Source organism: Plantactinospora sp. B6F1, assembly GCF_040120695.1.
In the GTDB taxonomy this organism is placed as follows: Bacteria; Actinomycetota; Actinomycetes; order Mycobacteriales; family Micromonosporaceae; genus Plantactinospora.
The window spans coordinates 171823-229493 of sequence record NZ_JBEEAC010000008.1 but is presented as its reverse complement, the minus strand read 5'-3'; the positions used below and the strand labels follow the sequence as shown (position 1 = coordinate 229493).

Sequence of the window (57671 nt, the reverse complement as noted above, 5' to 3'; positions counted from 1 at the left end):
CAGGAACTCGGCCGGGAAGAGTTGCGAGTACTGGTGCCACCAGGCCCGCCCGGTGGCGGCGACCCGGAGCCGTTCCAGCTCGGCCGCCTCGTTCGGCTCGATTTCGTAGACCTGCACGAACTGGGCCAGCCGGTCGACCGGAAGCTTGACCCTGCCGGCTTCCGCACCCGACACGTACGCCTGGGTGATGCCGGTGGCCCGACCGGCCGCGACAGCGGTCATGCCCAGCTCCTCTCGGCGCTCGCGCAACCGGATGCCCAGCTCCCACGCCTGCACCGTCGGCGACTCCACCGGGCTCGGTTTCACCCGACGCGACCTCGACGACCCTCCAGACGACCCGGCGCTCATCACGACTCCTCCTGCCGACAAGGATGATGGTCGATACTACGCAGACCATCTTCTGTTTGTCACTCCCTTGATATAAACGCGATCTTCGTCAATGCTGAACGGGGTGACCAGTGACGAAGGAGGAGCGATGTCCAGCACAGGCAGATGGGTCTTCGAGGAGCCGGCGGTCCGGCACGCGTTCACGCTGTCCCAGGTCGTCGGCTCGGGCACCCGCGACGAGCGCTACGACCTGCTCGGTGTCGTCGAGGTCAACGTGGGTCACCGAGGCCCGGAGCCCTTGGCCGAACATCTCCGGACCTGGGCGGTCGCCACGCTGACCGCCGGGGCGTACGGGTTCGGTCGCTACTACGCCTCGCTCGGCCTACTCGACGAGGACGGCGAGCCGGCGCAGGTCGTCGCCGAGGAGGACATCGACTGGTCCGGCAGCACTGTCCTGGTCCCGGCCGGCTGACCGTCACCGTTCTGGGCTGTGCTGCTCGATGGCGCGCTGGATCGCCCGGTAGATCTGCCCGAACCGCAGCGCGTCCGAGCTGCGCAGCAGCATCACCTCCTTACCCCGGTACTGCACCCACAGCTCCTGGACCTTCGCACCGCGCTCGTACGACCGGTCGAGCCAGTAGAGCGGCACCTCCAGGAACGGGAAGAGCGCCAGCGCACCGACGACGCAGACCGCCAGCACGATCGCGGCCAGCTTCCACTCGCCCCGGTCCTGGGCCGAGTACGCCAGCGACAGCACGCAGACCATCACCACCAGCGGCGGAATCGAGAGCAGGAAGATGAGCACTCCTCGCCCGGCGAGCCGTCCCCTGGTCCGGGCGGTGCCCCGGCCTCGGGCGTGCCAGAGGTAGGACACCTCGGCGATCGGCACGCTGTGCCCGTTGACGTGGATGGTCTCGGAGGTTACCCGTACCGTGTCGTCCCGGTAATAGAGCGTCACCGTTCCAGCAAAGCGCGGCGCCCGCTGTCGGCGCCACCGCCGCAGACGGTCGGATTCGGGTCAACCCGAGCGGCAGTCCGAGGATCAGCCCTCGCCGGCGCCGAGGATCAGCCCTTGTTGGCACCCAGCGTCAGCCCGGCGACGAACTGCCGTTGCAACACGAAGAAGACGATCAGTGTCGGCAGCGCGACCAGGATCGACCCGGCGGCCAGCAGGTTGTAGTCGGTGAAGTAGACCGACCGGAGGTTGTTCAGCGCGCTGGTCACCGGCAGTTTGTCGCCGGTGGACATCAGCACCACCGCCCAGAGGAAGTCGTTGTAGATCCAGGCGAACTCCAGGGTGCCGAGCGCGCCGAGCGCCGGCCGGACCAGCGGCAGCACCACCCGCCAGTACTGCCGCCACACCCCGGCCCCGTCGACCGTGGCCGCCTCGATCAGCTCGCGCGGGATGGTGTCCATGTAGTTGCTCAGCACGAAGACGCAGAACCCGGTCTGGAACGCGACGTGGATCGCGATGATCCCCCAGTACGAGTCGTAGACCAGCTCCGACGGCCAGCTCATCCACCAGGGCAGCGGAATCTTGGTGTACATCAGGTAGAGCGGGGTCAGCACCACCTGCTGCGGCAGCAGGTTGCCGGCGGTGAAGAGGATCAGCAGCATCCGGCCGCCGGGCAGCCGGCGCCGCGAGATCAGGAACGCCACGAACGAGGCGAAGAAGAGCGTCAGCAGCACCGCCGGCACGGCCACCAGCAGCGTGTTCAGGAAGTGCTGCGGCAGGTTGCCGCCCTGCCACGCCTGCACGTAGTAGTCGAAGTTCAGTGTCTTCGGCAGCGAGAAGTATCCCTCGGCGGCGGTCTCCGCATACGGCCGCAGCGAGGCGTAGAGCGGCAGCAGCAGCGGCACCAGCCAGCCCAGCGCCATCGCCCAGAGGAAGACCCGGATCACCCACCGCCATGGGCTCACCGGCCGCTTCCGACGCGGGCTGCCCGGCCCCGTCGCCCCGCGCCGCCCGGTGGCCCGCTCCTCGACACCGACCCCGCTGCTCACCTCTCCTCCTCCCGCCGGAAGACCTGCACCAGGTAGACCGCGATGAAGCCGGTGGAGATGAGCAGCAGGATCACCGCGATCGCCGACCCGTACCCGATCCGGCTGGCCTCCCCGACGATGTTGTCGGTGACCAGCACCGAGAGCAGCTCCAGACCATTGCGCCCCCGGTTGATCGCGTAGACGATGTCGAACGCGCGCAGCGCCTCGATGACGGTGATCACCAGCACGATCACGTTGACCGGGCGGAGCGTCGGGAAGACCACCCGGAAGAAGGTCTGTACCTCGTTCGCCCCGTCGATCGACGCCGCCTCCTTCAGCCCGGGGTCGACGGCCTTCAACCCGGCCAGGTAGAGCAGCATCACGTATCCGACGTGCCGCCAGCCGACCAGCAGCAGCACCGACCAGAGGTTGATCGACGGGTCGCCGAGCCAGTCGACCGGGTTGTCGGTCCGGCCCAGGATCGCGTTCGCCGCACCGTAGTCGCGGGAGAAGACGAGCTGGGCGATGAAGCCGACCACCGCCAGCGAGAGCACCACCGGCAGGTAGAACGCGGTCTGGTAGAAGCGGGTGAACCGCATCTCCCGGTCCAGCAGCACCGCCAGGAAGAGCCCGAACGGCGTGGCGACCAGGCCGAGGAAGGCGAGCCAGATCAGGTTGTGTCGGACCGCCGGCCAGAACGGCGGATAGTTGCTGACGATGTTGACGTAGTTCTCCAGCCCGACCGGCCGGATCTCGGTCAGCCCGTCCCACGAGGTGAACGAGAGCCCGATCGAGGCCAGCGTCGGACCCCAGATCAGCACCAGGTCGAGCAGGAGCGGCAGGCCGAGCAGCAGCCCGATCACCGCGATGTCGCGCGGTGTGAACCGGCCGATCCGGCGCCGTCGACGCCGGGCCGTCGACCGGGGTACGTCCGCAGCCCGCCCAGCCTGGTCCGGCGGTGCCGTCGGGGTCGGAGTCACCGGCGACCTGTCCTCAGTCCTCAGGAGGCGAAGATGGTCTTCTTCTGCGACTCGATCCGGCTACACAGCCCGTCGATGTCGTCCGGCTTGTTCAGGAAGCTCTGCAACGACGGGATCATCACCGTCGAGGCGAAGTCCGGCCGGGTGTCCCGGTCGAGGAACTGGGAGATCTGCTTCGCACCGCCGACCAACTCCACCGCCTTCTTCTGCAGTGCGCTGTAGCCGCTGGTGTCGGCGCCGTTGTGCGTGGCGACGTTGTTCGGGTCGGACTTCAGGTAGGTGTTCTGCGCCTCGGCGCTGGCCAGGTAGCGGAGCAGGTCCTTCGCCCCGTCGAGGTTCTTCACCTTGCTGGAGATCATGAAGCCGTCGATCGGCGCCTCGACCGCGTCCTGCCCGTGCGCCTCGACGATCTGCGGGAACGGGAAGAAGTCCAGGTCGTCCGCGATCTCACCCTGGAACTGCTGGCCGACGAACATGCCCAGCAGGTACATCCCGGTCTGCTTCTGGCCCAGCGACTGCGCCGCCTCCTGCCAGGTCCGCCCGTTCGCCCCCGGCTGGCAGAACGGCAGCAGCTCCCGCCAGAGCGTGAAGACCTGCTTGACCCGGCTGTCCTCCCAGGACTCCTTGCCGGCCATCAGGCTGACGTGGAAGTCGTACCCGTTGGTGCGCATGTTGATGTAGTCGAAGGTGCCCATCGCGGGCCAGCCGTCCTTGTCGGCCATGGCGATCGGAACGATCCCGTCCGAGCGCATCTTCCCGGCCAGCGCCTTGAGGTCGTCCCAGGTCTTCGGGATCTGGTAGCCCTTCTCCTGGAAGAGGCTCTTCCGGTAGAACATCGCCCACGGGTAGTAGTAGAACGGCACGAAGTACTGCTTGCCGTCGGTACCGGTGGAAGCCTGCTTCATCGCGGCCGAGAAGTCGCCGCCGATCGACTGCCAGATGTCGGAGATGTCGGTGGCCAGCCCCTGGGCGGCGAAGTACTGCATCCGGAACCCGGAGAACCAACTGAAGACGTCGTCCGGCGTCGCCTGGAGGTAGCGGGTGATGTTCTCCTGGAAGGTGTTGTGGTCGACGGTGTTGATCTTCACGTCGAGCCCGGAGTTGGCGAGCACCTCGGCGAGCGCCTTCTTCGGCACCTCGTCGGAGTAGTTGGAGCCGAAGGTCACCGTCCCGCCGCTGCCGCCCTCGGTCGGCTTCTCACAGCCGGCCAGCCCCACGGGCAGGGCCAGCGCACCGGCCGCATACGCGGCACCGCCGAGCAGGCGGCGCCGGTCGAGCGTGTGGCGCGCGGAGCGGGAGGCCGCAGGCGGAATGGCCGGGCCGGACGGGAAAGTCGCCATCGTGTCTCCTCGCGCCGCTGCGGGTGGGATCGACGCCGCTTCACAGCGGCCTATCGAAGCACGAAACCTGCTCGCAACAGTAGGAGGGCAGGCGGAAGAGGGTCAAGAACTTAGATCAATTGGTACTGGATCGACCGGGACGCGTCCGCGCTCGCCACCAGCGAGCTGGCAGCGCCGGCTGGCGGCGGCTATTTGCCGAGGACGTCGTCGACGGTGGTGGCGTTGCCGGCTCGGCGTAGCCAGGTGTCGAGTTGGGTCAGGTCGGTGCAGGAGAGGATCTGCTCGCGGGCCTCGGCGGGTACGGTCACGCCGCGCCCTTCGAGCACGGTCAGAATCGCCCGGGCCTCACCTCGCGCCTCGCCCTGCTCTTCGTGTCGGGCGGCGAGTTCTCGCAGTAGTTCGCTGCGGTATTCGTAGCCGGCGGTGGTGGTCATGAAGGCCTCCCAACGGGTCCGGGCTGTTGCGGGCAGTCCGGCCAGTACTACGTCATAGTACAAGATCGCGGTCTTCGGATTGACTGAGCGAAGTGCTGCCATCAGGGCGGGGAAGGTGGCTTCGACCTGGGGGTCGTGGCCGTGGCAGATGGCGGAGAGGACGGCGAGTGCGGGGTTGGTTCGGGCCAGGTCGACATCCACGACCAGTGGTACGTCGCTGGGTGTGAAGATCAACGGTCGTAGTGACAGGCTCAGTCCGTCGAACTCGAACAGGCTGCGGTAGCGGCGGGCGGTTCGTGGGTTGGGGCAGTAGACCAGTAGGGCGGCGTCGACGTTCAGTTCGGCTTCGAGTTGGGCGACGTAGAGCTTCCAGGTGCGTCGTTTGGTGGCGTCCCAGCGGCGTTGGATTTCGAGTACGACGGCGAGGAGTGGCTGGTCGGTGGGGTCGCAGTAGAGCAGCATGCCGTCTGCGTGGTAGGTGCGGGGGACCAGGACTCGTACGTCGGTGGGGTATGGGCGGGCGTGGTGGTAGTCGGGGACCTTGACGTTGAACACGTGCGTGAGTAGCCAGGCGACCAGGCTCGGGTCGAGTTTTGCCAGGGCGACCGGGGACTCGTGTTCTGCACTGGGCATGCGGGCACGTTACGAGACGGGTACGACACCCGACGTGACGGTTCACGGCTAGTCGGCGCTTTCGCCGGTCAGCGCGTTCCCGTCGGTCAGCGGTTGCGGGTGGGGGTCGCGGCCTGCTCGACGGCGCGTTCCAACGCCCGGTAGACCTGGCCGAACCGCAGGGCGTCGGCGGTGCTCAGCAACCGGACCGGCACCCCACGGCACTGCGCCCAGATCTCCAGGCGGTGCGCGCCGCGCGCGTAGCTGCGGTCCACATGTTCGAGCAGGTAGTCGGCGATCGGGGCGGCGGCCAGCCCGACCAGCACCGAGACGCCGACGATCGCGATGGTGGCGGTCGGCGAGGTGTGCAGGCGTACCGCGATCAGGATGCCGAGCGCGGCGGCGACCAGCGGGCCGGCGAGCCCGGCCAGCAGCGCGCCCCGGTTGGCGAGGGTTCCCCAGGAACGGGCGCCCCGGACGTGCCAGACCCGGGCGATCTCGACCAGTGGATATGCCCGACCGTCGACCCGGATCGCCTCCGAGGTGATCCGTATCGTGCGGTCGTCGTAGTAAGTGGTCATCGCCGTTCCGTACGTGGTCATCGTCGTTCCGCTCGGCCGATTCCGACGTGCTCAGCGTATCGCCCGAACGGTACCCCGCAGGGGCCGCGCCGAATCCACACCGACCTGCCGGGGGTGGCCGAACGCCCGTTAGGGTGAGCCTCGCGACTGCGACGTGGAGGTGGGCTGTGGGCGACTTGGTCCGGGTGGACACCAACGAGGGCATCGGCACGATCCGGCTGGACCGGCCGCCGATGAACGCGCTGAACACCCAGGTTCAGGAGGAGTTGCGCGCCGCCGCCAGTGCGGTCTCCGCCGATCCGGACGTCCGCGCGGTCATCGTGTACGGCGGGGAGAAGGTCTTCGCGGCCGGCGCCGACATCAAGGAGATGGCCGACATGTCGTACGTCGACATGGCGCAGCGAGCCACCGATCTCTCCAGTGCGCTGGGTGCGCTCGCCCGGATCCCGAAGCCGGTGGTCGCGGCGATCACCGGGTACGCGCTCGGCGGCGGCTGCGAACTGGCGCTGGCCTGTGACTGGCGGGTGGTCGCCGAGGACGCGAAGCTCGGCCAGCCGGAGATCAAGCTCGGCATCATCCCCGGCGCGGGCGGCACCCAGCGGCTGGCCCGGCTGGTCGGCCCGGCCCGGGCCAAGGACCTGATCATGTCCGGCCGGATGGTCGACGCCGCCGAGGCGCTCCGGATCGGCCTCGCCGACCGGGTGGCTCCGGCCGACCGGGTCTACGCCGAGGCGGTGGCGCTGGTCCGGCCGTACCTGACCGGCCCGGCGCAGGCGCTGCGGGCGGCGAAGCAGGCCGTGGACGGCGGGCTGGAGATGGATCTCGCCTCCGGGCTGGCCTGGGAGAGCCAGCTCTTCGCCGCGCTCTTCGCCACCGACGACCGCCGGGAGGGGATGGCCGCCTTCGTCGAGAAGCGCCGCCCCGACTTCACCGGTCGATGATCGCCGTCCGGGACAGGTGAGTGTTGTTCATGTGCTTTCCGACCGGCCGGTAACCTCGCAGGAACCCCGCCGAGGAGCACGAACCCCGGTGGGCGAGCGGCGGGTACGGCGGACGAGCACGAACCACGGCGGACGAGCGGCGGGAGCGGCGATGACGGAACGGATCGAAGGACACGGCGGCGACCTGGCCCTGGCGGCCCTGCGGGCGTACGGCGTGCGGGAGATGTTCACCCTCTCCGGCGGCCACGTCTTCCCGCTCTACGACGCGGCGCACCGCACCGACTTTCCAATCTACGACGTCCGGCACGAGCAGTCGGCCGTCTTCGCCGCCGAGGCGGTGGCCAAGTTGCAGCGCCGGCCGGGACTGGCCGTACTCACCGCCGGTCCCGGGGTCACCAACGGGATCTCCGGGCTGACCAGTGCCTTCTTCAACGCCTCCCCGGTGCTGGTGCTCGGCGGACGCGCCCCGGCCTTCCGCTGGGGCTCGGGCAGTCTCCAGGAGATCGACCACGTACCGCTGGTCGCCCCGGTCACCAAGCACGCGGCCACGGTCCTGTCGACCGACGACGTACCCGGTGCGGTCGCCGGGGCGCTCGACACGGCGCTGACCCCGCACCGGGGCCCGGTCTTCCTCGACCTGCCGCTTGAGGTGATCTTCTCCACCGGTGACGCGGAACCGCCGACCGGACCGGCGATCGCACCCGTCGAGCCGGACCCGGACGAGGTGGACCGGGCGGTCCGGCTGATCGCCGGGGCCGAACGTCCGGTGATCATCGCGGGCTCCCACGTCTACGCCGGGGACGCCGTCGAGGCGCTGCGGGCCGCCGCCGAGGCGCTCCGGGTCCCCGTCTTCACCAACGGGATGGGGCGGGGCGCCCTGCCGCCCGGTCATCCGCTCGGCTTCGCCAAGGCCCGCCGGGCCGCGCTCGCCGGCGCCGACCTGGTCGTGGTGGTCGGTACCCCGCTCGACTTCCGGCTCGGCTTCGGTGACTTCGGCGACGCCCGGGTGGTGCACGTCGTGGACGCGCCGAGCCAGCGGGCCCGGCACGTCGAGCCGGCGGTGAGCCCCGCTGGCGACCTGCGGCTGACCCTGACAGCCTTCGCCGAGTACTCCGGTGACCGCACCGAGCACGAGTCGTGGATCGACGGGCTGCGTACCGCCGAGGAGGCCGCCCGGGCCAGGGACGCGGCGGCGATGGCGGCCGAGACCGACCCGATCAAACCGGCCCGGGTCTACGGCGAGCTGCGCCGGGTGCTCGCCCCCGACGCGGTCACCATCGGCGACGGCGGCGACTTCGTCTCGTACGCCGGGCGCTACCTGGAGCCGGCCCAGCCCGGCACCTGGCTCGACCCCGGCCCGTACGGCTGCCTCGGCACCGGCATGGGCTACGCGATGGGGGCCCGGGTGAGCTACCCGGACCGGCAGATCTGCGTGCTGATGGGCGACGGCGCGGCCGGCTTCTCGCTGATGGACGTCGAGTCGCTGGTCCGGCAGAAGCTGCCGGTGGTGATCGTGGTCGGCAACAACGGCATCTGGGGCCTGGAGAAGCACCCGATGCGTGGCATGTACGGCTACGACGTCGCCGCCGACCTCCAGCCCGAGCTGCGCTACGACCAGGTGGTGAGCGCACTCGGCGGTGCCGGCGAGACGGTCGCGAAGGCGGCCGACCTGGGCCCGGCGCTGGAGCGGGCGTTCGACGCCGGGGTGCCCTACCTGGTCAACGTGCTGACCGACCCGGCCGACGCCTACCCGCGCTCGTCCAACCTCGCCTGACCCTGACCCTGACCCCGACCCCGACCCGGCCGACGCCTACCCGCGCTCGTCCAACCTCATCCGACCCCGACCCCGACCCCGACCGACCCGGCCTGGCCCGGCCCGAACTGACCCGGCCCGGCCCGGCGGTCAGCGGGACCGGTCGGCGGGGTCGGTCCACCACTCGGCCGGGCCGATCGGGGGTTCCCGGAGCCCGGGCTCGTCCGCCGTGTCGACGCGGTCGGCCCGGTCGGGCAGCTCGAGTTGGTGGGTTGGGTCGGGTTGGGGCGCCCGGTCGGGTTGCTGCGCCCGGTCGGGTTGCTGTGCCGGGTCGAGTTGCTGTGCCGGGTCGGGCGGTCCGGCGGTACCGGTGTCGGCGACCACCGTCAGGTCGGTGACCCGGAGCGGCGGCTCCCGGTCGGCAGCGGCCGAGGCGCCGGCCCACCAGGCCCGCCCGGCGTCCGGGCCGGACCGGTCGGGACGGTGGGCGGCGAGCAGCGGCAGCAGCAGTACGCCGAGTACGAATGGTGCGGCCATGTAGCGGGCGGCCTGTGCGTTGTTGACGGCCAGTACCGAGAGCTGGTTGCCGAGGCTCAGCGTGGCCAGCGCCAGCAGTGCCCGGTCCCGCCGGCGCCAGGCCAGCAGCCCGACCGTCAGGTACGCCAGGTACGCCCAGGTCGCGCCGCGCCAGAGCAGCCACTCGGGCTTGCCGACCCGACTGGAGAGCACGTCGGCCACGTCGCTGACCTGCTCGGCCAGCGGCCGGCTGTACGCTACGGCCAGCACCTCGGCCCGCTGGAACCTCGAATCCCGCTCCAGGTAGACCGGCAGTGCCCAGGCGGTCGGATTGGCTCGTAGCCCGCCGGCCGGGGTGGGGCGCCAGGCGATCGAGCTCCGGCAGATCCGGGCGGCAAGCACAGTCTCCGGCGAACGGCGTACCAGCCGCCACCAGGCGGACAGCAGTTCGTCGTGGTGCGCCGCCGCGGCCCGACGGTCGAAGTCGGGGTGATAGACGGTGGAGTCGACGGTGTAGCAGTCCGCCGACTGGCGCCAGTGCGCCAACGGTGCCACCTGGGTCAGCAGGGCAAGATCGGCGGCGGGGAAGTCGGCGGGGCGCTCGGCGTACCCGATCGCGAGGTCGGCGAGAAAGGCCTCGTAGGCCACGATGGACTCGCTGTCCCGTATTCCGAGGGCGGGCAGCAGGGTCCAGTTGGTCAGCAGCCCGACCGTGGTGGCCAGCACCCCGGCCAGCAGGACCCGGAGAGCCACCCCGCGCAGCAGCAGGGCCAGCAGCACCGCGACGATCGACGCCACCACGAAGCCGTTCTGCCGGAACAGGCAGCTCAGGGTCAGTTCGGCGGCGAGGATGCCGGGCAGGGCCCACGACATCCGCCGGGCGTTCCCGGTCGGACGTCCGGCCGTGCGCGGCGCGGGTGCGGCGTGCCGGACGACGGCACCGAAGTCCGCCCGGCCGGACCAGCCGGCCTCCGGACCGCGACCGGGCGTCCGCGTCCGCGCACCGGTGACCTCCGGCCTGCGGGTGGCGAGCATCCGGGCCACCGTGCCGAGCAGGAAGACGTGGCAGACGACGAAGGGCACGTCCTTCCAGACGCAGACCGTGAAGGTGCCGACCGGGGGCAGCGCGACCACCACCAGCGCCGCCGTGCCCCAGGCCCAGGCCGGCCCCCCGATCCGGCGCAGACCGGTGACCGCGTACGCCAGGCCGGCCGCCAGGGCGGTGGTCTGCACCAGGGTCAGCGCGCCGATCCCGCCGGTGAGCCGCACCGACAACCAGACGAGTGCGGTGTAGCTGACCGGGTGGTGGGTGTTCCAGTTGCTGGTGGTGGCCTGCCAGACGTGGTCGAGCGAGTCCGGGCTGAACAGGCCGGGATAGCGGGCGGCCCACCAGAACAGCAGTACCGCCTGGGCCAGTCCGAAGGTCAGCCCGCCGAGCCTGGCCGGCGAGCCCTCGACCCACCCCGGCCGGTCCGGCCGGCGGTCGTCGGGTTCCGGCGAGCCGTCCGCTGGCCATGCCGGCCCGGTCACCACCCCGTGTGTCATGCCTGTCGTCCTTCGCCCCGGGCGCGGCCGCGCCGAACAGCGGTGCGAGGGGTGGTGGCACCGGTCTGGGCCATGCTACGGCCGCTGTCGGCCGCAGGTCCCCGGAACGGCGGACTCCGCACCATCCGGTGGCGGTCCCGCGGGTCAGTCGGTCGCCGGCAGTCGGTCGCCGGCTACCGGTCAGACGTCCGGCTTGTCTTTCAGACGTCCGGCTTGTCCTCTTCCCGGGGCGGCTGGCTGTTGCGGCGGCGCAGATCCTCCTCCCGGCGCCGGAGGTCCTGCTCCCAGCGGTCGAGCAGTTCGCGGTCCTGCTTCGACCGCTTCTCGTCCAGAGAACGGAGGAACTCCGGATCGTCGTCGGGGGCCAGCGAGGGCTGGCGGTCCCGACGACCCGCCGGGCGGTTGCCGGTGGCCGACCGTTCCGGGCTGACCGGACGGCCGGCGACGAACCAGGCGATCGAGCCGACCAGCGGGAAGAAGAGGATTATCAGGACCCAGGCGAACCGGGGAAGCGCACGAATCTCGTCGTCCTCGGCCGACAGGCAGCTGATCAGAGCGAAGACGGCCAGGATGAGCTGTCCGATGGCGAGGAGCGCGTAGAGGCGGACCATCTGGCCATGATGACGTACCCGATCGCCTCAGCGCACCGACGTCAGGACCAGCAGCAGGCCGAGTGCGGCGAAACCGACGGTGACCAGGGCGATCACCGGTAGCGCGGGCCCGGGTGGGTCGCCGCGGCCGGCGGAGCGCGGAAAGGCCACCACCAGTACGCCGAGCCAGCCCAGCCCGGCCAGGGCGGTGACCAGCACCCCGATCGTCCCGTTCATCAGGGCCAGCCGGGCGGTGAGCACCGCCACCACCCCGACCGTCAGTACGCTGCGCCGCCAGGCCAGCCTGGTCCGCTCGCCGGACAGCCCGGCGTCCCGCTCCGGCGGCGGCGGATGCGCCGGCCCGGCCCGTCGCGGGCTCACTGGTCTCCGGCGGCCTGGATCAGCACCGCCACCACGAGGAGTACCGCGCCGAGCCCGATCAGCAGGGCGAGTACGGCGGGAAACCGCGAGGCGGGAAGCTCCTCGCCGAGCCGGATGGCCCGCTCGGTACGCGCCCAGTGGTCGACCGCCCGCACCGCCACCACGCCGCCGAGCAGCAGCAGTGCCACGGCGAGCGCCTCCCGCAGGTGCGGTACCGGCAGCGGCGGGAGGAACTGCGCGATGGCGAGCCCGCCGGCGACCAGCGCCAGGCCGGTGCGGAGCCAGGCCAGGAAGGTGCGCTCGTTGGCGAGCGAGAAGCGGTAGTCCGGCGTCTCGCCGACCTGCCGCAACTCGCGCGGGTCGAACCACCGCCGGACCGACTGGTACACGTTCGAAGATTATCGGGTGGACATCGCCCGTAACCTGGGCGGGTGAGCGACATCGACGCCGATTTGCTGCGCACGGCCTACGACAACCAGTTGCGGGCCCGCCCGCCCGAGCCGGTCCCGCCGGGTGTGACGGTCGACCGGGACGGCCCGCTGCTGCGGATCCAGGGGCTGGACCGGGGCGGCTTTCTGACCTACCGCGACCTGGCCGGACTGACCGGGGACGCGCTGGACGAGTTGATCGTACGGCAGCGGGACCTCTTCGCCGGGCTCGGCCAGCCGGTGGAGTGGAAGTTGCACGGTCACGACCTGCCGGCCGATCTGCCGGACCGGCTGGTGGCCGCCGGTTTCGTGCCGGAGGAGCGGGAGACCGTGCTGATCGGCCCGGTCGCGTCGCTGGCGGCGACGCTGCCGGTGCCGCCGGCGGGGGTACGCCTGCGCGAGGTGACCGCCCGGGCGGACCTGGACCGGATCGCGGAGCTGAAGGCGCGGGTCTGGGGCGGTGACGACGACGGGCGTTGGCTGGCCGACGGGCTGGAGCGGGAGTTGGCCGCCGGTGCGGAGCTGGACCAGCCGCCGCTGACCATCGTGGTGGCCGAGACCGACGACGAGCTGGTCAGCGCCGCCTGGGTCCGGTTCGTCTCCGGCACCCGGTTCGCCACCCTGTGGGGCGGGGCGACGCTGCCGCACTGGCGCCGTCGGGGCATCTACCGGTCGCTGCTGGCCCACCGGGCCCGGCTGGCCGACGCCCGGGGTTTCAGTCTGTTGCAGGTGGACGCCTCGGAGGAGAGCCGGCCGATTCTTCAGCGGCTCGGCTTCGTCCCGGTCACCACCACCACGCCGTACGTCTACACTCCGAACCCGTGACGCGACCGTTGACCGAGGAGGAGCGGGCCACCCTGAAGGGGGCCGCTTTCGGCGCGGTCTTCCTGGTGTCGAGCGCCGAACCGGGCGCGTTCGCGATGCTCAGGGAGAGCCTGGCCGCCTCGGACGCCTTCGCCGGCACCACCGGGCTGGTCCGGGAGCTGCTCACCACCGGTGCGCTGCCCCGGTTGCCGGCCGGGTCGCCGGACGAGGTGTCGGCGGCGGTGCTGCCCGCGCTGCGCCGCTCGGTGGAGATCCTCCGGTCGAGGGACCCCGACGAGGTGGCCAGCTACCGCTCGGCGGTGCTGCGGGCCGCCGAGGAGGTGGCCCGGGCGCACGACGGGATCAGCCCGAACGAGACGGCGGTGCTGGCCAGCGTGCGGGAGGCGTTGGACGCGGCCGGCTGATCCGGGTGCCGGGCCGCGGCCGGCTGATCCGGTGCCGGGGACGGTGAGCCGGGTCACCCCGGGGTTCCCCGACCCCTATGCTACTTGCGGGTAACATTGCCCGTTAGGAACGCCACACCCTCTCGGGCTCCGAGTGGCCGGTCGTCGGTTGACCGATCGTTAAGGAGACGGGAGGCTGCTCCCGAGCAACCCGGCCGGATCGCCACGATCGAGATCGCCACGATCGGCGGGGATCGCCATACACAGGAGGGTCGTCGAAGCGCGATGAACATCGTCGTACTCGTCAAGCAGGTGCCCGACTCGGGCGCGGACCGCAACCTGCGCAGTGACGACAACACCGTCGACCGGGGGTCGGCAAACAACGTCATCAACGAGATGGACGAGTACGCCATCGAGGAGGCGTTGCGGATCAAGGAGGCGCACGGCGGCGAGGTGACCGTGCTGACCATGGGCCCGGAGAAGGCCGGCGAGTCGATCCGCAAGGCGCTGTCGATGGGCCCGGACAAGGCCGTGCACGTGCTCGACGACGCCCTGCACGGCTCCTGCGCGGTGGCCACCTCCAAGGTGCTCGCCACCGCCCTCGGCCAGCTCGGTGCCGACCTGGTGCTCTGCGGCGCCGAGTCGACCGACGGCCGGGTGCAGGTCATGCCGCACATGCTGGCCGAGCGGCTCGGCATCGCCGCGCTGACCGGCGCCCGCAAGCTGACCGTCGAGGGCGGCAACCTCACGGTGGAACGGCAGACCGAGGAGGGCTACGAGGTGGTCGCCGCCGCGACCCCGGCCGTGGTCTCGGTCTGGGACACCATCAACGAGCCGCGCTACCCCTCCTTCAAGGGCATCATGGCGGCCAAGAAGAAGCCGGTGCAGACGCTCTCCCTGGCCGACCTGGGCATCGCCGCCGACGAGGTCGGCTTCGCCGGCGCCACCAGCACGGTGCTCGAACACAGCCGCCGCCCGGAGCGCTCCGGCGGCGAGCGGGTCACCGACGACGGCACCGGCGGTACGAAGCTGGTCGAGTACCTCGCCACCGAGAAGTTCGTCTGAGCGCGACCGGGAATCAGGAGGAGAAGTCATGACCGAGGTTCTCGTCGTCGTCGAGGCGACTCGCGAGTTCGGCGTCAAGAAGGTGACCCTCGAACTGCTCACCCTCGCCCGCGAGCTGGGTACGCCGGCCGCGGTGGTGCTCGGCGGTCCCGGCGCCGCGGCCGCGCTCGGCGACCGGCTGGGCGAGTACGGCGCGGAGAAGATCTACGCGGCCGAGCACGAGGAGATCGACGGCTACCTGGTGGCGCCGAAGGCGACCGTGCTGGCCGAGCTGGTCCGCCGGGTACAGCCGGCCGCCGTGCTGCTCGCCTCCAGTCAGGAGGGCAAGGAGATCGCCGCCCGGCTGGCGGTCAAACTGGACAACGGCGTACTCACCGACGTGGTCGGGCTGGCCGCCGACGGCACCGCCACCCAGGTCGTCTTCGCCGGCTCGACCATCGTCACCTCGAAGGTGACCCGGGGCCTGCCGCTGGTGACCCTGCGGCCGAACTCGGTCACCCCGAGCCCGGCCGCCGCCACGCCCACCGTCGAGCAGCTCGACGTCGCGCTCGGCGAGGTCGACAGGCTGGCCCGGGTGGTCGACCGGGTGGCCGAGCAGAAGGGCAGCCGGCCGGAGCTGACCGAGGCGTCGGTGGTGGTCTCCGGCGGGCGCGGCGTCGGCAACGCCGACAACTTCAAGCTGGTCGAGGAGCTGGCCGACCTGCTCGGCGGCGCGGTGGGCGCGTCCCGGGCGGCGGTCGACTCCGGCTTCTATCCTCACCAGTTCCAGGTGGGACAGACCGGTAAGACCGTCTCACCGCAGCTCTACGTGGCGCTCGGCATCTCCGGCGCGATCCAGCACCGGGCCGGCATGCAGACCTCGAAGACGATCGTCGCGGTGAACAAGGACGCCGAGGCGCCGATCTTCGAGCTGGCCGACTTCGGTGTGGTCGGTGACCTGCTCAAGGTCGTACCGCAGGCCGCCGAGGAGATCCGCCGACGGCGGTAACCGCCGGGGCGCGGGCGGGTGGTCGAGCCGGCGGGCCAGGTTCTGGCACTAGGCTGGATGCTGATGACTTACCTTGATCACGCGGCCACGACTCCGATGCTCGACGAGGCGTTGGAGGCGTACGTCGCGACCGCCCGCGAGGTCGGCAACCCGTCGTCACTGCACGCCGCCGGACGGTGGGCCAGGCGCCGGGTGGAGGAGTCCCGCGAGCGGGTCGCCGCCGCCCTCGGCGCCCGGCCGTCCGAGGTGGTCTTCACCGGGGGCGGGACCGAGAGCGACAACCTCGCGGTCAAGGGCATCTTCTGGGCGCGCCGGGCCGCCGGCCCCGGCCGTACCCGGGTGGTGGCCAGCGCGGTCGAGCACCACGCGGTGCTGGACTCGATCGAGTGGCTGGCCGCCCGCGACGGGGCGACCGCGAGCTGGCTGCCGGTCGACCAGGCGGGCCGGCTCGACCCGGACCGGCTGGCGGCCGAACTCGACGCGCACGCCGACGAGGTGGCCCTGGTCACCGCCATGTGGGCGAACAACGAGGTGGGCACGGTCCAGCCGGTCGCCGCGCTGGCCGAGGTGGCCGCCGCGTACGGCATCCCGTTCCACACCGACGCGGTGCAGGCGGTCGGCCAGGTACCCGTCGACTTCGCGGCCAGCGGGGTCGCCGCGCTGACCTTCAGCGGGCACAAGCTCGGCGGGCCGGTCGGAGTCGGCGCGCTGCTGCTCGGCCGGGACGTCGCCTGCACACCGGTGCTGCACGGCGGCGGGCAGGAGCGGGACGTCCGGTCCGGCACCCTGGACGCGGCCGGGATCGTCGCGTTCGCCGTCGCGGTCGAGGTCGCGGTCAAGACCCAGCAGGAGTACGCGGCCCGGGTCGCCGCGCTCCGCGACGACCTGGTGGCCCGGGTCCGGCAGGCGGTGCCGGAGGCGCTCTACAACGGCGATCCGGCCGACCGGCTGCCCGGCAACGCGCACTTCTCCTTCCCCGGATGCGAGGGAGACGCCCTGCTGATGCTCCTCGACGCGCAGGGGATCGCCTGCTCGACCGGGTCGGCCTGCTCGGCCGGGGTGGCCCAGCCCTCGCACGTGCTGCTGGCGATGGGTGCCGACGACGACCGGGCCCGGTCGTCCCTGCGCTTCTCCCTCGGGCACACCTCGACCGCCGCCGACGTTGACGCGCTGGTCGCCGCGCTGCCCGGAGTGGTCGAGCGGGCCCGCCGGGCGGGCGCGGTGAAGTCCGCCCGGAGCTGAGGCGCCGCGGGCCGGTTACGCTCGTCGGGTGAAGGGGATGGACCGGTGAGGGTACTGGCAGCGATGTCCGGCGGGGTCGACTCGGCGGTCGCCGCCGCGCGGGCGGTGGAGGCCGGACACGACGTCACCGGCGTACACCTGGCGCTGGCGCGCAATCCGCAGACCTACCGGACCGGCGCCCGGGGCTGTTGCACCCTGGAGGACTCCCGGGACGCCCGGCGGGCGGCGGACGTGCTCGGCATCCCGTTCTACGTGTGGGATCTGGCCGACCGGTTCCACGAAGACGTGGTGCAGACCTTCGTCGCGGAGTACGCGGCGGGGCGTACCCCGAACCCCTGCCTGCGGTGCAACGAGAAGATCAAGTTTGCCGCCGTCCTGGACCGGGCGGTGGCGCTCGGCTTCGACGCGGTGGTCACCGGGCACCACGCCCGGCTCGGTCCGGACGGGCTGCTCCGGCGCAGCGTCGACCTCGACAAGGACCAGTCGTACGTGCTGGCGGTGCTGACCCGGCAGCAGCTCGACCGGTCGATCTTCCCGCTCGGCGACTCGACCAAGGCACAGGTACGCGCCGAGGCGGCCCGCCGTGGCCTGGCGGTCGCCGACAAGCCCGACTCGCACGACATCTGCTTCATCGCCGACGGCGACACCCGGCGGTTCCTCGCCGACCGGCTGGGCGAGGCACCCGGAGAGATCGTCGACGCCCGGACCGGTGCGGTGGTCGGCGCGCACAGCGGTGCCTACGCCTACACGGTGGGGCAGCGCAAGGGGCTGGCGCTCGGCGTACCGGCCCCGGACGGAAAGCCCCGGTACGTGCTCTCGATCACCCCGAAGACCAACACCGTGACGGTGGGCCCGGCCGAGGCGCTGGAGGTGTCCACGGTGGCCGCCGAGCGCCCGGTCTGGACCGGTGGGCCGGCGCCGGCCGGTGCCCTCGACTGCGAGGTGCAGTTGCGGGCGCACGGCCAGGTGGTGCCGGCGACGGTCCGGCTGGACGGCACGGCGCTGCACGCCGAACTGCGCGAGCCGGTGCGGGGGGTGGCGGCCGGACAGGCGATCGTGGCGTACCGGCCCGACCCGGGCGGTGATGTCGTGCTCGGCTCCGCCACCATCAGCGCCGCCGGCTGAGCCGGCGCCGGGGAGTAACCTGCCGAGGTGACCGATCGACAGGGGCAGTCCGAGCAACCGGTGGAACCGACGGCGGCGACCGGGGCGGCGTGGCCGTGGCCGGCCGGTGCGGCGTCCGGCATCGGTTCGATGCCCGGCACCGACATCGCCGAGGCCCAGCGGGTCGTGCTCGGCGAGCTGGCCCTGCCGCACCTGCCCGAGCTGCCCGCCCGGGGACCCGGCGCCGACCTGGTGGGCCGCAGCGGCGGGCTGCTGGTGGACCTGCCGGTCGAGCTGTACGCCGCCCGGTGGCGGATCGCCGGCCGTCCGGGCCGGGACCTGCGCCGCGCCCTCGACCTGCTGGAACGTGATCTGGACCAGATGACGGAGCAGGCCGGCGAGTTCACCGGGACCTTCAAGGTCCAGGCGGCCGGCCCGCTCACCCTGGCCGCCAACGTCGAGCGGCCGGCCGGCGGCTGGCTGCTCCGCGACCCGGGCGCGGTCCGGGAGCTGACCGAGTCGCTCGCCGAGGGGCTGCGCGCGCACGTGGCGCAGGTCCGCCGCCGGCTGCCCCGGGCCACGGTGCTGCTGCAACTGGACGAGCCGGCGCTGCCCGCCGTACTGGCCGGGCGGATTCCGACCGAGAGCGGGTTGGGGACGTACCGGCCGGTCGAGCCGGCGACGGCGACCGGGCTGCTCCGTACGGTGGTGTCGGCGGTCGACGCGCCGGTGGTGCTGCACTGCTGTGCCCGGGACGTACCGCTGGACCTGGTCCGGGCCACCGGTGCGGTCGCGGTCGCGCTCGACCTGGCCCTGGTGGACCGGCTCGACCCGGTCGGCGAGGCGATCGACGCCGGGCTCGGCCTCTTCGCCGGGGCGGCACCGACGCTGCCGCCGCAGGGCGGGCGCGGGCCGTCGTCGGCCGGGGTCGCCGATCGGGTACGCCAGCTCTGGGACCGGCTCGGCTTTCCCCGCGCCCGGCTCGCCGAGCAGGTGGTGGTGACCCCTGCCTGCGGGCTGGCCGGCGCCACCCACGAGTACGCCCGGGCCGTCCTCACCGCCTGCCGGGACGCCGGCCGCCGACTCGCCGAGGACTAGGTTTTCCTGTCCCACCCCTGGGGCAGGATGTCCGCATGATAGGTCGACTCCGTACCGTCGTTATCGACTGTCCCGACCCCCGTGCCCTGGCCGGCTTCTATGCCGAGCTGCTCGGGCTGCCCGTCGACGACCGAAGCGCCGAGGACGGCTGGGTCGTGCTCGGCGGTGACCCCGGACAACATCCCCGGCTTGCCTTCCAGAAGGCGGTCAACCTGCGGGAGCCGCGCTGGCCCGACCCGAGCCGCCCCCAGCAGTTCCACCTGGACGTCACCGTCGACGACGTCGAGGCGGCGGAGGCGAAGGTGCTGGCGCTCGGCGCCACCCGGCTGACCGGCTCTGGCCAGGGCTGGCGGGTCTACGCCGACCCGGTCGGCCACCCGTTCTGCCTCTGCTGGGACGACTGACCCGACCGCCCGGACCGGCGGGGTGGCGATGCCGGGCCCGCCCCGGGAGGATGGCGGCCATGCATGATCCACTCGCCGTCCCACCCCCCTTGCCGGGCGCGGTATCCCCGTCCGCGTCGCCGGCTGCCGCCGCCCGCGCCTCCGGTTCGCTGTTCGGGTTGGCCTACGGTGACGCGCTCGGCGCACCGACCGAGTTCCTGCCGGTCGACGAGATCCAGCGGCGATACGGCCCGGCCGGCCCGCGTGAGTTGGTCGGGCGGCCGGCCCTGGTCACCGACGACACCCAGCTGGGGCTGGCGGTCGGCTGGGCGCTGCACGACGCCGGCCCGGCGGTCACGCCCGAGGTGCTGGAGCCGCTGCTGCGGCAGCGGTTCGTGGCCTGGGCGCACAGTCCGGAGAACAACCGCGCCCCGGGGATGACCTGCCTGCGCGCCTGCGGCGGGTTGGCCGACGGGCTGTCATGGCAGGCGGCGACGGTCGCCGGCTCGAAGGGGTGCGGCGCGAACATGCGGGTCACCCCGGTCGGCCTGGTCCCGGGCTACGACCTGGAGACGCTGGCCGGAGCCGCCCAGTTGCAGGCCGGGCTGACCCATGGCCACCCGACCGGGCTCGCCGCGAGCGAGCTGACCGCGTACGCGGTCCGGGTGCTGCGGGACGGCGCCGCACTGGCCGAGCTGCCCGGCCTGCTGCGTGACCGGGCCGAGCGGCAGCGCACCGTCTACCGGGCGGACTGGCTCGGCGACCTGTGGCAGCGGCCCGGCGTCGACGACCCGGTCACCTTCATCGCCCGGGGCTGGAACGAGTGTCTCGGCGTGCTCGACGCGCTGGACGCGGCGTTGGCCGGGCCGGACGACGGCACCGACGCCTGCGCGGCCACCGGTGCGGGCTGGATCGCCGAGGAGGCACTGGCCACCGCCCTGTTCTGCGCGATCCGACACTCCGACGACCCGGTGTCGGCGCTGGCCCGCGGCGCCACCACCTCCGGCGACTCTGACTCGATCGCCTGCCTGGCCGGCGCGTTCGTCGGCGCGGCGTACGGGATGGCGGCCTGGCCGGCCGGCTGGCCCGACCGGATCGAGTACGCCGACCAGCTCCACACCCTCGGCGCCGCCTGGAACTGACCCCCGCCCGCCCCACCGGTCAGGAGGGGGCTCTTCTACCACCGGCAGCGATAACGGGGGCCCTTCCTTGCACAGCGGTTAGGTTTGCGGGGAGGTCGAGGAGGTCGAGGTGTCCGAGGAAGCGATCCCGCGGGGTGTCGGTCCCGAGCAGGAGGCGGCGGCCGGCGAGGAGCCGACCGCCGAGGCACGGGACCGGCACGCCGAGCTGAGCACCGAGATCACCGACCACCAGTACCGGTACTACGTGCTCGACGCGCCGATCGTCTCCGACGCCGAGTTCGACGCCCTGCTGCGCGAGCTGGAGGCGCTGGAGGAGCGCTATCCGGCGCTGCGTACCCCGGAGTCGCCCACCCAGCGGGTCGGCGGTACCTTCTCGACGCTCTTCACCCCCGTGCCGCACATCGAGCGGATGATGTCGCTGGACAACGCCTTCACCCCGGAGCAGCTCACGGGGTGGGTGGAGCGGATCGAGCGGGACGCGGGCGGTCCGGTGGACTTCCTGTGCGAGCTGAAGGTCGACGGGCTGGCGATCAACCTCGTCTACGAGCGGGGCCGGCTGGTCCGGGCGGCCACCCGGGGCGACACCCGGATCGGCGAGGACGTCACCGCCAACGTACGCACCCTGAAGGAGGTGCCGGAGCGGCTCGCCGACGGCGTCCGGGAGATTCCCGAGCTGCTGGAGGTGCGGGGCGAGATCTACTTTCCGGTGGCCGCCTTCGCCGACCTGAACGCGGGGCTGGTCGAGCAGGGGAAGCCGCCGTTCGCCAACCCGCGCAACGCGGCGGCGGGCAGCCTGCGGCAGAAGGACCCACGGATCACGGCGAGCCGGCCGCTGCGACTGGTCGTCCACGGGCTGGGGGCGCGGCAGGGATTCATCCCGGCCGCCCAGTCCGAGGCGTACGCGGCACTGCGCGGTTGGGGGCTGCCGACGAGCGACCGATGGCGGGTGGTGGCGGACCTGGCGGGCATCCGGGACTACATCGAGTACTACGCCGCGCACCGGCACGACGTCGAGCACGAGATCGACGGGGTGGTGGTGAAGGTCGACCCGGTCGCCATCCAGGGCCGGCTCGGCTCGACCAGCCGGGCGCCGCGCTGGGCGATCGCCTTCAAGTACCCGCCGGAGGAGGTCACCACCGAGTTGCTCGACATCGAGGTGAACGTCGGCCGGACCGGTCGGGTGACCCCGTTCGCGGAGCTGCGGCCGGTGAAGGTGGCCGGCTCGACGGTGGCCCGGGCGACCCTGCACAACGCGCACGAGGTGGACCGCAAGGGCGTGCTGATCGGCGACACGGTGGTGATCCGCAAGGCCGGTGACGTGATCCCGGAGGTGCTGGGGCCGATCGTGGAGCTGCGGCCGGAGGGCGCCCGGAAGTTCGTGATGCCGACCCGCTGCCCGGCCTGCGGTACCGCGCTGGCACCCTCCCGGGAGGGCGACGTCGACATCCGCTGCCCGAACGCCCGGACCTGCCCCGCCCAGCTGCGGGAGCGGATCTTCTATCTGGCCAGCCGGGAGGCGCTGGACATCGAGGTGCTCGGCTTCAAGGCGGTCGGTGCGCTGCTCGACACAGGAGTGATCACCGACGAGGGTGACCTCTTCGGTCTGGACGAGGAGCGGCTGGCCCGGGTGCCGTTCTTCGTCCGCAAGGACGGCACACTGGGCCGGAACGCGCAGAAGCTGCTGGCGAGTCTCGCCGCCGCGAAGGACCGGCCGTTGGCCCGGGTGCTGGTGGCGCTCTCGATCCGGCATGTCGGGCCGACCGCGGCCGAGGCGCTGGCCCGGGAGTTCGGTTCGATCGCCGCGATCAGGGCGGCCGGTGAGCCGGAACTGTCGGCGGTGGACGGTGTCGGGCCGACGATCGCGGTCAGCCTGCGGGAGTGGTTCGAGGTGGACTGGCACCGCGAGGTGCTGCGGAAGTGGGCCGAGGCGGGCGTACGGATGGCCGAGGAGCGGATCGAGCAGGGTCCGCGCCCGTTGGAGGGGTTGACCGTGGTGGTGACCGGGACACTGTCGACGTACACCCGGGACCGGGCGGCCGAGGAGGTGCGGACCCGGGGTGGCAAGGTCAGCGGGTCCGTCTCGAAGAAGACCGACTTCGTGGTGGTCGGCGACAACCCTGGGTCCAAGGCGGAGAAGGCCGCCGCCCTCAAGGTGCCTATGCTCGACGAGGCCGGCTTCGCGGCGCTGCTCGCGGAGGGGCCGGAGGCCGCGGGTAGGCTCGTAGTCAGTGACGATTAGTGATGGGTCAGTCAGCACTCCGTGACGGAACCGTCTGGGCAAGATGCGTCGTATTTCAAGTTAGTCACGACTAGGCCCGATTCGCGTCTGTCGTCTCCCGTACGGTGCGGGTCAGGGCGTTTCATGGGAGGCACGTCGCGCGGCACCCGCCGCGCCCAGACCGAGAGGCTCGGGAGGTCACATGGAGGCCGCCGTGCTGCGGAACTCCGTTCCTCCAGATCGGACGGCGCCGTTCTTCGGCTTCGTCTGGGCTGTCGTCGGCCTGGCCGTCGGGGTCTCCGCCGGGTCGCTGCTCGCCCTGCCCGGCGAGCTGTCCGGGCTGCCGCTGGCGTTCTGGCTGATGGCGGCCCTCGCGGTCACCTTCGACGCCCGCCCGTTCAGCCCGTACGCGGAACGGCGGAGCATGTCCGTCTTCCCGTCCATCTGCTTCACCTTCGCCATCGCCCTGGAGTGGGGACCGGGCCCGGCCATCGCGGTGCAGGCCGCCGCCGTCCTGGTCTCCGGCTGGCGGATGCGGTACGCGCTCTGGCGCACGATCTTCAACATCGCCCAGTACGCCTGCGCACTCGCCGCCGCCGACGCGGTCGTCCGGCTCGCACCCGGCGACGGGTACGCGGTGACCGGCCGGCTCCGCCCACTCGACGTACTCGTCGCGATCGGCGCGGCGGGCGCCTGGCTGACCGTCAACCACGGCCTGGTCGCCAGCGCCGTCCGGCTGCGCTTCGGCGGTCGGTGGTGGATCCGGTTCCGACAGGGGCTCGGCTTCGAGCTGCTCGCCACCGGGTCGCTGCTGCTGCTCGCCCCGGTGCTGGTCGCCGCCGCCCGGACCAGCCCGGCGCTGGTACCGATGATGGTGCTGCCGCTCTACGCCGTCTCCCGGATGGCCCGGCTCTCCGCCGAACGGGAACAGCTCGCCCGGCAGGACCCGCTGACCGGGCTGGCCAACCGCGAGGCGCTGCTCGCCGAGGTGACCGAGCAGGTGGCGGCGCACGCCGAGCTGCACGGCAGGCAGGCGCCCGGCGGGCAGCTCGCGCTGCTCCTGCTCGACCTGGACCGCTTCAAGCACGTCAACGACGCGCTCGGACACGCCGTCGGGGACCGGCTGCTGGTCGAGGTCGCGGCCCGGCTGACCGCCGTCGTACGCCCACCGGACGTGATCGCCCGGCTCGGCGGGGACGAGTTCGCCATCCTGGCCACCCGGCTCGACGGGGTCGCCGACGCCCGGCGGGTCGCCGACCGGGTGGTCGGGGAGCTGACCGAACCGGTACCGCTGGACGGGCTGCCGCTGGACGTCGACGGCTCGATCGGGATCGCGCTCTACCCCGAGCACGGCGCAGACTTCGCCACCCTGATGCGCCATGCCGACGTGGCGATGTACGAGGCCAAGCACCGTGGCGACCCGGTCGCGGTCTACGCCGCCGAGTCCGACCACAACTCGGCGGAACGGCTGAGCCTCCTGGCCGACCTGCGCCGGGTGCTGGAGACCGGGGCCGACGACGCGGGTGAGATCACCCTCTACTACCAGCCGCAGATCGCGATCGCCACCGGTGAGGTGGTCGGGGTGGAGGCGCTGCTGCGCTGGCGGCACCCCCGGCGCGGCATGGTCGACCCGGAGGAGCTGATCCGGGTCGCCGAGCAGAGCGCGGTGATGCGGCTGCTGACCCGCCGGGTCGTCGACGACGTGGTGGAGCAGCTCGCGAAGTGGTCCGCCGCCGGGTTGGAGCTGCGGGCCTCGGTCAACGTCAGCGTCCGCGACCTGCACACCGGGGAGATCGCCGACCAGCTCGCGGAGCGGCTCGCCCGGTACGGCGTACCGCCGTCCCGGATCCAGTTGGAGATGACCGAGGGAGCGCTGATGGCCGACCCCCGCCGGGTGCTGGCCACCATCTCCCGGCTGGACCGGATCGGGGTGGCGATCTCGCTCGACGACTTCGGCACCGGCTACTCGTCGATGCAGCACCTGCGGCGGCTGCCGCTGGCCGAGGTGAAGGTCGACCGGTCGTTCGTACTCGGGATGGTGGCCGACGCCGACGACGCGGCGATCGTCCGGTCGGTGATCGAACTGGCCGGTGCCCTGGGGCTGCGGGTCGTCGCCGAGGGTGTCGAGGACGAGCGCACCTGGCGGCTGCTGCACGAGGCCGGCTGCGAGGCGGCGCAGGGCTGGTTCTTCGCCCGACCGATGCCGGCGGAGGACCTGGTCACCTGGCTCGCCCGGTACCGGCCGATCACCCCCGCCGCCCGGACCGGTGCCGGCGAGGCCGACCCGCCCGGCGCGGGGCGGACCGGCACCGGCGGCCGTGCCCGACGCGACGCTGCCCACCCCGGACGTGACGGTGGCCATCCCGGACGCGATCGTGGCCACCCCGGACGGGACGTTGGCCGGGCCGGACAGCACGGCGGCCCGGCCAGGGCCGAGGCGGCGGCCCGGCTGCATCCGAGCGTGGAGTGAACGCCGCACCCCGGACCGTCAGGGGAGCCGGGGGAGCCGGGGACGGCGGCGCTCGGTGGGACAAATAGACTCGCTGAGGTCGCGGCGCGCCTGCCACGCTGCACCGGGAAATTCGACGGCCTGCGCCGGGAAGCCGACGGCCTGTGCCGGGAAGGTCGACGGCGGAAGCCGCGTAGACGTCAAGGCACGAAGGGGGCACCGATGTCCGCCATCTCCCGCGAGGAGGTCGCGCACCTGGCGCGACTGTCGCGGCTCGCCGTAACCGAGGAGGAGCTGGACACCTTCGCCGGCCAGCTCGACGTGATCCTCCAGGCCGTCGCGCGGGTCGGCGAGGTGGCCGCCGCCGACATCCCGCCCACCTCGCACTCGGTGCCGTTGACCAACGTGCTGCGCGACGACGTGGTGGTGCCCGGGCTGACCCGGGTGGAGGCGCTCTCCGGGGCACCGGACAGCGAGGAGGACCGGTTCCGGGTGCCGCGCATCCTGGACGAGGACGAGCCACCCAGCCCGCGCGGTGAGGGCCCGGCGGAAGGGAAGGCGTGACCAGCATGGCTGACGTGACCAGGATGACCGCGACGGAGATCGCGTCCCTCATCGCCAGCGGCGAGGCGTCCGCGGTCGAGGTGACCCGGGCGCACCTGGACCGGATCGCCGAGGTCGACGACCGGGTGCATGCCTTCCTGCACGTCGACACCGACGGTGCGCTGGAGGCGGCCCGCGCGGTCGACGCGAAGCGGGCCGCCGGGGAGCGGCTCGGCCCGCTGGCCGGGGTGCCGGTGGCGGTCAAGGACGTCCTCACCGCCAAGGGCGTACCGACCACCGTCGGGTCGAAGATCCTGGAGGGCTGGCGCCCGCCGTACGACTCGACGATCGTGCAGCGGCTGCGCGCCGCCGGCACGGTGATGCTGGGCAAGACCAACATGGACGAGTTCGCGATGGGCTCGTCGACGGAATACTCGGCGTACGGGCCGACGGGCAATCCGTGGGACCTGGGCCGGATCCCGGGCGGCTCCGGCGGGGGCAGCTCGGCGGCACTGGCCGCGTACGAGGCGCCGCTGGCGATCGGCTCCGACACCGGTGGCTCGATCCGGCAGCCGGGCGCGGTGACCGGCACCGTCGGGGCGAAACCGACCTACGGCGGCACCTCCCGGTACGGCCTGGTCGCCTTCTCGTCGTCACTGGACACCCCCGGCCCGTGCGCCCGAACGGTGCTGGACGCGGCGCTGCTGCACGAGGCGATCGGCGGGCACGACCCCCGCGACTCCACCTCGATCCCGGCACCGGTGCCGGAGGTGGTCGCCGCCGCCCGGGTCGGTGCCTCCGGCGACCTGACCGGGGTGAAGCTGGGCCTGGTCAGCGAGTTCTCCGGCGAGGGAGCCGAGCCGGGCGTGACGGCCGCGTTCCGGGACGCCGTCGACGCGTTGACCAAGCTCGGTGCCGAGGTCGTCGAGGTCTCCTGCCCGCACTTCCAGTACGCGCTGCCGGCCTACTACCTCATCGCGCCGAGCGAGTGCTCCTCCAACCTGGCCCGCTTCGACGGGGTGCGGTTCGGGCTGCGGGTCGGCGACGACGGCAACCGCAGCCTGGAGGAGGTCATGTCGCTGACCCGGGACGCCGGCTTCGGCCCCGAGGTCAAGCGGCGGATCATGCTCGGCACGTACGCGCTCTCGTCCGGTTACTACGACGCCTACTACGGGCAGGCGCAGAAGGTGCGTACCCTGATCACCCGCGACTTCGCCGCCGCGTTCGAGCAGGCCGACGTGCTGATATCACCGACGACGCCGTTCGTGGCGTTCCCGTTCGGCTCGCGGACGGCGGACCCCTACCAGATGTACCTGGCGGACCTCTTCACCATCCCGACCAACCTCTACGGCGGGCCCGGCATCTCGGTGCCGTGCGGGCTCTCCGAGGGGCTGCCGGTCGGGTTGCAGATCATGGCCCCGACGATGGCGGACGACCGGATGTACCGGGTCGGCGCCGCGCTGGAGTCGGTGATCGGCACCCTCACCCCGCCGGAGCTCTAAGTTGAGAGCATGCTGACGAGGATCGAGATCGACGGGTTCAAGTCCTTTCGCGAATTCGCACTGGACGTGCCGCCATTTCTCGTGATTATCGGCCGGAACGCCGCAGGAAAGTCGAATCTCTTCGACGCGATCCAGTTCCTCAGCCGCCTGGCCGGGGAACCGGTGCTGGACGCCGCACAGGCCATGCGTGGTGACCTCGTCGACCTATTCCACCGACACATCGACGGCAACCAGGTCGGCCGGATGTCGTTCGCGGTCGAGGTGCTGCTGGACCGGTCCGTTACCGACGCATTCGGCGACACGGCGGAGGTCAATCACTCCCGGCTGCGATACGAGTTGACAATCGACCTGAGGTCGACCACCCACAGCGGAAGCAGACGGCCCTACGTCGTCAGTGAAGCCGCTCGGCGCATCCGGCAGTCCGGCGATGGGTGGCTCAAGTCCCAGCCCGCCCAGCGAAAGCGACTGGCGGTCTATAGCGGCGGCGCGGAAGACCTCCTGGAGACCGAACTCGACGAGCAGGGCCGCCCGTTGTTCAGCATCCGACAGCAGGGGGTTCAGGGCCGGAAGCGCAAACTGCCCGCGACGGCGGCGACCGCCACCGTGCTCTCGAGCCTCACGACGGCGACCGATTTTCCACTGCTGTACGCGTTGAAACGAGAGTTGCAGTCCTGGCGCCTGCTGCACCTCGACCCGAGTGCGCTGCGGACTCCCGACTCGTACGACGACCCGGACGTGCTGTCGGCGAACGGGGCGCACCTGGCGAACACCCTTCGCCGGTTGGCGGACGAGACGGGCACCGAGGACCGGCCGGACGGCGCGTTGAACGACCTGTCGGCCGACCTCGCGGCGGTGATCCCCGGAGTGATCGGAGTGCACCTGCGCGAGGACGAGGCTCGCCGGCAGCGGCAGGTCGAGGTCCTGACCCGGGAGGAGGCGCCGTTCTCCGCCCGGGTGGCATCCGACGGTACGCTACGCGCGATGGCTCTGCTCGCCGCCCTCTACGATCCACGTGGCGCGGGACTGATCTGCTTCGAGGAGCCGGAGAACGGCATCTTTCCGCAGCGACTGGCGCAGTTTGTGAAATATCTGCGCAGCCTGGTCGCCCGGGCGCTCGACGCCAAGCTGGAAGCCAGCGACGCGGCATTGACGCAGTTGCTGCTCAGTAGCCATTCGCCGGCCATCCTGCGTGCGCTGGAACCCGTCGAATCGGGGCTGCGTGGTGATGCAATCTTCATGGACGTGGTCACCCGGATCCAGCGTGGTGAGCCCCGTAGCCGGGTGACCCGGCACCGGGCGATCAGTGGAGGGCGGCAACTCGAGATCGACGACGTACTCGTCGGCAAGGTGGTCAGTCCGTCCGAAATCGCCGAGTTCGAGGTCCAGGCGGAGTTGAACGGCTGATGCGCTATCTCGCGTCCGCGTTGATCTCGGAGGGGTGACCGACGACCAGTTCCTTCCGCGGCTGCTCGGACGGGCGCTGACGGAACTCTGCTGGACGGAGTTCGCCGACCCGGTCGAGGTAGCGGACGTGCAACCGCTACGTGATCGCAAGGGCCCCTGCGCACTGCCAGACGTCATCAAGTTGGTCCAGCGCAACGCAGCCAGCTTCTCGATCATCTTTTTTCACCACGACCAGGGCGCCAGTGCCGACCGGGTAGAAGAGGAGTGGCTGCGCCCGCTTCGGCAGATCTGGGGAGATCGGCCGGAACACCTGGTCGCCGTCGTACCGGTGCGGGAGACGGAGGCGTGGCTGCTCGCGGACGGGGACGGGCTTCGTCGCGCGCTTGGGGTGCGCTGGACTGACACGGCGATGGGGCTGCCGGCGCATCCAAAGGACGTGGAGCGGATAGCGGATCCGAAGCGGGTGCTGAACGAGGTACTGGCTCGGGTGAGGCGCTCGATCGGCGACCATTACGGTCAGTTGGGTGAACTCGTCTCGCTGGATCGGCTGAGCACGGTGCCCGCGTATCGACGCTGGTGGACCGACACCCGGGACACCCTCACCAGGATCGGCTATCGCCGCCTCTGACGAGCAGGGGCTGGCCGGGCTCCGAGACCCGGACGACGGCCCTCGGTTCGGCGCACGGGACCCGGCGAGTCGAGGGCTGACCGCCCCCGGCAACTGGCTCAAGGCCGTGAGCAGGCGAATCAGCCGTCGAACCGGGTCGCATTGGTAACGAAGGCCGTCCAGGCGTGCGGGGTGAAGGTGAGGACCGGGCCGGACGGATCCTTACTGTCCCGTACGGCGAACGTGCCGGGCAGGGCTGCGACCTCGACGCACTGCCCTCCGTTGTTGTCGCTTCGGCTGGACTTGCGCCATACCAGGCCGGTGAGCCGAGGGGTGCTCATGGTGGACCTCGTCAGGTGTCGGGCCGCTCCAACTCGTCTGCCAGCCGCTGGACGAGCCGGCGTGACTCGACCGGCCCCAGAGCGGCGGCAATGAGCCGGTCCCACAGTCGAGTGTAGGCCCGCACGGCGTCCCGTCGATCCAGGTATTCGGCGTCGATGAAGTCCTCCACGTAGATCACGTCGGAGGTCGCCTCGTCACCGAAGCGCAGGATCGTGAAGCCAAACGACGCCGTTTCGTACGTCTGGGCGGAGAACGGGAAGACCTGGACCCGGACGTTACGACGGCGGGACATCTTCGCCACGTGCAGCAGTTGTTCCCGCATCGTCTCGGCATCGCCGATGTTCCGGCGGAGCGCGGACTCGCTCAGGATGACGTGTAGTTCCGGGGCGTCCGGCTGGTCGAGGATCGCCTGTCTGGTCCGCCTCACCGCCACCTGGTCGTCGATGTCGTCGGCTTCCAGCCGTGGCTGGGCGGTGGCGTGCAGGCCACGGATGTACGCCTCGGTCTGGAGGATGCCCGGGATGACCTCCGCCTGGTACCAGCGGATATGCGAGGCGTCGCCCTCCAGGTCGAGATACGCCCGGAACCAGTCCGGCACGACGTTGCGATAGCTGCTCCACCGCCCGCGCTGCCGTCCGGCCCGGGCCAGCTCCCGCATTGACGCGGCCTCTTCCTCGGGTACGCCGTAGAGCTGGATCAGCAGGTTGAGGTCGGTGAGGCGGAGGCCGGACTGCCCGAGTTCGAGCCGGCTCACCTTGCTGGAGGCGGCGTCGATCACTACCGCAGCCTCGTCCTGGGTCTTACCGGCAGCCTCGCGAGCCCGCCGCAACGCGTTGCCGAGCCGCCGTCGCTGGATCGTCGGATTGACCATTGTCTGAGTATGAGGGCTTGCTGCCGGCGAACACCTCCGCCGCGCCACCCTTCCCATACTGGGGGACTATCTGTACCACGGGTTTAGGATCCTAATTCAATGATCTGAGTTAGCCTCGGTGGGCCGGCGGGCCGTGACACAGCAGGCAGCACGTTCCGATCGGTCGCGCGAACTGGTTGACCGAGGAGGATCAGGGATGACCGAACACGATCCGGTGGGCCCGGACTGGATTTGCGCCACCTGCGCTGCCGACTGGCCCTGCCCCAGCCGCCGCCGCGAGCTGCGGGCGGAGTTCGGACCGCTGCGCGGCTCGCTCGGGGCGTACCTCGGGAACGTGCTGGCGGTCGCGGCCGAGGATCTGCGACACGTACCCGCCGGATGGCTGCACAACCGGTTCGTCGCCTGGCACCGGCCGGATGAGCCGGTGCCGTACACCTCGGTCGACATCCTGCTCCGCTCTGCCGAGCTGGCCGACGCACACTCGCCCGACCAGGCCGGCCGCTGCCCGGTCTGCGGCGACCCGGAGCTGTGCTGGGTACGCCTCCACCCCGGCGGACCCGGTTTCCTGATCCCGCTGCCCTGATGAGCCGGCCCAGACCCGGCGAGGTGCTGCGGATCGGCGCGGCGGCGAGCGTGCAGTTCGCCGGTGACCGGGCGCTGCTGCTGCGGGTGGTGTCGGTCTGTGACCGGCCGACCTACTATGGCTGGATCTGGCTCACCGGCTACGTGCTCGATCGGCATGGCGAGGCCGTCGAGCGCCGCGAGGTCTACGTCCGGATCGCCGGACTGCACCGGGTGCCGCCGGTCGGGCGGGCGGGCGGCGCAGCTCGCCGGTAGCCACACCTGGCCGGGTGGTTGCCTTGGGCCGGTGACACCGCCGTGATCTATTAGGTTCCTTGTCATGACGGGCGATTCAGGCGATGGGGTCACGGTGGACCCGACAGCGCTGGACCTCTCCCAAGACCAGCCATGCGAGGGGGGTTGATGGGTGAGTCCGATGATGCCCCGGAGTTCGTCCCTGGACGCCTGGCGTACGGCCTTCGCTGCTGAGGCCCGGCGGCGGGGGATGCCCCGTGCGGAGATCCGCGCGGCCCTGGCCGAGGTCGACACCTACTGCTCCGGTCCGGGCACGGACCCGACCGAGGCGTTCGGCGAGCCGGCCGAGTACGCGGCGGCACTCGCGCACGGGCTCGACTCGGCGGGACCGGACCCGGGCGGGCGGCGGTCACCCTGGCCGGGCGGCCTCGTCGCCGCCGCCAGTCTGGTCGGGGTGATGGCGCTGCTCGCCGGGGTGGAGGCGGTGACCGGGCACGGTACCGCCGAGGTCACCTTCGGCCAGCTCGTCTCGGCGCTCGCCGGTATGGCCGGGATCGTCCTCGTCGTCGCGCTGCTGTTCCGGCCCGGCCGGGCGTATCGGCGTGCGCCGGACTGGCGGTTCGGTCTGGTCGGCGCGGTCGCGATCGCCCTGACGGCGGTACCGGTGCTGCTCTGGCCCCAGGTGGCTCTCCGGCTGCCCGGCTGGCTTCCGCTCGGCGCCGGCGTGCTGCTGCTGGTGGCGGCCTGGTGGCCGCTCGTCTCCGGCCGGCTCCTCCCCGACCGGGCCGTCGGCCCGTCCCCGGAGGCGCCCGGTTGGCGTACCCGGGCCGTCCGCTGGGGTCTGCCGGTGGGGCTGCTCTGCGTGCTGGCCGTCGCCGTCCTGCTCCACGGTGCCGGCACCTCCTGAGTGCTCGGGCGGACATCTGTGGTCGACCGGTGGGCGGGGACACCGGCCGCCCCGGCCCCTCCGATCGGGGCGCTGCCGAGGCACGACCAGTACTCCGTCCGGTGTACGTGCTGCTCCAGCCGGGCAGCTGCGGGTGTCTGCCACGGGCCGACCCGCCGCCGGCCCCTCCTGCCTAGTGCGGTGTCCACCTTGTCCTGAAGGATGCGGATGAGGTGGTCGATGCGCCACTGCCGCAGTCGTAGGTTGTGCCGCCGACCCGCTGCCAGGTGCAGGACCCCTACCTCGGGAACATGCTGGCGGTCGCCCGACCGGTCTGGTCGCTGCCCGGTCTGCGGCGACCCGGAGTTGTGCTGCGTGCGCCTCGACCCCGAGGGGCCCGGTTTCCTGATCCCGCTGCCGTGAGCAGCCGACCGTGTCCAGTCGTGTCCAGCCAGGTCCAGGATCCCGGGCGGTACGGCCAGGCATCGATGACCCTCTTGTTCAGTAGTCGCGCCGGAGGGGGTCCGGCGCAGGTGTCTACCGAGGAGGGACCAGTCCATGAGAGTCCTAGCACAGCGGGCCACCTGGGTAACATCGGTGGCGATTGCGCTGGTGACGGCAGCGGTACCCGCGCTGGCCCTGCACCAGCCGGCGGGCGCCGCCCCGGCACCGGGCCTGGACCCGGGCGTCACCGCGGCGGCGTGGGCGGCCGGCCGGGCCGCGTACGGGTCGGGTGTCACCGAGCACCAGGCGATCGTGGCGTACTGGACGCCGGAGCGGATGCGGGCGGCGCAGCCGGTCGAGGAGTCGCCGGCCTACCGGCAGGCGGTCGAGCGCTACATCGACAGCGGACAGGCCGCCCGCCAGGCGGCACCCGAGCGGGGCCCTCGGCTGACCATCCCACCGGCCGCCGGTGAGCTGGGTACGCCGAACAGCGGTCCGGTGCCGGCCGCGCTGAACCCGAATCTCGCCTCCAACCACCCGACCGCGCGCACCAGCGGCAAGGTCTTCTTCACCCTGCCCACGGGCAACTTCGTCTGCTCCGGAACGGTGATCAACTCCGAGGGTCAGGACACGGTCTGGACCGCCGGACACTGCACCCACCCCGGCGGTCCGGGCGGTGCGGTCGCCACCAACTGGGCCTTCGTGCCCGCGTACGACGACGATCTCGCCAATCCCCGGCCGTTCGGCACCTGGACCGCGTCCCGGCTGTTCCCGGCGCCGGGCTGGACCGCCAGCTCCAACTTCGCCGAGGACATGGCGGTGGCGATCATGAACACGCTCAACGGCCAGCACATCGTCGCCCAGTTCGGCGGGCAGGGCCTGACCATCAACCAGGGCCTGAACGTGCCGATCAACGCCTTCGGCTACCCGCAGGAGGCACCCTTCGACGGCGGTAACCTGATGCGCTGCTCCGGCAACTCGCAGCCGGAGTCCCCGGGCGCCACCCAGACCATCCGGATCCCCTGCGACATGACCCGGGGCTCCAGCGGCGGCGGCTGGCTGCTCAACTGGGACGGCAACTGGGGCTGGCTGTACGGCGTCAACAGCCGGATCGACCGGATCGTCAACCCGACCATCATGATCTCGCCGTACTTCGACAACACCGCGCTGAACCTCTACAACCAGACCAGAAACCTCTGATCCTCCGACAGGTCGCCACCATCCAGGCGCTGTCCGGGGCGGGCCGCCCGCCCCGGACAGCGCCGCCGCGCTGCGCCGGGGCCCTTCCTGACAAGGCCCGGCACGCCTCGGCCGGCGGACCGGGGCTTTACCCGGCGAGGTCCGGGCGGCGGCGACGCTCGTACCAGTGCATCAGGGCGATTGCCGGCACCAGCGTTCCGATCGGCGTGAGCGTGAGCAGGAGCCACTGTCCCATCCCGAGCGGGAGCGGTGGGACGGACTGGTGTGCGGTGCCGACGTAGTCGGTGAAGCCGTGGCCGGCCACGAGGTAGAGAAAGACGACGGGCAGCGCGAACGCCACGGTTCGGCGGCGGACCGCTCCGGCCAGTCGGAAGAGCACGATCAGCAACAGGATCAGCGCGGTCAGGTACAGCGCCGCCACGGGTGGGTTGACGAACAGGTACGGACTGTTGAACACGGCCAGTCCCGCGGAGGTCCGGTAGCCCGTTCCTCCATTGGCGAGCGTGACGACTTCGACCTGGAGCGCTCGGATCACTCCGATGCCGCTGACCAGCAGACCGGCGAGCAACAGTAGACCGGTCTTCCACCGGCCCAGCAGGTTGCGCACCGGCTGGTGTCGTACCGCGAGGGTCAGCCCGGCCGAGGCGAGGAGGGCGAGGCTGAGCGGCCCTATGCCGTACACGAGGTCGGTGGGGAGCCGGTGGTAGTTGTCGGCCAGCCGTACGGTCTCGGCCAGGGTGGCCAGCCAGGCGATCGTGGCGGCGCCGGTCCGCCAGCCGGCGATCGCGGCGATCACCACGGGCAGCCAGGCGAGGTCGCGGAGCACCTGCGCCGGCGGCCGGTCGAACACGTCGTCCAGGAACAGCGCCCAGCCGGTGCCGTACGCGATGGTCTGTAGTCCGAGGCTGGCGAGCAGGACGGCGGCGATGATGCCGATCACCGCTCCCGAACTGCGCCACCGGTCGTCGATGACGGCGCCGCACATCGCCCGGAGTCGGATCCGGGCAGCCGCCGTCAGCAGGTCGGCCGCCTCCGTCAGGGTCGGTCGGCGCTGGCCGGGCCGGGACCGGTCCAGCAGGACCCCGAGCATCTCCTCGTGGTACTGCCGGCGGTGTCGTGCCGGAAACGCGGTGAGCAACAGCCGGTAGCGCCGTTCCAGAACGTCGCTCACGATGCGCCCCCGAGGCGGAGCCGTCGCAGACCCCGGTCGGCGGCGTCGGCGGTCTGGCGCAGCCGCTCGCTCTCGGCGGCTAGCTCCCGGGCACCCAGCCCGGTGAGCCGGTAGTAGCGCCGCAGCCGGGACTGGACCACCTCCTCACGGTCGAGTTCGATCAGACCCGCCGTACGCAGGCGGTCGAGCAGGGCGTAGAGCGAGCCGGTGCGGAGCCGTAGTCGTCCACCGGAGACCTGTTCCACCTCGTTGATCAGGCCGTAACCGTGTTGTGGCCCGCCGGCGAGGATGGTGAGGACCAGCAGCGCGGGTTCACTCAGCGGAATGGACGCCATCACGGCAGGATATATTCCGGATACCGATATATCAACGAGCCGGACTGTCGGCCCGGTCGACCGGTACCGCCAGCCGGCCGACCGGCAGGTAGAGGCGGTAGCCGGCAACCTCCACCGCGCCGGCCAGCACCGTCGGGCCGTCGGGTAGCCCACGAAGGTAACCGGCGAACGCGGCATCCTCCGGGTTGTCCACCGGAAAGGCATAGGCCGGTTCTGGCGCGGCCTCGATCCGGGCCCGTGCCCCCGGCGTCTTGTCGGCGCCGCGCCGCAGTTGTGCCGTGACGCTGCCGCAGCCGATCCGCCGCTCGGTGGCGAACATCAACCGCTGACACGTCCAGTAGTCCGTGTAGAGGTGGTCGATGCCACGCCGGTCGAGCTCGGCGACCAGGGCCCGCTCGGCGTCGGCCGCCCGTCGGTGTCCATCCACCGTGGGCAGCACGGCCAGGCCGGCCGCCCCGGCCATGGCCACCAGGATCCCGATCCCGGCACGGGCCGGCCAGGCAGACCGGGCCGACCCGGTCCGCCGGGCGAGCGACCAGAGTGGCCAGAGTACGGCGGGAAGCGAGATCACCAGGCAGCACAGGTATCGGACGCTCTCGGTCGGGGTCGCACCGGCCGGCGAGCTGGCCGCGTAGAGCCCCACCGTCAGCAGTCCCGGCGCGGCGAGCGCGAGTCGCCCTGCCTGACGCGGCCGACGGCCGGCCAGCAGCGTGGCGCCGATCAGCGACCCGACGATGGCCGGTCCGAGAAGCTGCGCCAGGGGCGAACAGGCATTCGGCCCGCAGAGCCCCATCCGCATCGGCACACCGACCATCACCCCACCGTGCAGTCGGGCCAGTGTGCTCGGCGATTCTCCTGAGGGCGCCTGCCCGAAGGCCATCCGCAGGTACGCGAGGGTCGAGTTGTCCGCCAGAGGGCTGGTCAGGTCGTGCAGCAGTTGCGGTGCCATCCCGACCAGGAAGCCCGCGCCGACCAGGAGACCGGCCCGGCCGAGCAGTTCGCGCCGGCTACCGGCCACCAGCAGCGCCACCGCGCCGAGCAGATACGGTGCGGCGAGCCAGTCCGTCCAGGCCACCAGCCCGGCGACCAGCCCCCAGCCGGCGAACCCGACGAGCCGGCGGCGGCCCGCGCCTCCCGCCCCGGTGTGTCGGAGGTCGTGGTGCTGCACCGGGGTGGCCAGGCGCAACGCTCCCCAGAGCAGGGCGACGCAGCCCGGCACGATCCAAGCGAAGCCGTTGGCGATCAGTTGGTCCTTGACGACCCGGTCCGATCCTCCGGCGAGCAGGCCGGTGACCAGAACGCCGAACCATGGTGTGTAGAGCTGCGCCGTGAGCCGGTATAGCAGCACCGCGAAGAGCACGAAGGCGACCGTGGTCGATAGCCGTAGCGCCGGTACCGACGGACCCGTGAGCCACACCGTCGGGGCGGCCAACCACGCCTCGATCGCACCCATGTAGTGCTGCCCGTAGAGGAAGGCGGGCGCCGCATCTCCGGCCGCGATGTCGGTCGCCATCAGGCCGATCAGCGCCTCGTCGCTGTTGGTACGCGGGACTTCCCGCACGGTGAGCCAGGTCCGCCAGGCCAACCCGGCGGTGATGAGAAGTCCGACGATGCTGGCTGGTCCCAGGCGTGTTCCCGATAGTCGCACGGAGCACAAGGTATATAATCGCAGCCGTTATATCCAGCTGACTCTTATATCCAACCGGTGACGCAACGCGTGCGGCACGTTCGGTACTCCGGTCGATGTACGTCGTACTCCAGCCGCGCAGTCGCAGCTGCCGGCCGAGGGCTGACGCGCTGCCGGAGCATCCCGCCTACCGTCGAACGCGTCGACCTCACGCAGTGTGAGGCAGGCTCGCCGGAGGAGGAGGCCAGGATGTCAACGACGGTCCCGCGAGTACCGGACCCGGTCGGGTCGGCGGTCGGGCAGGCACGAGAGGTGTCGGCGCGCGCGGAGGTCCCGGCCGGTGGTCCGGACGTCCGGCGCCGGAGCACCTGGAACAACCTGTCCCTGATCACCCTGACCCTGCTCGGGGTGCCGGTCGGCACCGCCGTCGCCGGGGCGCCGATCACCTACGACGGCACCCTGCCGTTGACCGCCTGGCTCGCCCTGTTCCTGCTGCTGCGCCGTCGCTGGCCGGTGCTGGTACTGCTGGTCAGCCTGGCCGCGATCACTGCGTTCCGGGGCGCCGGGCTGACCGAGGCCGGCTGGGTCTGGCCGGCCTCGGCGATCTTCTTCCTGCTGGCGGCCGACGACACGCCCCGACGGCACGGCCTGCTGTGGGCGGTCGGTGCCGGGCTGTTCCAACTGGCGTTCGCGGTCAACTGGCAGTGGACGGTCGAGGGCCAGGACGCGCAGCGGGCGATCGGCGAGGTCGGTGGGGAGGCGCTCGGCCTGGCCCTGACCATCGCGGTCGCGGTCGCGTTCCGAAACTGGCTGCGCTGGCGTGCCGAACTCGCCGCCGGGCTGGCCCACGCCGAGCAGGAGCGGCGGCTGAAGGCGGACCGCCGGGCTGCGGAGGAGCGGTTGCAGATCGCCCGCGAGCTGCACGACGTGGTGGCGCACACGCTGACCGTGGTGGGCGTGCAGTTGCGGGTGGCGGACGAGGCGCTGGACGACTCCACCGACGAGGCGCGGGCCGCGCTGCGTACCGCCCAGGAGGTCCGGGCCAGGGCGGTGGGAGACCTGCGGTCGTTGATCGACGTGCTGCGTGCCCCGGACGACCGGCCGGACGCGGAGAGCGTCCCGGCCCCGCAGGCCGACCTGGACGGCCTGGCCGAACTCACCGCCCGCACCCGGGCCAGCGGCCTGGAGGTGGCGCTCGACGTCACCGGCGACCCCGGCGCTGTCGCCGCGCCGGTCGCGCTGGCCTGCTACCGGGTGATCCAGGAGGCCCTGACCAACACGGTGCAGCACGCGGGCGCGCGGCGGGCGACGGTGCGGTTGGCGATCACTCCTGATGCGGTCCGGGTGGAGGTGGTCGACGACGGCGCCGGCCCCGGGCCGGTGGCGGTGCCGGGGCACGGTATCAACGGAATGCGGGAACGGGTGGCGGCCCTGGGCGGCACCTTCACCGCCGGAGCGGCCGACGGCGGCGGCTACGCGGTACGGGCCACGATCCCTGTGGCAGGCTTCCGGCCGTGACGATCCGCGTGCTGCTCGCCGACGACCAGGCCCTGGTGCGGGCCGGGTTCCGCAGCCTGCTGCGCCGGGGGCGGGAGATCGAGGTCGTGGGCGAGGCGGCCAGCGGTGACGAGGCGGTCCGGCAGGCCCGTGCGCTGCGCCCGGACGTGGTGCTGATGGACATCCGGATGCCGGGCCTGGACGGGCTCACCGCCACCGAACGGATCGTGACCGACCCGGCGATGTCCGGCTGCCGGGTCATCATCCTGACCACCTTCGAGACCGACGAGTACGTCTTCGCCGCCCTCCGGGCCGGCGCCAGCGGGTTCCTCACCAAGGAGATCGAGCCGGCCCAGCTCCGCCAGGCGGTCGGGATCGTCGCCGCCGGCGAGGCGCTGCTCTCGCCGAGCGTGACCCGTCGGGTGATCGAGCAGTTCGCGCACCGGCCGGTGGCGGCCACCGACACCGAGGCACGGCTGGCGGTGCTCACCGAGCGGGAACGCGAGGTGCTCCGGCTGGTCGCCACCGGGCTGTCCAACGAGCAGATCGCCGGGCGCCTCTTCATCAGCCCGCTGACCGCGAAGACGCACATCACCCGGGCGATCGGCAAGCTCGGCGTCCGGGACCGGGTGCAGTTGGTGATCGTGGCGTACGAGACCGGCCTGGTCCGCCCCGGCACGCCGGCCGACCCGGCGCCCTGATCCCCACTCCGGCACCGGCGGCTGGACTTCCTCTGCCGGCACCGGCGGCTGGACTTCCTCTGCCGGCACCGGCCGTCAAACCCGGACGAGCCCGGGTCGGGGCAACGATTAGGCTTGCAGGGTTCTGTCCGGATGCCGCCGGGGGGCCGGCTGCCGCCCGAGAGCTGGAGTCTAGATGAGCACGACCGTCCTGCCCTCGTACGACGACGTCGTCGAGCGCTACGCCCCGGTGATCGGCCTGGAGACCCACGTCGAGCTGGGCACGAAGACCAAGATGTTCTGCGGCTGCCCAACCGACTTCGGCGGCGAGCCGAACACCCGGGTCTGCCCGGTCTGCCTCGGGCTGCCCGGCTCGCTGCCGGTGGCCAACCGGGCCGCGATCGAGGCGACGATCCGGATCGGCCTCGCGCTGAACTGCTCGATCGCGCCGTGGAGCCGGTTCGCCCGGAAGAACTACTTCTACCCGGACATGCCGAAGAACTACCAGATCAGCCAGTACGACGAGCCGCTCTGCGTGGACGGCTGGCTCGACGTGGAGATCGTCGGCGAGGCTGGCCAGCCCGAGCTGTTCCGGATCGGCATCGAGAGGGTGCACCTGGAGGAGGACACCGGCAAGACCCTGCACGTCGGCGGCGCCACCGGGCGGATCCACGGCGCGACCGAGTCGCTGGTCGACTACAACCGGGCCGGCATCCCGCTGGTCGAGATCGTCACCAAGCCGATTCCGGGCACCGGCGCGAAGGCCCCGATCGTGGCCCGGGCGTACGTCACCGAGCTGCGGGACGTGATCCGCTCGCTCGACGTCTCGGACGTCCGGATGGAGGAGGGCTCGCTGCGCTGCGACGTGAACACGTCGCTGTCGCCGGCCGGGTCGGCCCAGTGGGGCACCCGGACCGAGACCAAGAACGTCAACTCGCTGCGTTCGGTCGAGCGGGCGGTCCGCTCGGAGATGTTGCGCCAGGCGGCCGTGCTCGACTCCGGCGGCCGGATCGTGCAGGAGACCCGGCACTTCCACGAGGACACCGGCGACACCACGTCGGGCCGGTCCAAGGAGACCGCCACCGACTACCGCTACTTCCCGGAGCCCGACCTGGTGCCGCTGGCCCCGGACCCGGCCTGGGTCGCCGAGCTGAAGGCGGCGCTGCCGGAGCTGCCCCGGGTGCACCGGCGGCGGTTGCAGCAGGAGTGGGGGCTCAACGACCACGACATGCAGTCGGTGCTGAACGCCGGTGCGGTCGAGCTGATCGAGCAGACGGTGGCCGCCGGCACCACCCCGGCCGGCGCCCGGAAGTGGTGGCTCGGCGAGCTGTCCCGGCGGGCCAACGAGGCCGGTGTCGAGCTGGCCGCCGTGGGCGCCACCCCGGTCCAGGTGGCGGAGCTGCAGAAGCTGGTCGACGCGGGCAAGCTCAACGACAAGCTGGCCCGCACCGTGCTGGAGGGTGTGGTGGCCGGCGAGGGCTCGCCGAGCGAGATCATGGCCGCGCGGGGGCTGGAGGTGGTCTCCGACACCGGGGCGCTGACCGTCGCCGTGGACGAGGCGATCGCCGCCAATCCGGACATCGCGGCCAAGGTGCGGGACGGCAAGGTGGCCGCGGCCGGTGCCCTGGTCGGGGCGGTCATGAAGAGCACCCGGGGAGCGGACGCCAAGACCGTCCGTTCGCTGATCCTGTCCCGGCTCGGCGTCGAGGGCTGAGACACATCCCGGCGCTGGCGGGGTCAGCCGGTGGGGGTCGGGTCCGGTGGTGGGGCGCCGGCCGGCGGGACCGGGGTGGGCGTTGTCGGGGTCGGGGTGGCCGGGGTTGGCGGCTCCGGCTCCTCGACCACGTGCCGTTCCAGGTTGACCTGGGCCTCGCCGGTGCCGCCGAGCAGGATGTCGTCGTACGCCTGGAGCGCCTGCTGCTGGTCGAAGTAGAGCACGGACATCGCCAGCGGAGTCGGCTCGTCACCCTCCAGTCCGCGCAGCCCCGCCCCGCCGGTGGAGCCCTGCACCTGGAGTTGGGTCGGCATCGCGCCCGGCACCCGGGGCAGTTCGCGTACCTCCCGGTGGTGGGTGTGCCCGGCGAGCACCAGCGGTACGACGCCGGAGAGCGCGCCGGCCGACGCCGGATCGTGCACCAGGGCGATGTCGACCGGCTTGCCGGAGACCCGGATCGTCGAGGCGAGCTTCTGCCCGGCCCCGGCCACCTGGTCGACGGTCTCCTGCAGACTGCCGGACCCGGCCGGCGAGGTCTCCTTGTCCGGGGTGAACCGGGGGTCCCCGATGCCCGCGATGGTCAACCCGGCGATGTCGACGATGGAGTTGTCCAGCACGACCGCGTTCGGCTGCCGTTCGACGGCGGCGGCGGTGGCCGGCGAGTCGTGGTTGCCACGGATGAAGACGTACGGGACCTTCAGCAGGCCGATGGAGCCGACGAACGACGCCTCCGGCTCGCTGCCCCAGTCGGTCATGTCTCCGGTGTCGATCACCACGTCGATCTTGAACTGTTCCACGACGGTCCGGACCACCTGCCAGGCGGTCGGATTCAGGTGCAGGTCGGAGACGTGCAGCACCCGTACGGTGCCCTGCTCCTGCTCGAAGACCGGCAGGGTGGAGACCGTGGTGTAGAGCTGGCTGACGTTGCCGACCATCCGCTGGAGCTGGTCGGCGTACCGACTGTAGTCGTTGGCGATCCGCCGGGCGTCGCCGACGATCGCCGGGGCGTTGACCAGCAACCCCTCGTACCGGGGCTCCTCGATCGAGTCGGGCCGGAAGGTCAGCGCGGCGATGCCCAGGCTGCCGCCGGTGATCACCAGCGCCAGTCCACCGGCCCAGGCCACCCGGCGGGTACGCCGGAAGACCAGCGCCGCCAGGATCATGCTGGCCAGTACGGAGACCGCGATGGTGCGTACGCCGACCCGGATCACCCCGTTGGTCACGTCACTGACCGCGGTCTGGCTGGCCCGGCTGATGCTGGCCGGGTCGTCGATCAGCGCCTCGGTGCGGCCCTGGTCGAGGGAGCCGAGCCGGACCGAGAGGTGCGCCGGACCGGCATGACTGCTGAGCTGAAGCGCGCCGAGCGGCGGAATGGTGACCGTGGTGCCGCCGTCGAGCGAGGGTGTGATCGCCATTTCCGCCCGGAACGGCCCGATGTCGGTCTGCATCCGCCCGGCGAGCAGGGCGCCGAGCACGATCCCGAGCACGGTGACGCCGATGATCGACAGTGCGGTTCCGGCCCGACGGCTCGGTTTCGAGGTCAGGACGGCGCGACCGCCCCGTACCGCGGCACGGGCGGCGGGGCCGACCCGGCGGGCGAAGGTCTCCGGGAGCAGCACACGCCGAGCCGCCGGGGGCGATGCGCCCCCGGCGGCTCGGGTGTCATTCCTCCGCCTGTCCATGCTCCATCATCACCTGCCCAAAGCGACATCTTCACAACCCGCCGCAGCTCCGGGGCCATTTCCACCCCGGGTAGGAGCCGGCCTCCCGGCCCCTGCCGGCCCGGCTCCCGCTCGCGCCGGGCAGGTCAGCTCTTTCCGGCCGCACCGCCGGAGAAGACCAGCCGGATGATCCGGTCGTCGTCCGGGGCGGGATTCCGCTTGCCGTCGTGGTTGGAGGTCGAGATCCACAATGAGCCGTCCGGCGCGGCTACCGCGGCCCGGAGCCGACCGTACTCGCCGACCAGCAGCGGGCGGGGCTGGCCCAGCACCGTGCCGTTCGCGGTGAGTTCCACCAGCCAGAGCCGCTCGCCCCGCAGGCAGGCCGCGACGAAGACCCGGTCGATCATCGCCGCGCCGGAGCAGGACGCCTCGGCGGTGGTCCAGGTGACCAGCGGATCGACGTACTTCTCGGCGTCCGCCCCGCCGCCGCGCCCCTCGACCTCGGGCCAGCCGTAGTTCTTGCCCGGCAGGATCAGGTTGATCTCGTCCCACTGGTTCTGGCCGAACTCGGTGGCGTACAGCCGCTTGTTGCCGTCCCAGGCGATGCCCTGCACGTTGCGGTGCCCGTAGGACCAGACCAGGGAGTTCGGGAACGGGTTGCCCGGCGCCGGCTTGCCGGCCGGTGTCATCCGGAGGATCTTGCCGCCGAGGCTCTTGAGGTCCTGGGAGAGCCCGCGCTCCGAGGCGTCCCCGGTGGTGGCGTAGAGGAAGCCGTCGGGGCCGAAGCCGAGCCGTCCGCCGTTGTGGATGCCCGAGAGCGGGATGCCGGTGACGATCGGTGTCGGCCGGGCGCCCAGGGTGAGCTTGGCGATCCGGTTGTCCTCGGACGTCGAGTAGTAGATGAAGACCGTCTTGTCCCGCTGGTAGTCGGGGGAGACGGCGATGCCGAGCAGCCCGCCCTCGCCGGCCGCGTCGACCTCGGCGACGGTCTGCACGGTGCTGACCTTGAGGCCCTTCGTGTCCGACTCCGGGCCGACCTTGAGAATCTTGGCGGTGTCCCGCTCGGTCACCAGCGCGCCGCCGTCGGGCAGGAACGCGATCCCCCACGGGACCCGCAGCCCGGTCGCCAGGACGGTGGCCGCCGCCTGCTGCCCGGCCCCGCCCTGCGTCGGCGAGACCGACGGGGTGGGGAACCTCGGCGGTTCGCCGGCCGGATCCGGTTCCGGCTCGCCGAAGGCACAGCCGCCGGTGGCCAGGACGGCCGCCGCGCAGAGCGCGACCGCCGCGCGTCGACGGCTGGGTCTGGGGTACGGACGAGCGCTCACCCGGACCAGGGTAGTCCGAACCCGCGCCGCACAGTCGGGCCGCTCGATCATTTCATCGATCTTCCGCCGGTATTCCATCGATCGTCCGCCGGGCGTGCCCGGTCGGGGCGGCGGAAGAACCCGCCGGGCCAGGGGTGAGCGTCCGGTTCCGCCCGCCGAGGGCTATCGTCGGCGTCCGTGAAGGTGTGGATCCCCCATCCCGAGGGCCTGGACCTGCTCGGCGAGATCCCCGACGGGGTCACCGTGGAGGTGGCGCCGGCGCCGGACGAGCTTCCCTCGGACCCGGCCGGAGTCCGGTTCTGGGTGCCGCCGTTCCTCGCCCAGGCCGCCGCGGTGCCGCTCGCGGCCAAGCTGCCCGACCTGCGGGTGGTGCAGCTGCTCTCGGCGGGGGCGGACATCTGGGCCGGCCGGCTGGCCGGGCACGTCACCCTCTGCGACGCACGCGGTGTGCATGATTCGTCCACTGCGGAGTGGGTCGTCGCGGCGATCCTGTCGTACCTGCGCTCGTTCCCGTTCTTCGCGCGCGCCCAGGCCCGGCACGAGTGGTCGAACGACCAGGTCACCCCCACCGACGAGCTGGCCGGCAAGCGGGTGCTCGTCGTCGGCGCGGGTTCGATCGGGGCGGCGACCCGGGCCCGGCTGGCGCCGTTCGAGGTCGACCTGACCATGGTCGCCCGGACCGCCCGCCCCGCCGAGCGGGTGTACGGCGTCGACGACCTGCCGGCGCTGCTGCCCGAGGCGGACGTGGTGGTGCTGCTGGTGCCGCTGACCGAGGCCACCCGGGGCATGGTCGATGCCGGCTTCCTCGCCGCCATGCCGGACGGTGCGCTGCTGGTCAACGCCGCCCGTGGACCGGTGGTCCAGACCGACGCCCTGGTCGCCGAGCTGACGACCGGCCGGCTCGCGGCGGCACTGGACGTCACCGAGCCCGAGCCGCTGCCGGCCGGACATCCACTCTGGGACCTGCCCAACGTGCTGCTCACTCCGCACGTCGGTGGAGCGGTCCGCGGGCTGCTGCCGCGCGCCTACCGGCTGGCCGGCGCGCAGCTGCGCCGGTTCGTGGCCGGAACTCCGCTGCTCAACGTGGTGGTCGACGGGTACTGACCCGGGAGGCTCGACGGGTACGACCCGGGCGGGTCGACGGGTACTGACCCGGGTGCTCAGTCACCGGCCGGGTCGGGTCGCTCCGGGGTGGGGCGGGACTCGGGGGCGGGGCGGGACCTGCCGAGCGGCTGACCGCTGGCGGCGACCAGGCCGGGCAGGTCGGCGGCCCGGACCGCCGGCAGTGCCGCCGTACGGCCGTCCCGGAGTCGTGCCACCGCCTGGCCACGCGGGTCGGACGCCAGCTCCACGATCTCCGACCAGGCGATCCGGCGCTCGCCCAGTAGGGCCCGGATCCGTACCCCGGCCCGGTCGGCGTCGGTGCCGGCCCGCCAGGCCCACACGCCGACCGCCAGCGGAACCAGCAGCAGCGGCAGGAGATACCAGCGGGCGGTGGCCAACGGAAGGGTACCGAGAAACGCGATGAGGGCGGCCACCCAGATCGCCTGGCTGTGCCGGAAGCGGAGCGTGCCGGTCTTTCCCACCTGGTGATTTTCGCACCCCGACCCGGCCGGCCGGCCGTGGGCCTCGGCCGGCCGGACCGGGTGGGTGCGGTCGGGTCGCCCGAATCGCTCCCCGAATCGCTCCCCGGGCCGGCCGGGGTGGAGCGGACTTGACCGACTGGGGGAAGATTCTTCGAGTACACCGGAGTGAACTTCGAGCAAGCGGAGTGAACCTTTTCAACCCGGCGGCGCGGCACATGCGCCCCGGCATCCGCCTACGGCCACGAGCGCGCACCGGCGGGGGTTTGGAAAGATTCAACACGTAACCGCGCCCCCTGTCGATCGTTGGGGGTTGATAGGACTGGTTTCGGCCCTTCGGCCGGACCGACCTGACCTGCACCACGTCCGTGCCCCCTCTGCGAAGGCTTCCCGCCATGTTCGTGGCGCACATCGCGGACGGCCGAGCCCGCCGGCTGGTCGTCCGGACCACCGAAACCGGTGCCCCGCTACTCGCCGCAGGCGTCCTGCTCGCCGCCCACGCCGGCGCGCTGCCGCCGTACGCCACGATCGCGGCTGCGGTCGGCGCGGCCGCCGCCGTGGCCGCCGCCCGGCTGGTCCGGCTGGCCATCCGACTGCACCGGAACGAGACCGGCTTCGGCCCGTGTCGGGGCGCCGGCTTCCTCGGCCTCGGCCTGGTCGCCAGCGCGCTCTCCGCGCTCGTCCTCCTCCTGGCGCCGGCCGGGGCCCGCTCGATGGTGGCGCTCGGCGGCCTGGCGCTGGCGTTCGTCCTCTACCTGTTCGGCATGGTGATGCTGCCCGGCGCCGCCAGCACGGTGCCGGTACGGCTGCGCCGTGCATTCGACGGGCTGAGTCTCGGCATCAGTCTCGCCTTCTCGGCCTGGGTGATCCCGCCGGACAGCCTGCCGCCGCTCGCCATGGTCGCCGCGTTCTTCGCGGTCGTCGGCCTGCCGGTGGTCACCATCACCACCCTGCGGGCGTACGAGTTCCGCCGCTCCGCCGCGCTCTGCGGCACCGGCGCCGGACTGGCGATCTTCGGGCACTCGCTGATCGCGGCGCTGATCGCCTACGGCGCACCGGCGCGGGCGCTGCCGCTGGTCGCCATCTCGCTGGTCGCCGGCCCGGCGTTGATCGCCGCCGGTGCTCGTCGGGCCCATCCGCCGGCGCAGCCGCCGACCGTGCCGACCGAGCCGCAGACCACCCTGACCGCCTACCCGCTGCTGACCATTCCGGCGATCCTGGCGACGCTCTCCGCGCTCTGGCACCTGGCCACCGCCGGACACTTCGACACCACCTCGATCCTGCTGGGTCTGGCCGTGATCCCGACCCTGGTGGTCCGGGAGGTGTTGGTGATGCTGGACATCCGCCGGTACGCCAGGCGGCTGGTGGAGCAGGAGGCGCACTTCCGGTCGCTGGTCTCCGGCGCCAACGACCTGACCATGATCGTCGGCGAGGATCTGCTCATCCGCTGGCAGTCGCCGACCGCGGCCCGGCTTTTCGGGCTCTCCGACGCGGATGTGCGGGGCCGGGCGTTCCCCAACCTGATGCATCCGGACGACGCCGCCGACGTCACCCGGGTGCTCACCGACGTGCTCACCGGGCGGGACGTGCCGACCGGGCGCCCGCAACTGGTCACCGCCCGGCTGCTGGACGGACACGGTGCCTGGCGGGACACCGAGTCCACCATCAGCGACCAGCGGGCCGTGCCCGAGGTGGCCGCGCTGGTGGTGCACGTCCGGGACGTCAGCGAACGCCGGCGGCTGGAGCGCAGGCTCAACGAGCTGGCCTTCACCGACGAGCTGACCGGGCTGGCGAACCGCCGCGAACTGATGCGGACGATCGTCACCCAGCGGGCGATGCCGGGGCACACCGGCGCGCTGCTGGTGATCGACCTGCACGGCACGTCCGGGATCAACGACGTGCACGGGCGGCAGATGGGCGACGCCGTACTCGCCGAGGCGGGCCGGCGGCTCAGGACCGGGGTCGGGGCCGCCGACCTGGTGGCCCGGCTGGGCGGGGACGAGTTCGCGGTGGTGACCGTGGACCGGCCGGTGCTGGCGTACGCGATGGCGACCCGGCTGCTGACCGGGCTCACCGAGCCGTACCAGATGCCCGGCGCGGTACTGCAGCTCGGCGCCAGCATCGGGCTGGCCGACCTCTCCGGTGGGGACGGTGTCGACGACGTACTCCGTCGGGCCGATCTGGCCCGGCTGCGGGCCCGGCAGCTCGGCCGCAACCGCGTCGAGTGGTACGACGACGAGTTGGAGGAGCAGTTCACCCGGCGGCTCGACCTGGAGCGCGAGCTGCCGGGTGCGCTGCGGCGGGGCGAGTTGGACCTGGTCTACCAGCCGGTGCTCGACCTCGACGACCGGGAGCCGGTGGGGACCGAGGCGCTGCTGCGCTGGCGGAGCCCCGCGCTCGGTACGGTGCTGCCGGCCGAACTGCTGCCGGTGGCCGAGGACCTGATGCTGGTCGAGGAGTTGGGCCGCTGGGTGCTGGACAACGCCTGCCGGCAGTTGGCCGCCTGGTCGGACCGGCCCCGGCGGCTCTGGATGTCGGTCAACATCTCGGCCGGTGAACTGGTCGCACCCGACTTCGTCCACTGGGTGGGCACCTCGCTGGCCGAGCACCGGATCGAGCCGGACCGGCTGGTGCTGGAGCTGGCGGAGCCGCGGGGCGGGGTCGACGTGCCGGCGGTGGTGACCCAGCTCGCCGGATTGCGGGCGCTGGGCGTACGGACCGCGTTGGACGACTTCGGCAGCGGGCAGGCGTCACTGGCCCAACTCCGCCGGCTGCCGGTCGATTTCCTCAAGGTCGATCGGACGCTGGTGACCGAGGGCGGCAACCGGGAGGGCGAGAGCAAGCCCTTCATCGACGTACTGGTCAGCCTCGGTCGACGCTTCGGCTTGGAGATCATCGCCGAGGGCCTGGAGTCGCCGGGGCAGGTGGAGCAGGCCCGCAAGGCGGGCTGCAGGCTCGGCCAGGGGTATGCCCTGTCCCGACCCGCTCCGGCCGAGCGGGTCGAAGCGTACCTGGAGGAGTTTCCCAGCCCGTCCCGCTGACGGCCGGTCAGCCGGCCGCGTAGCCCGGCATAGGATACGTCGCCAGCAGCTCCCGCACCTCACCGGCGATCCGGTCGAGGGTCGCCTCGTCGTCCTTGAGCGAGGCCGTGACCGCTTCGTCCATCCAGGCCGCGACCTGCGGCATCTGCTCCTCGGTCAGGCCCCGGGTGGTCAGCGCCGGGGTGCCGAGCCGGATGCCGGAGGGGTCGAACGGCTTGCGCGGGTCGTACGGCACCGTGTTGTAGTTGAGTTCGATGCCGGCCCGGTCCAGCGCCTGCGCGGCCGGCTTGCCGGCGATGCCCTTGCTGCTCAGGTCGGCCAGGATCAGGTGGTTGTCGGTGCCGCCGGAGGAGAGCGTGAAGCCCCGTTCGGTCAGCGCCGCGGCGAGCGCCTTGGCGTTGGCGACGACCTGGTGGGCGTACCGGCGGAACTCCTCGGTGCCGGCCTCCCGGAGCGCGACCGCGATGCCGGCGGTGGTGTGGTTGTGCGGACCGCCCTGCAGACCGGGGAAGACCGCCTTGTCGATCGCGGTGGCGTGCGCGGCGGTCGTCATGATCATGGCGCCGCGCGGGCCGCGCAGGGTCTTGTGCGTGGTGGTGGTGATCACGTCGGCGTGCCCGACCGGCGACGGGTGCGCCCCACCGGCGACCAGGCCGGCGATGTGCGCGATGTCGGCCACCAGCACGGCGCCGACCTCGCGGGCGATCTCGGCGAAGCCGGCGAAGTCGATGGTGCGCGGCACGGCGGTGCCGCCGCAGAAGATCAGCTTGGGGCGTTCCCGGCGGGCCAGGTCACGTACCTCGTCGAGATCGATCCGGCCCGTTTCCGCCGAGACGCCGTAGCGGACCGGGTTGAACCACTTTCCGGTGGCCGAGACCGACCAGCCGTGCGTGAGGTGGCCGCCCATCGGCAGCGCCATCCCGAGCACGGTGTCACCGGGGGAGAGGAACGCCAGGTAGACGGCGAGGTTCGCCGGGGAGCCGGAGTACGGCTGGACGTTGGCGTGGTCGACTCCGAAGAGTTCCCGGGCCCGGGTCACCGCGAGCGTCTCGATCGGGTCGATGAACTGCTGGCCCTCGTAGTAGCGGCGGCCGGGATAGCCCTCCGAGTATTTGTTGGTCAGCACCGTGCTGCTGGCCTCGAGGACGGCGGTCGAGACGTAGTTCTCGGAGGCGATCATCCGCAGCTTGTCGTGCTGCCGGGTGGCCTCGGACTCGATCAGCGTCGCCAGCTCCGGGTCGCTGGCGGTCAGGCTGGGAATCGGTGGTACGTGCACGATCTCGTCCTCCTGGCTGGGCTCCGCCTCGCCGCCGATGGTATCGGCTGCCGGTCGGACGGCCGCAGCCGACGCCCCGCGCCGGGCGGCGCCGTGCTGCCGGCGGTCGCGGTCAGGGTTGCCGGCGGTCGCGGTCAGGGTTGCCGGGGCGGTGCCGTGCTGCCGCGCGGGATCAGGTGGGCGGTCTCGTCCTGGAAGTCGCCGAGCGGCTGGCCGGCGATGGCGGCGAGGAGCCGACCGGCGGCGTGTGCGCCGTACGCCGGGATGTCCCGGTGCAGCGCGGTCAGCGACGGGTGGACGAGCTGGCAGAGCGGGGAGTCGTCCCAGGCGACGATGGAGACGTCGGTCGGGACGGCCAGCCCCATCTCCTGGGCCACCGAGAGCCCGGCGATCGCCATCACGTCGTTGTCGTACACGATCGCGGTCGGTCGGTCGGCGGAGCTGAGCAGGCGCCGGGTAGCCCGGGCGCCCTCCTCGCCGCTGTAGTCGGAGGAGACGGTGACGGTCCGGTCGAGGCCGAGCCGACGGCAGACGGTACCGAACGCCTCGGTGCGGATCTCGGTGTGCAGCAGCCCGGGCAGTCCGCCGACCCGGGCGATCTGGCGGTGGCCGAGCGCGACCAGGTATTCGAGCACCTCGGTCAGGGCCACCGCCTCGTCCGACCAGACGTGGTCGAGCCCGCCGCTGTGCCCCGGCCCGCCGATCACCACCGCCGGCAGGCGCAGTTCCTCCAGCACCGGCACCCGGCGGTCGTCCACCCGCAGGTCGCAGACGAGCACGCCGTCCACCCGCCGCTCGCCCCACCAGCGCCGGTAGACCGCGATTTCTGCCTCCGGGCTCGCCACCACCTGGAGGGTAAGCGCGTACGACCGGGCGGAGAGTTCCGCCTCGACGCCGCTGATCAGCTCCATGAAGAACGGTTCGATGCCGAGGATCCGGGCGGGTCGGCACAGCGCCAGCCCGACCGCGTTGGCGGTGGCTCCGGAGAGCGCCCGGGCGGCGCTGTTCGGGTTGAAGCCGATCTCCCGGGCGATGGCGAGAATGCGTTGCCGGGTGGCGTCCGAGACACCGGGTTGGCCGTTCAGCGCGTAGGAGACGGCGCCCTTGGAGACCCCGGCCCGGCGGGCCACATCCGCGATTGTCGGCCGCTTCACCCGGCGCTCCTTCGTCTGCGACGACCCGACCCGGGGTCGGCAGTTGCGTCTGCACGACCCGAACCCGGGTCGGCAGTTTCATCCGCGCCGACCCTAACCCGGGTCGGCGCGGAACTTTCCCGGTTAAGCATAGCGATGCGGTTATCGTGCCGACAGGGCCAGCCGGCCGGTTCGGGCCACGGAGAGCCTCCGGAAGTTTCGAGATAGAGGAAGGCTGGTTCGGGCGTGATCTGGACCACTCGGCCATCGACTACAGGCCGTCCGTGGTCGGATCGCGGACCGTTGACAGGGTGAAGGGGCGCCCGTACGGTGACTTTACTTATCCGGTTCAGTCGACATTCGTCGATGCCTTGAGCGTACTTCCCCGAGGTGCCCGTGACGTCCTGGCAGAGCCTGCACGACGGTTGGTCGCTGACCGCGACCGGCAACCCGGAGCTGCCGGAGCCGGTCGCCTCCACCCCGGTTCCGGCCACCGTGCCCGGCTGCGTGCACACCGACCTGCTCGCCGCCGGACTGATCCCGGATCCCTATCTGGACGAGCACGAGCGCACGCTGGGCTGGATCGGCCGCACCGACTGGTGCTACCAGACCACCTTCCGGTGGGACGGCGGCGAGGACGACGACCGGGTGGACCTGGTCTGCGCCGGCCTCGACACGGTAGCGACGGTGACCCTGAACGACGTGGAACTGGGCCGCACCGCCAACATGCACCGGAGCTACTCCTTCGACGTCCGGTCGGCGCTGCGGGTCGGCGACAACGTGCTGCGGGTGCGGTTCGACTCGGCGTACCGGTATGCCGAGGCGGAGCGACGACGGCTCGGCGCCCGACCGAACGCGTACCCGACGCCGTTCAACTTCATCCGCAAGATGGCCTGCAACTTCGGCTGGGACTGGGGGCCGGAGCTGGTCACCGCCGGGATCTGGCAGGAGATCGGGCTGCGCACCTGGCGGACCGCGCGGTTGGCCGAGGTACGCCCCCGGGTCACCGTCGCCGGCACCGACGGCCGGGTCGAGCTACGCGTCGAGGTCGACCGCGCCGACGCCGCCGAGGCCGCCAACCTCGCTGCCGCCAACGCCGCCAACGCCGCCAACGCCGCCAACGCCGCCGAGACCGTCGACGTCGTCGACGGCGGCGAGGCCAACGCACCGCTCACCGTCCGGGCCACCGTGGCCGGCGAGGTCGTCGAGGCGGTGCTCGAGCCCGGGCAGCGCGGCGTCGACCTGACCGTCACCGTCGCCGACCCGGAGCTGTGGTGGCCCCGGGGGTACGGCGACCAGCCGCGTTACCCGCTCGCCGTCACCCTGCACACGGGCGACCGCGAACTGGACGGCTGGCAGCGGAGGATCGGCTTCCGCTCGGTACGCCTCGACACCGCCGCCGACGAGCACGGCTCGGCGTTCACCGTCGTCGTCAACGACCTGCCGGTCTTCGCCCGCGGCGTCAACTGGATCCCGGACGACTGCTTCCCGCACCGGGTGACCCGGCAGCGCTACGCGCGACGGCTCCGGCAGGCGTGCGACGGAGGCGTCAACTTCCTGCGGGTCTGGGGCGGCGGCCGGTACGAGTCCGAGGACTTCTACGATCTCGCCGACGAACTGGGCCTGCTGGTCGGTCAGGACTTCCTCTTCGCCTGCGCCGCCTACCCGGAGGAGGAGCCGTTCCGCACCGAGGTCCGGGCCGAGGCGGCCGAGCAGGTCGTCCGGCTGGCCAGCCATCCGAGCCTGGTGCTCTGGTTCGGCAACAACGAGAACATCTGGGGCTGGCACGACTGGGGCTGGCAGGCGGAGCTGGCCGACCGGAGCTGGGGCGCCGGCTACTACTTCGCGCTGCTCCCCAACCTGCTCGCCGAGCTGGACCCGACCCGGCCGTACTGGCCGGGCAGTCCGTGGTCGGGGCGGCCGGAGATCCACCCGAACGACCCGGCGCACGGCAGCATGCACATCTGGACGGTCTGGAACCAGCTCGACTACGCGCACTACCGGGACTACCTGCCCCGGTTCGTCGCCGAGTTCGGCTGGCAGGGCCCGGCCAGCTTCGCCACCCTGCGCCGGGCGATCTCCGATCCGCGCGGGCTGGCCGAGGACTCGCTCGCGATGGCGCACCGGCAGAAGGCCGGGGACGGCCGGCGCAAGCTGGCCCGAGGGCTGGTCGCCCACCTGCCGGCGCCGCGCGACTTCGACGACTGGCACTACCTGACCCAGCTCAACCAGGCCCGGGCGATCAGCGTCGGGGTGGAGCACCTGCGGTCGTACCGGCCGGTCTGCATGGGCAGCGTGGTGTGGCAGCTCAACGACTGCTGGCCGGTCACCTCCTGGGCCGCCGTCGACGGCGACGGCCGCCGCAAACCCCTCTGGTACGCGCTACGCCGCGCCTACGCCGACCGGCTGCTCACCGTCCAGCCGAGACAGGGCGGGCTGGCCCTGGTCGCGGTCAACGACGGCGGTGCCCCGTGGACCGGTCGGGTGGACGTGACCCGGCTGACCCTGGCCGGCGAGCCGCGAGCCAAGGCGTCGGTCGAGCTGGCGGTGCCGCCGTACTCGGAACACACCTGGCCGCTGCCGGCGGACCTCGCCACCCCGGACGACCGACGCGCCGAGCTGCTGGTCGCCAATCCCGACGGCGGGGACGACGAGCGGGCCTTCTGGTTCTTCGCCGAGGACCGTGAGCTGGCCTACCCACCGGCCGGTTACGACGCGACGGTCGAGCCGTCGCCGGACGGCGTGCGGGTCCGGGTGACCGCCCGGACGATCCTGCGCGACCTGGTGCTCGCCCCGGACCGGCTCGACCCGTCCGCAGAGGTCGACGAGGCGCTGGTCACGCTCCTGCCGGGGGAGTCGACCACCTTCACCGTCCGGTCCACGGCAGCACTGGACCCGGCGGCGCTCACCACCCCTCCGGTGCTCCGCTGCGTCAACGACATGCTTCGGGTGTAAGGGCCCCTTCTTATCGCTTTCTGGTGTAGAAGGGGCCCTTCCTGACACCCCGTCCGCGCACGGGTGGGTAAGTCGGCCGGCCGGGGCTGGGTGGATCACCCGTGATTCCATAGGGGATATGGACAGTGGCGTAGCGGCGACGGCGTACCTGGTGAACGAATCGCGGGCCCGGCTCCCGGACCTGGCCGGGGATCCGACGGCCATGCACTGGATTCCCGAGCCGGAGCGCCCGACCGTACGCGGGCTGTGGGACGAGTACGCCGAGGCGGTGTACCCGTACGACGACCTCGTCGTCTCGCTGCGCGGCCGGTTGATCCGGGACACCCTGGCCCGGCGGCTGGAGCGGGACCCGGCCACGGTGCTGGTGGTGTGCGGGGCCGGCTTCTCGGCGTACCCGTGGCTGCTGCCGGTCAGCGCCGCGCTGGAGGTGGACCTGCCGGAGATGGTGGCGGCGAAGCGCCGACGGGCCGGTGAACTGACCGCCGCGGGGCTGCTCGACGAGCGCGACGTGACCCACCTCGGGGTGGATCTCGACGATCCCGACGCCCGCCGGGACCTCCTGACCTACGCCCGGGACTGGGCGGCCGGGCGGCCGGTCGCGTACGTCGCCGAGGGTCTGGTCTTCTACCTCTCGGAGCGGTCCGCCCGGGAGGTCATCGGGTTGGGGCGGGCCCTGGGTGCCGGACTCGACCTGGTCAGCTACTGGCCGGCCGACACAGCGGACAATGCGGTGCTGGCGGCGCAACGCGCCTGGTTCCGGACCCGGAACGTCCCGGACGACGCCAGCTATCTGACCATGGGCGAGATCTCCGGGATCCTCGGCCGGCCGGTGACCAACCACAGCCCGGAGGACGTGCAGCGTCGGTACCTCGGCGAGGTGCGGGTGCCGGAGGCGAAGCTGGTGCCCGAGCATGTGGCGGTGGCCGGGGCGTGACCGACGTGCTGCACGTGCAGACCCGGGCGTACCCGCTGCACTACGCCTCGCTGAACCTGTCGCTGACCTCGTTCGTGGTGCCGGAGCGGGGCGAGGTGCGCCTCGTACCCGGCACCCTCGGTTCGCTCGCCTACAATCCCGACCGGACTGTCGAGGTCGACCTGACCGACCTGATCCGGCCGGCGGTGACGCTGCCCGGGATCACGATCGTCCGCTGTCACGCCCGGGCACTCGCCGCCGGCGCCGTCCTGGTGAGCTACCTGCTGCGGCATGCGCGGGACCTGAGCGACCTCGACGCGCAGGGCTTGGCCGACCTGGACGCCGAGGTGAACGGGGCGCTGCGCAAGGCGGACGCGCCGATCCTGGCGGAGGTGCTGGCCGCCGCCGTCGAGGCCGGGCTCTTCGAGCGGCTGGTGCTACCGCCGGATCTCAACGAGACGCGGGACTGGACGTCGATCGACCCCCGCTCGGTCCGGTACAACTGTCACTTCGTCCTGCCCCGTCCAGGGTGGAGTCCCGACTCGCGGGTGCCGGATCTGGTCATGGGGCCCCGGTGCCGGATCCTGCTTCCGTACACCTATGCCTGGGACGCCGACGCGTCCGGGGACGATCTCGGCGCCCTGCTGACCATGTTGGAGCCGGCCGACATCGCGGTCGCCCAGCAGTCCATCCTGGTCGACGCGATCGTCGGCGGCCGGCGCATCCTGGGCGGGTTGGCCCGGGCCACCACCCCGCTCGGGCTGGAGGGCGTGACGTTCCGGCGTTTCCTGGACGCGGTCTGGACCGACTACTACCAGCTCGACGCGTACCGGGTCGAGTCCGGTCAGGGGCATCGGGCCACCTATCTCGCCGCTCGGGACATCATCGGGCTGGACGGGACCCACGAGCGGGCGGAGCGGCTGCTCAACCACGTCGGGGCCTCGCTGCTGTCGGAGTCGTCGGTGCGGTCCGCGCAGCTGGACGGCCGGCTCAACCGGGTTGCGGCGGCGCTCGCCGTCGTCGCGTCCGCGTCGTTCCTGGTCGACCTCGCGGGCTTCCTCATCCCGGAGGCGGGCCTCGGGATGCGGGTCGCGACGGCCACCGGGGTGATCCTGCTCGGTGCCGGCGTGCTGGGCGCGACGATCCTCTCGGTACGGCAGCGCCGTGGTGGGTCACCGCTGGCCGTACGGCAGGGTCGTGGGCGGCGGCACTGAGGCAGCCCGGCACCCGCGTCGTGGACCACCTCCGCGTCAGGTGAAAGGAGGGGCCCTTCCTATCGCCTTCTGGATAGGAAGGGCCCCCTGCTAACCGCCCAACCTCCTCAGCGGTTGTTGGCGCAGTAGCCCACGCTGAAGGTGCTGGCGCCCGGCTTGAGGGTCCGATTCCAGGCATCGCCACGGATCCGGTAGGTGCCGTCGTCCTGGAGCTGCCGTGCGAAGTTCCAGGCCGTGTAGATCTGGCCGCCGAGCTCGACGTAGCCGTACCAGTCGACGGGCTTGTCGGTCCTGTTCGTGGCGACGACGGTCGCGCAGTAGCCGCCGCCCTCGTCCGAGTCCCACTGGGTGAAGTTCTCGACCACGAGATCGACGTTGCCGTCGGCCGGGCCGACCAACCGACCCACTCCCCAACGCGAGGTGGTCTGGTAGCCGGTGCCCAACTGGTCGGCCCAGTTCCGGATCGCGGTACGGCTGCCGCCGGTGGCGTCGTTGACCTGGAAGTCCAACCCGTGGAACGTGCCGAGGCCGCCGTACTCCAGCAGGCTGATCGCCGCCTCGACGGTGTACCCGGTGTCGGTGCGGACCGCCGCGCTGGTCAGCCGGCCCCGCTGGAACGCCTCGTCACCGGTGCCGAACGAGACGCCGTTCTCCGCGTTGATCCGGATCTGGGTGTCGTCGTAGCGGTAGGGGCCGTTCTTGACGTTGCCACCGTCGACGTAGATCTCCACCGAGTCCCGGGTCCAGGGGTCCGAGCCGGAGACGTCCACGACCGGGTCGGCGACCTCGGCGAGCACGTAGAGCGTCTGGTCCCGCCACAGGGTACGGACCGTGGCGATCGCGCCGTCCGTGCCCGAGACCGCCTTGGCGGTCGTGACCGCGCGGGCGTCGGCCCAGGCGGTGTCCACCGCGCCGTCGACCACCGGCGCCGTACGGGCCTGGGTGACCTCCAGGTACGACAGCTCCTCGACCAGGGCCAGGGTGCCCATCGCGCCCGGGGCGTTCCAGACGGCCGTACGACCGTCGTTGCCGACCCGGACGTCCAGGGTGGCCGTGTCGCCCTCGGCCGCGTCGGTCAGCGGCAGGTGGGCGACGATGTCGTAGCCACCGCTGCGCTCCTTCGCCACGGCGGGCACGTTCCCGGTGCCGTTCCGGGCCACCGTGTAGGTCTGGTCACCGAGCACGAAGCTGACCTGGTCGCCGGCCGAGGCGGCGGGGTCGGAGACGGTGACGAATGCCGTCAGATGGTCCGGAGCCCAGCGCAGCTGGAACTTCGCCAGGTCCTCCACCGGGTGCAGCGGAAGCTTGCGCCAGGTCAGGTCGGAGGTGGCGGTGCCGGAGAGGGCGACGTCGCCGGCGAAGACGTTCGCGGTACGCAGCCGGGCCGGAAGCTCGCCGTCCACCGCGCCGTGGTACGCGGGCTTGGCCCGGAGGTTGTCGTCGAAGACGAGCGGGGCACCGTTGCCGACCCGCCAGGACCGGCCGTCGGTGAGGCCCCACACGGTGACCACGAACAGGTCGTCCGCGTACGCCCGGAAGATCCGGAACGCGTCCCGGAAGTAGTAGCCCTGCTCGATCAGGTTCGCACTCGTCACCGGGGTCCCCGTGGTGACGTCGAACTCG

52 protein-coding genes (2 of these 52 only partly in view) are annotated in these 57671 nt (G+C 72.0%); 30 read left to right on the top strand and 22 right to left on the bottom strand.

What is annotated here, in order from left to right; genetic code table 11:
• On the bottom strand, positions 1-306 hold the beginning of the coding sequence (locus ABNF97_RS14220) for a helix-turn-helix domain-containing protein (RefSeq protein WP_349338803.1). Its footprint begins 564 nt before the window's first position; only the first 306 of its 870 coding nucleotides appear in the window; it begins with the start codon at positions 304-306; its stop codon lies beyond the left edge, outside the window.
• A gap of 169 nt (positions 307-475) precedes the next feature.
• Between ABNF97_RS14220 and ABNF97_RS14215 the strand changes: the two genes are divergently transcribed.
• Positions 476-799, top strand: a complete 324-nt coding sequence (locus ABNF97_RS14215) for a hypothetical protein (RefSeq protein ID WP_349338802.1) — start codon at positions 476-478, stop codon at positions 797-799.
• A 3-nt stretch (positions 800-802) separates the two neighbouring features.
• Here the strand turns inward: ABNF97_RS14215 and ABNF97_RS14210 are convergent, their stop codons facing one another.
• The 6 genes from ABNF97_RS14210 to ABNF97_RS14185 all read right to left on the bottom strand — a co-directional run bounded on the left by ABNF97_RS14210 (position 803) and on the right by ABNF97_RS14185 (position 6257).
• Entirely contained in the window at positions 803-1285 is a 483-nt protein-coding gene (locus ABNF97_RS14210) for a DUF6232 family protein (protein WP_349338801.1), read from the bottom strand.
• A gap of 107 nt (positions 1286-1392) precedes the next feature.
• Positions 1393-2331, bottom strand: coding sequence for a carbohydrate ABC transporter permease (locus tag ABNF97_RS14205; protein ID WP_349338800.1), 939 nt, complete (start codon positions 2329-2331; stop codon positions 1393-1395).
• Positions 2328-3290: a carbohydrate ABC transporter permease gene (locus tag ABNF97_RS14200; protein ID WP_349338799.1), complete on the bottom strand. Its 963-nt coding sequence runs from the start codon at positions 3288-3290 to the stop codon at positions 2328-2330. The genes ABNF97_RS14205 and ABNF97_RS14200 overlap by 4 nt, the downstream gene beginning before the upstream one ends.
• Before the next feature lie 20 nt (positions 3291-3310).
• Positions 3311-4630, bottom strand: coding sequence for an ABC transporter substrate-binding protein (locus ABNF97_RS14195; protein ID WP_349338798.1), 1320 nt, complete (start codon positions 4628-4630; stop codon positions 3311-3313).
• A gap of 188 nt (positions 4631-4818) precedes the next feature.
• On the bottom strand, positions 4819-5697 hold the full coding sequence (locus ABNF97_RS14190) for a hypothetical protein (protein WP_349338797.1): 879 nt from the start codon (positions 5695-5697) through the stop codon (positions 4819-4821).
• A gap of 86 nt (positions 5698-5783) precedes the next feature.
• Positions 5784-6257 (bottom strand): DUF6232 family protein, encoded by a 474-nt coding sequence (locus ABNF97_RS14185; protein WP_130466234.1) that lies wholly within the window; start codon positions 6255-6257, stop codon positions 5784-5786.
• 167 nt (positions 6258-6424) lie between these two features.
• On the opposite strand from ABNF97_RS14185, the gene ABNF97_RS14180 reads away from it, so the two are divergent.
• Together ABNF97_RS14180 and ABNF97_RS14175 are read left to right on the top strand one after the other, a co-directional pair.
• Positions 6425-7198 (top strand): enoyl-CoA hydratase-related protein, encoded by a 774-nt coding sequence (locus ABNF97_RS14180; protein ID WP_130464473.1) that lies wholly within the window; start codon positions 6425-6427, stop codon positions 7196-7198.
• A 151-nt stretch (positions 7199-7349) separates the two neighbouring features.
• Complete coding sequence (locus tag ABNF97_RS14175) at positions 7350-8972, top strand: acetolactate synthase (protein ID WP_349338796.1); 1623 nt, start codon at positions 7350-7352, stop codon at positions 8970-8972.
• A 129-nt stretch (positions 8973-9101) separates the two neighbouring features.
• On the opposite strand, the gene ABNF97_RS14170 is transcribed toward ABNF97_RS14175, so the two are convergent.
• The 4 genes from ABNF97_RS14170 to ABNF97_RS14155 form a co-directional block, all read right to left on the bottom strand.
• Complete coding sequence (locus ABNF97_RS14170) at positions 9102-11012, bottom strand: hypothetical protein (protein ID WP_349338795.1); 1911 nt, start codon at positions 11010-11012, stop codon at positions 9102-9104.
• 200 nt (positions 11013-11212) lie between these two features.
• On the bottom strand, positions 11213-11623 hold the full coding sequence (locus tag ABNF97_RS14165) for a PLDc N-terminal domain-containing protein (protein WP_130464470.1): 411 nt from the start codon (positions 11621-11623) through the stop codon (positions 11213-11215).
• Positions 11624-11650: 27 nt separating this feature from the next.
• A complete protein-coding gene (locus ABNF97_RS14160) occupies positions 11651-11983 on the bottom strand; it encodes a DUF202 domain-containing protein (protein ID WP_130464469.1) in 333 nt (110 codons plus the stop codon).
• Positions 11980-12372: a DUF202 domain-containing protein gene (locus ABNF97_RS14155; protein WP_130464468.1), complete on the bottom strand. Its 393-nt coding sequence runs from the start codon at positions 12370-12372 to the stop codon at positions 11980-11982. The genes ABNF97_RS14160 and ABNF97_RS14155 overlap by 4 nt, the downstream gene beginning before the upstream one ends.
• 42 nt (positions 12373-12414) lie before the next feature.
• On the opposite strand from ABNF97_RS14155, the gene ABNF97_RS14150 reads away from it, so the two are divergent.
• The 15 genes from ABNF97_RS14150 (at position 12415) to ABNF97_RS14080 (ending at position 29385) form a co-directional block, all read left to right on the top strand.
• The gene (locus tag ABNF97_RS14150) at positions 12415-13236 is read left to right on the top strand and encodes a GNAT family N-acetyltransferase (RefSeq protein ID WP_130464467.1); all 822 of its coding nucleotides are present in this window, start codon (positions 12415-12417) and stop codon (positions 13234-13236) included.
• Positions 13233-13640 carry a hypothetical protein gene (locus ABNF97_RS14145; protein ID WP_349338794.1) on the top strand — a complete coding sequence of 136 codons (408 nt, stop codon included), beginning with the start codon at positions 13233-13235 and terminating at the stop codon, positions 13638-13640. Before ABNF97_RS14150 ends, ABNF97_RS14145 begins: the two co-directional genes overlap by 4 nt.
• 264 nt (positions 13641-13904) lie before the next feature.
• The gene (locus ABNF97_RS14140; protein WP_130464465.1) at positions 13905-14684 is read left to right on the top strand and encodes an electron transfer flavoprotein subunit beta/FixA family protein; all 780 of its coding nucleotides are present in this window, start codon (positions 13905-13907) and stop codon (positions 14682-14684) included.
• Between the two features lie 28 nt (positions 14685-14712).
• Complete coding sequence (locus ABNF97_RS14135; protein ID WP_349338793.1) at positions 14713-15672, top strand: electron transfer flavoprotein subunit alpha/FixB family protein; 960 nt, start codon at positions 14713-14715, stop codon at positions 15670-15672.
• Positions 15673-15735: 63 nt separating this feature from the next.
• A complete protein-coding gene (locus tag ABNF97_RS14130; RefSeq protein WP_130464463.1) occupies positions 15736-16914 on the top strand; it encodes an aminotransferase class V-fold PLP-dependent enzyme in 1179 nt (392 codons plus the stop codon).
• A 45-nt stretch (positions 16915-16959) separates the two neighbouring features.
• The gene (gene mnmA / locus ABNF97_RS14125) at positions 16960-18039 is read left to right on the top strand and encodes a tRNA 2-thiouridine(34) synthase MnmA (RefSeq protein ID WP_130464462.1); all 1080 of its coding nucleotides are present in this window, start codon (positions 16960-16962) and stop codon (positions 18037-18039) included.
• A 129-nt stretch (positions 18040-18168) separates the two neighbouring features.
• Positions 18169-19116, top strand: coding sequence for a uroporphyrinogen decarboxylase/cobalamine-independent methonine synthase family protein (locus ABNF97_RS14120; protein ID WP_130466233.1), 948 nt, complete (start codon positions 18169-18171; stop codon positions 19114-19116).
• Between the two features lie 35 nt (positions 19117-19151).
• Positions 19152-19520 carry a VOC family protein gene (locus ABNF97_RS14115; RefSeq protein ID WP_130464461.1) on the top strand — a complete coding sequence of 123 codons (369 nt, stop codon included), beginning with the start codon at positions 19152-19154 and terminating at the stop codon, positions 19518-19520.
• A 59-nt stretch (positions 19521-19579) separates the two neighbouring features.
• Positions 19580-20641 carry an ADP-ribosylglycohydrolase family protein gene (locus tag ABNF97_RS14110; RefSeq protein ID WP_349338792.1) on the top strand — a complete coding sequence of 354 codons (1062 nt, stop codon included), beginning with the start codon at positions 19580-19582 and terminating at the stop codon, positions 20639-20641.
• Between the two features lie 109 nt (positions 20642-20750).
• Positions 20751-22880, top strand: coding sequence for an NAD-dependent DNA ligase LigA (gene ligA, locus ABNF97_RS14105; RefSeq protein ID WP_349338791.1), 2130 nt, complete (start codon positions 20751-20753; stop codon positions 22878-22880).
• Positions 22881-23061: 181 nt separating this feature from the next.
• Positions 23062-25329, top strand: coding sequence for a putative bifunctional diguanylate cyclase/phosphodiesterase (locus tag ABNF97_RS14100; protein ID WP_349338790.1), 2268 nt, complete (start codon positions 23062-23064; stop codon positions 25327-25329).
• 201 nt (positions 25330-25530) lie between these two features.
• Positions 25531-25872, top strand: a complete 342-nt coding sequence (gatC, locus tag ABNF97_RS14095; protein WP_130464457.1) for an Asp-tRNA(Asn)/Glu-tRNA(Gln) amidotransferase subunit GatC — start codon at positions 25531-25533, stop codon at positions 25870-25872.
• A gap of 5 nt (positions 25873-25877) precedes the next feature.
• Positions 25878-27353 (top strand): Asp-tRNA(Asn)/Glu-tRNA(Gln) amidotransferase subunit GatA, encoded by a 1476-nt coding sequence (gene gatA, locus ABNF97_RS14090; protein ID WP_349338789.1) that lies wholly within the window; start codon positions 25878-25880, stop codon positions 27351-27353.
• Positions 27354-27362: 9 nt separating this feature from the next.
• Positions 27363-28757 (top strand): AAA family ATPase, encoded by a 1395-nt coding sequence (locus ABNF97_RS14085; RefSeq protein ID WP_349338788.1) that lies wholly within the window; start codon positions 27363-27365, stop codon positions 28755-28757.
• A gap of 34 nt (positions 28758-28791) precedes the next feature.
• Positions 28792-29385, top strand: a complete 594-nt coding sequence (locus ABNF97_RS14080) for a hypothetical protein (protein WP_349338787.1) — start codon at positions 28792-28794, stop codon at positions 29383-29385.
• Positions 29386-29504: 119 nt separating this feature from the next.
• Here the strand turns inward: ABNF97_RS14080 and ABNF97_RS14075 are convergent, their stop codons facing one another.
• Both ABNF97_RS14075 and ABNF97_RS14070 read right to left on the bottom strand, forming a co-directional pair.
• The gene (locus ABNF97_RS14075) at positions 29505-29705 is read right to left on the bottom strand and encodes a DUF397 domain-containing protein (RefSeq protein WP_130464453.1); all 201 of its coding nucleotides are present in this window, start codon (positions 29703-29705) and stop codon (positions 29505-29507) included.
• An 11-nt stretch (positions 29706-29716) separates the two neighbouring features.
• Entirely contained in the window at positions 29717-30577 is an 861-nt protein-coding gene (locus ABNF97_RS14070; RefSeq protein WP_130464452.1) for a Scr1 family TA system antitoxin-like transcriptional regulator, read from the bottom strand.
• A gap of 196 nt (positions 30578-30773) precedes the next feature.
• Between ABNF97_RS14070 and ABNF97_RS14065 the strand changes: the two genes are divergently transcribed.
• From ABNF97_RS14065 to ABNF97_RS14050, 4 genes are all read left to right on the top strand, one after another.
• Complete coding sequence (locus tag ABNF97_RS14065; RefSeq protein WP_349338786.1) at positions 30774-31160, top strand: hypothetical protein; 387 nt, start codon at positions 30774-30776, stop codon at positions 31158-31160.
• Positions 31160-31414, top strand: a complete 255-nt coding sequence (locus ABNF97_RS14060) for a hypothetical protein (protein WP_130464451.1) — start codon at positions 31160-31162, stop codon at positions 31412-31414. Before ABNF97_RS14065 ends, ABNF97_RS14060 begins: the two co-directional genes overlap by 1 nt.
• A 151-nt stretch (positions 31415-31565) precedes the next feature.
• The gene (locus ABNF97_RS14055; protein WP_349338785.1) at positions 31566-32300 is read left to right on the top strand and encodes a DUF1129 domain-containing protein; all 735 of its coding nucleotides are present in this window, start codon (positions 31566-31568) and stop codon (positions 32298-32300) included.
• Positions 32301-32837: 537 nt separating this feature from the next.
• Entirely contained in the window at positions 32838-33923 is a 1086-nt protein-coding gene (locus ABNF97_RS14050) for a trypsin-like serine peptidase (protein WP_349338784.1), read from the top strand.
• 127 nt (positions 33924-34050) lie between these two features.
• Here the strand turns inward: ABNF97_RS14050 and ABNF97_RS14045 are convergent, their stop codons facing one another.
• Genes ABNF97_RS14045 through ABNF97_RS14035 form a run of 3 tightly spaced genes read right to left on the bottom strand, consistent with a single transcriptional unit; the run spans position 34051 to position 37077 of the window.
• Entirely contained in the window at positions 34051-35094 is a 1044-nt protein-coding gene (locus ABNF97_RS14045; RefSeq protein WP_349338783.1) for a hypothetical protein, read from the bottom strand.
• Positions 35091-35429, bottom strand: coding sequence for a PadR family transcriptional regulator (locus ABNF97_RS14040; RefSeq protein WP_349338782.1), 339 nt, complete (start codon positions 35427-35429; stop codon positions 35091-35093). The genes ABNF97_RS14045 and ABNF97_RS14040 overlap by 4 nt, the downstream gene beginning before the upstream one ends.
• Positions 35430-35460: 31 nt before the next feature.
• Entirely contained in the window at positions 35461-37077 is a 1617-nt protein-coding gene (locus ABNF97_RS14035; protein ID WP_349338781.1) for a glycosyltransferase family protein, read from the bottom strand.
• A gap of 228 nt (positions 37078-37305) precedes the next feature.
• On the opposite strand from ABNF97_RS14035, the gene ABNF97_RS14030 reads away from it, so the two are divergent.
• The 3 genes from ABNF97_RS14030 (at position 37306) to gatB (ending at position 40947) form a co-directional block, all read left to right on the top strand.
• Positions 37306-38574: a sensor histidine kinase gene (locus tag ABNF97_RS14030; RefSeq protein ID WP_349338780.1), complete on the top strand. Its 1269-nt coding sequence runs from the start codon at positions 37306-37308 to the stop codon at positions 38572-38574.
• Positions 38571-39254: a response regulator gene (locus tag ABNF97_RS14025; protein ID WP_349338779.1), complete on the top strand. Its 684-nt coding sequence runs from the start codon at positions 38571-38573 to the stop codon at positions 39252-39254. Before ABNF97_RS14030 ends, ABNF97_RS14025 begins: the two co-directional genes overlap by 4 nt.
• A gap of 175 nt (positions 39255-39429) precedes the next feature.
• Positions 39430-40947 carry an Asp-tRNA(Asn)/Glu-tRNA(Gln) amidotransferase subunit GatB gene (gene gatB, locus ABNF97_RS14020; protein ID WP_349338778.1) on the top strand — a complete coding sequence of 506 codons (1518 nt, stop codon included), beginning with the start codon at positions 39430-39432 and terminating at the stop codon, positions 40945-40947.
• Positions 40948-40970: 23 nt separating this feature from the next.
• Here the strand turns inward: gatB and ABNF97_RS14015 are convergent, their stop codons facing one another.
• Together ABNF97_RS14015 and ABNF97_RS14010 are read right to left on the bottom strand one after the other, a co-directional pair.
• Entirely contained in the window at positions 40971-42629 is a 1659-nt protein-coding gene (locus ABNF97_RS14015; RefSeq protein ID WP_349338777.1) for a metallophosphoesterase, read from the bottom strand.
• Between the two features lie 125 nt (positions 42630-42754).
• A complete protein-coding gene (locus ABNF97_RS14010; RefSeq protein ID WP_349338776.1) occupies positions 42755-43933 on the bottom strand; it encodes a PQQ-dependent sugar dehydrogenase in 1179 nt (392 codons plus the stop codon).
• Positions 43934-44110: 177 nt separating this feature from the next.
• On the opposite strand from ABNF97_RS14010, the gene ABNF97_RS14005 reads away from it, so the two are divergent.
• Positions 44111-45037, top strand: coding sequence for a 2-hydroxyacid dehydrogenase (locus tag ABNF97_RS14005; protein ID WP_349338775.1), 927 nt, complete (start codon positions 44111-44113; stop codon positions 45035-45037).
• Between the two features lie 56 nt (positions 45038-45093).
• Here ABNF97_RS14005 and ABNF97_RS14000 read toward each other — a convergent pair whose 3' ends face one another.
• Positions 45094-45519: a PH domain-containing protein gene (locus ABNF97_RS14000; RefSeq protein ID WP_349338774.1), complete on the bottom strand. Its 426-nt coding sequence runs from the start codon at positions 45517-45519 to the stop codon at positions 45094-45096.
• Positions 45520-45911: 392 nt separating this feature from the next.
• Here ABNF97_RS14000 and ABNF97_RS13995 point away from each other — a divergent pair, with 392 nt between their 5' ends.
• Positions 45912-48557 (top strand): putative bifunctional diguanylate cyclase/phosphodiesterase, encoded by a 2646-nt coding sequence (locus ABNF97_RS13995; protein WP_349338773.1) that lies wholly within the window; start codon positions 45912-45914, stop codon positions 48555-48557.
• 7 nt (positions 48558-48564) lie between these two features.
• On the opposite strand, the gene glyA is transcribed toward ABNF97_RS13995, so the two are convergent.
• Both glyA and ABNF97_RS13985 read right to left on the bottom strand, forming a co-directional pair.
• Complete coding sequence (gene glyA, locus ABNF97_RS13990; protein WP_349338772.1) at positions 48565-49833, bottom strand: serine hydroxymethyltransferase; 1269 nt, start codon at positions 49831-49833, stop codon at positions 48565-48567.
• Positions 49834-49967: 134 nt separating this feature from the next.
• A complete protein-coding gene (locus ABNF97_RS13985) occupies positions 49968-50987 on the bottom strand; it encodes a substrate-binding domain-containing protein (protein ID WP_130464440.1) in 1020 nt (339 codons plus the stop codon).
• 375 nt (positions 50988-51362) lie between these two features.
• On the opposite strand from ABNF97_RS13985, the gene ABNF97_RS13980 reads away from it, so the two are divergent.
• The 3 genes from ABNF97_RS13980 (at position 51363) to ABNF97_RS13970 (ending at position 56048) form a co-directional block, all read left to right on the top strand.
• On the top strand, positions 51363-53921 hold the full coding sequence (locus tag ABNF97_RS13980) for a glycoside hydrolase family 2 protein (RefSeq protein ID WP_349338771.1): 2559 nt from the start codon (positions 51363-51365) through the stop codon (positions 53919-53921).
• Positions 53922-54039: 118 nt separating this feature from the next.
• The gene (locus ABNF97_RS13975) at positions 54040-54855 is read left to right on the top strand and encodes a class I SAM-dependent methyltransferase (RefSeq protein WP_130464438.1); all 816 of its coding nucleotides are present in this window, start codon (positions 54040-54042) and stop codon (positions 54853-54855) included.
• Positions 54852-56048, top strand: coding sequence for a hypothetical protein (locus ABNF97_RS13970; protein WP_130464437.1), 1197 nt, complete (start codon positions 54852-54854; stop codon positions 56046-56048). The genes ABNF97_RS13975 and ABNF97_RS13970 overlap by 4 nt, the downstream gene beginning before the upstream one ends.
• A gap of 107 nt (positions 56049-56155) precedes the next feature.
• On the opposite strand, the gene ABNF97_RS13965 is transcribed toward ABNF97_RS13970, so the two are convergent.
• Positions 56156-57671, bottom strand: partial view of an endo-1,4-beta-xylanase gene (locus ABNF97_RS13965; protein ID WP_349338770.1) — the 3' portion only. 1820 nt of this gene lie beyond the right edge of the window; 1516 of the gene's 3336 nt are visible here — the last part of the coding sequence; the start codon falls outside the window, past its right edge; the stop codon is at positions 56156-56158.

Bases quoted from the DNA above. Each gene is read 5' to 3' on its own strand.
- ABNF97_RS14215 (WP_349338802.1), top strand. From the start codon at position 476: ATGTCCAGCACAGGCAGATGGGTCTTCGAGGAGCCGGCGGTCCGGCAC.
- ABNF97_RS14195 (WP_349338798.1), bottom strand. From the start codon at position 4,630: ATGGCGACTTTCCCGTCCGGCCCGGCCATTCCGCCTGCGGCCTCCCGC.
- ABNF97_RS14190 (WP_349338797.1), bottom strand. From the start codon at position 5,697: ATGCCCAGTGCAGAACACGAGTCCCCGGTCGCCCTGGCAAAACTCGAC.
- ABNF97_RS14185 (WP_130466234.1), bottom strand. From the start codon at position 6,257: ATGACCACTTACTACGACGACCGCACGATACGGATCACCTCGGAGGCG.
- ABNF97_RS14175 (WP_349338796.1), top strand. From the start codon at position 7,350: ATGACGGAACGGATCGAAGGACACGGCGGCGACCTGGCCCTGGCGGCC.
- ABNF97_RS14170 (WP_349338795.1), bottom strand. From the start codon at position 11,012: ATGACACACGGGGTGGTGACCGGGCCGGCATGGCCAGCGGACGGCTCG.
- ABNF97_RS14165 (WP_130464470.1), bottom strand. From the start codon at position 11,623: ATGGTCCGCCTCTACGCGCTCCTCGCCATCGGACAGCTCATCCTGGCC.
- ABNF97_RS14140 (WP_130464465.1), top strand. From the start codon at position 13,905: ATGAACATCGTCGTACTCGTCAAGCAGGTGCCCGACTCGGGCGCGGAC.
- ABNF97_RS14135 (WP_349338793.1), top strand. From the start codon at position 14,713: ATGACCGAGGTTCTCGTCGTCGTCGAGGCGACTCGCGAGTTCGGCGTC.
- ABNF97_RS14130 (WP_130464463.1), top strand. From the start codon at position 15,736: ATGACTTACCTTGATCACGCGGCCACGACTCCGATGCTCGACGAGGCG.
- ABNF97_RS14120 (WP_130466233.1), top strand. From the start codon at position 18,169: ATGCCCGGCACCGACATCGCCGAGGCCCAGCGGGTCGTGCTCGGCGAG.
- ABNF97_RS14115 (WP_130464461.1), top strand. From the start codon at position 19,152: ATGATAGGTCGACTCCGTACCGTCGTTATCGACTGTCCCGACCCCCGT.
- ABNF97_RS14110 (WP_349338792.1), top strand. From the start codon at position 19,580: ATGCATGATCCACTCGCCGTCCCACCCCCCTTGCCGGGCGCGGTATCC.
- ABNF97_RS14100 (WP_349338790.1), top strand. From the start codon at position 23,062: ATGGAGGCCGCCGTGCTGCGGAACTCCGTTCCTCCAGATCGGACGGCG.
- gatC (WP_130464457.1), top strand. From the start codon at position 25,531: ATGTCCGCCATCTCCCGCGAGGAGGTCGCGCACCTGGCGCGACTGTCG.
- gatA (WP_349338789.1), top strand. From the start codon at position 25,878: ATGGCTGACGTGACCAGGATGACCGCGACGGAGATCGCGTCCCTCATC.
- ABNF97_RS14085 (WP_349338788.1), top strand. From the start codon at position 27,363: ATGCTGACGAGGATCGAGATCGACGGGTTCAAGTCCTTTCGCGAATTC.
- ABNF97_RS14075 (WP_130464453.1), bottom strand. From the start codon at position 29,705: ATGAGCACCCCTCGGCTCACCGGCCTGGTATGGCGCAAGTCCAGCCGA.
- ABNF97_RS14070 (WP_130464452.1), bottom strand. From the start codon at position 30,577: ATGGTCAATCCGACGATCCAGCGACGGCGGCTCGGCAACGCGTTGCGG.
- ABNF97_RS14065 (WP_349338786.1), top strand. From the start codon at position 30,774: ATGACCGAACACGATCCGGTGGGCCCGGACTGGATTTGCGCCACCTGC.
- ABNF97_RS14060 (WP_130464451.1), top strand. From the start codon at position 31,160: ATGAGCCGGCCCAGACCCGGCGAGGTGCTGCGGATCGGCGCGGCGGCG.
- ABNF97_RS14050 (WP_349338784.1), top strand. From the start codon at position 32,838: ATGAGAGTCCTAGCACAGCGGGCCACCTGGGTAACATCGGTGGCGATT.
- ABNF97_RS14040 (WP_349338782.1), bottom strand. From the start codon at position 35,429: ATGGCGTCCATTCCGCTGAGTGAACCCGCGCTGCTGGTCCTCACCATC.
- ABNF97_RS14030 (WP_349338780.1), top strand. From the start codon at position 37,306: ATGTCAACGACGGTCCCGCGAGTACCGGACCCGGTCGGGTCGGCGGTC.
- gatB (WP_349338778.1), top strand. From the start codon at position 39,430: ATGAGCACGACCGTCCTGCCCTCGTACGACGACGTCGTCGAGCGCTAC.
- ABNF97_RS14015 (WP_349338777.1), bottom strand. From the start codon at position 42,629: ATGGACAGGCGGAGGAATGACACCCGAGCCGCCGGGGGCGCATCGCCC.
- ABNF97_RS13995 (WP_349338773.1), top strand. From the start codon at position 45,912: ATGTTCGTGGCGCACATCGCGGACGGCCGAGCCCGCCGGCTGGTCGTC.
- ABNF97_RS13975 (WP_130464438.1), top strand. From the start codon at position 54,040: ATGGACAGTGGCGTAGCGGCGACGGCGTACCTGGTGAACGAATCGCGG.